The 57,671-nt window shown below is 64.4% G+C and carries 51 protein-coding genes, 1 tRNA gene and 1 pseudogene (2 of these 53 only partly in view); 16 read left to right on the top strand and 37 right to left on the bottom strand.

What is annotated here, in order from left to right; genetic code table 11:
* On the bottom strand, nt 1-627 hold the 5' portion of the coding sequence (locus tag IY145_RS11675; RefSeq protein ID WP_246721983.1) for a transporter substrate-binding domain-containing protein. 222 nt of this gene lie to the left of the window's left edge; only the first 627 of its 849 coding nucleotides appear in the window; its start codon is at nt 625-627; its stop codon lies off the left edge, out of view.
* Between the two features lie 112 nt (nt 628-739).
* On the opposite strand from IY145_RS11675, the gene IY145_RS11670 reads away from it, so the two are divergent.
* Nucleotides 740-2,704 (top strand): glycosyltransferase, encoded by a 1,965-nt coding sequence (locus IY145_RS11670; protein ID WP_196408369.1) that lies wholly within the window; start codon nt 740-742, stop codon nt 2,702-2,704.
* A 7-nt stretch (nt 2,705-2,711) separates the two neighbouring features.
* On the top strand, nt 2,712-3,020 hold the full coding sequence (locus IY145_RS11665; RefSeq protein ID WP_196408368.1) for a ribbon-helix-helix domain-containing protein: 309 nt from the start codon (nt 2,712-2,714) through the stop codon (nt 3,018-3,020).
* A gap of 15 nt (nt 3,021-3,035) precedes the next feature.
* Here IY145_RS11665 and IY145_RS11660 read toward each other — a convergent pair whose 3' ends face one another.
* Nucleotides 3,036-3,509, bottom strand: coding sequence for a hypothetical protein (locus IY145_RS11660; RefSeq protein WP_196408367.1), 474 nt, complete (start codon nt 3,507-3,509; stop codon nt 3,036-3,038).
* A gap of 148 nt (nt 3,510-3,657) precedes the next feature.
* Here IY145_RS11660 and IY145_RS11655 point away from each other — a divergent pair, with 148 nt between their 5' ends.
* The gene (locus tag IY145_RS11655; protein ID WP_196408366.1) at nt 3,658-5,976 is read left to right on the top strand and encodes an ATP-dependent helicase; all 2,319 of its coding nucleotides are present in this window, start codon (nt 3,658-3,660) and stop codon (nt 5,974-5,976) included.
* A gap of 334 nt (nt 5,977-6,310) precedes the next feature.
* The gene (locus IY145_RS11650) at nt 6,311-6,856 is read left to right on the top strand and encodes a transcription termination/antitermination protein NusG (RefSeq protein ID WP_246721982.1); all 546 of its coding nucleotides are present in this window, start codon (nt 6,311-6,313) and stop codon (nt 6,854-6,856) included.
* A gap of 145 nt (nt 6,857-7,001) precedes the next feature.
* Here IY145_RS11650 and IY145_RS11645 read toward each other — a convergent pair whose 3' ends face one another.
* The 11 genes from IY145_RS11645 to IY145_RS11595 all read right to left on the bottom strand — a co-directional run bounded on the left by IY145_RS11645 (nt 7,002) and on the right by IY145_RS11595 (nt 15,797).
* Nucleotides 7,002-7,499, bottom strand: coding sequence for a hypothetical protein (locus tag IY145_RS11645; protein ID WP_210332658.1), 498 nt, complete (start codon nt 7,497-7,499; stop codon nt 7,002-7,004).
* On the bottom strand, nt 7,496-8,857 hold the full coding sequence (locus IY145_RS11640) for an O-antigen ligase (protein WP_196408365.1): 1,362 nt from the start codon (nt 8,855-8,857) through the stop codon (nt 7,496-7,498). Before IY145_RS11640 ends, IY145_RS11645 begins: the two co-directional genes overlap by 4 nt.
* Nucleotides 8,858-8,875: 18 nt before the next feature.
* Nucleotides 8,876-9,277 (bottom strand): hypothetical protein, encoded by a 402-nt coding sequence (locus IY145_RS11635; RefSeq protein WP_196408364.1) that lies wholly within the window; start codon nt 9,275-9,277, stop codon nt 8,876-8,878.
* Nucleotides 9,278-9,494: 217 nt separating this feature from the next.
* Nucleotides 9,495-10,700 (bottom strand): lipopolysaccharide assembly protein LapB, encoded by a 1,206-nt coding sequence (locus IY145_RS11630; protein WP_196408363.1) that lies wholly within the window; start codon nt 10,698-10,700, stop codon nt 9,495-9,497.
* A 348-nt stretch (nt 10,701-11,048) separates the two neighbouring features.
* Nucleotides 11,049-12,329: a sialidase family protein gene (locus IY145_RS11625; RefSeq protein WP_246721980.1), complete on the bottom strand. Its 1,281-nt coding sequence runs from the start codon at nt 12,327-12,329 to the stop codon at nt 11,049-11,051.
* A gap of 17 nt (nt 12,330-12,346) precedes the next feature.
* On the bottom strand, nt 12,347-12,730 hold the full coding sequence (locus IY145_RS11620) for an energy transducer TonB (protein WP_246721978.1): 384 nt from the start codon (nt 12,728-12,730) through the stop codon (nt 12,347-12,349).
* Between the two features lie 57 nt (nt 12,731-12,787).
* Nucleotides 12,788-13,324, bottom strand: coding sequence for an energy transducer TonB (locus IY145_RS11615; RefSeq protein WP_196408362.1), 537 nt, complete (start codon nt 13,322-13,324; stop codon nt 12,788-12,790).
* A 20-nt stretch (nt 13,325-13,344) separates the two neighbouring features.
* On the bottom strand, nt 13,345-14,061 hold the full coding sequence (locus IY145_RS11610; protein WP_196408361.1) for a hypothetical protein: 717 nt from the start codon (nt 14,059-14,061) through the stop codon (nt 13,345-13,347).
* Nucleotides 14,058-14,561, bottom strand: a complete 504-nt coding sequence (locus IY145_RS11605) for an ExbD/TolR family protein (protein ID WP_196408360.1) — start codon at nt 14,559-14,561, stop codon at nt 14,058-14,060. The genes IY145_RS11610 and IY145_RS11605 overlap by 4 nt, the downstream gene beginning before the upstream one ends.
* Complete coding sequence (locus tag IY145_RS11600; RefSeq protein ID WP_196408359.1) at nt 14,561-15,202, bottom strand: MotA/TolQ/ExbB proton channel family protein; 642 nt, start codon at nt 15,200-15,202, stop codon at nt 14,561-14,563. Before IY145_RS11600 ends, IY145_RS11605 begins: the two co-directional genes overlap by 1 nt.
* Nucleotides 15,203-15,380: 178 nt before the next feature.
* Complete coding sequence (locus IY145_RS11595) at nt 15,381-15,797, bottom strand: DUF2946 family protein (protein WP_196408358.1); 417 nt, start codon at nt 15,795-15,797, stop codon at nt 15,381-15,383.
* 109 nt (nt 15,798-15,906) lie between these two features.
* Here IY145_RS11595 and IY145_RS11590 point away from each other — a divergent pair, with 109 nt between their 5' ends.
* Nucleotides 15,907-16,290: a DUF2946 family protein gene (locus IY145_RS11590; RefSeq protein WP_196408357.1), complete on the top strand. Its 384-nt coding sequence runs from the start codon at nt 15,907-15,909 to the stop codon at nt 16,288-16,290.
* An 84-nt stretch (nt 16,291-16,374) separates the two neighbouring features.
* Nucleotides 16,375-18,888 (top strand): TonB-dependent receptor, encoded by a 2,514-nt coding sequence (locus IY145_RS11585; RefSeq protein ID WP_196408356.1) that lies wholly within the window; start codon nt 16,375-16,377, stop codon nt 18,886-18,888.
* Between the two features lie 72 nt (nt 18,889-18,960).
* On the opposite strand, the gene gor is transcribed toward IY145_RS11585, so the two are convergent.
* The 5 genes from gor to IY145_RS11560 all read right to left on the bottom strand — a co-directional run bounded on the left by gor (nt 18,961) and on the right by IY145_RS11560 (nt 25,211).
* Nucleotides 18,961-20,328 (bottom strand): glutathione-disulfide reductase, encoded by a 1,368-nt coding sequence (gene gor / locus IY145_RS11580; RefSeq protein ID WP_196408355.1) that lies wholly within the window; start codon nt 20,326-20,328, stop codon nt 18,961-18,963.
* Between the two features lie 77 nt (nt 20,329-20,405).
* Nucleotides 20,406-20,963, bottom strand: a complete 558-nt coding sequence (locus IY145_RS11575) for a DUF2059 domain-containing protein (protein ID WP_196408354.1) — start codon at nt 20,961-20,963, stop codon at nt 20,406-20,408.
* Between the two features lie 29 nt (nt 20,964-20,992).
* A complete protein-coding gene (gene rpiA, locus IY145_RS11570) occupies nt 20,993-21,706 on the bottom strand; it encodes a ribose-5-phosphate isomerase RpiA (RefSeq protein WP_196408353.1) in 714 nt (237 codons plus the stop codon).
* 206 nt (nt 21,707-21,912) lie between these two features.
* The gene (locus tag IY145_RS11565) at nt 21,913-23,724 is read right to left on the bottom strand and encodes an ABC-F family ATP-binding cassette domain-containing protein (RefSeq protein ID WP_196408352.1); all 1,812 of its coding nucleotides are present in this window, start codon (nt 23,722-23,724) and stop codon (nt 21,913-21,915) included.
* Nucleotides 23,725-23,819: 95 nt separating this feature from the next.
* Nucleotides 23,820-25,211: a M23 family metallopeptidase gene (locus tag IY145_RS11560; protein WP_196408351.1), complete on the bottom strand. Its 1,392-nt coding sequence runs from the start codon at nt 25,209-25,211 to the stop codon at nt 23,820-23,822.
* Between the two features lie 241 nt (nt 25,212-25,452).
* Here IY145_RS11560 and IY145_RS11555 point away from each other — a divergent pair.
* A tRNA-Ser gene (locus IY145_RS11555) sits at nt 25,453-25,542 on the top strand.
* Between the two features lie 686 nt (nt 25,543-26,228).
* Nucleotides 26,229-28,223, top strand: coding sequence for a sigma 54-interacting transcriptional regulator (locus tag IY145_RS11550; protein WP_196408350.1), 1,995 nt, complete (start codon nt 26,229-26,231; stop codon nt 28,221-28,223).
* A 19-nt stretch (nt 28,224-28,242) separates the two neighbouring features.
* Here the strand turns inward: IY145_RS11550 and IY145_RS11545 are convergent, their stop codons facing one another.
* The 3 genes from IY145_RS11545 to sfnG all read right to left on the bottom strand — a co-directional run bounded on the left by IY145_RS11545 (nt 28,243) and on the right by sfnG (nt 31,500).
* Entirely contained in the window at nt 28,243-29,076 is an 834-nt protein-coding gene (locus IY145_RS11545; protein ID WP_196408349.1) for an OmpW family protein, read from the bottom strand.
* Nucleotides 29,077-29,131: 55 nt separating this feature from the next.
* Nucleotides 29,132-30,316 carry an acyl-CoA dehydrogenase family protein gene (locus IY145_RS11540; protein WP_196408348.1) on the bottom strand — a complete coding sequence of 395 codons (1,185 nt, stop codon included), beginning with the start codon at nt 30,314-30,316 and terminating at the stop codon, nt 29,132-29,134.
* Between the two features lie 71 nt (nt 30,317-30,387).
* The gene (gene sfnG / locus IY145_RS11535) at nt 30,388-31,500 is read right to left on the bottom strand and encodes a dimethylsulfone monooxygenase SfnG (protein WP_196408347.1); all 1,113 of its coding nucleotides are present in this window, start codon (nt 31,498-31,500) and stop codon (nt 30,388-30,390) included.
* Nucleotides 31,501-31,567: 67 nt separating this feature from the next.
* Here sfnG and IY145_RS11530 point away from each other — a divergent pair, with 67 nt between their 5' ends.
* From IY145_RS11530 to msuE, 5 genes are all read left to right on the top strand, one after another.
* The gene (locus IY145_RS11530) at nt 31,568-31,780 is read left to right on the top strand and encodes a hypothetical protein (RefSeq protein WP_196408346.1); all 213 of its coding nucleotides are present in this window, start codon (nt 31,568-31,570) and stop codon (nt 31,778-31,780) included.
* On the top strand, nt 31,777-32,652 hold the full coding sequence (locus IY145_RS11525) for an amidohydrolase family protein (protein ID WP_196408345.1): 876 nt from the start codon (nt 31,777-31,779) through the stop codon (nt 32,650-32,652). The genes IY145_RS11530 and IY145_RS11525 overlap by 4 nt, the downstream gene beginning before the upstream one ends.
* Before the next feature lie 167 nt (nt 32,653-32,819).
* Nucleotides 32,820-33,989: an FMNH2-dependent alkanesulfonate monooxygenase gene (gene ssuD, locus IY145_RS11520; protein ID WP_196408344.1), complete on the top strand. Its 1,170-nt coding sequence runs from the start codon at nt 32,820-32,822 to the stop codon at nt 33,987-33,989.
* Between the two features lie 15 nt (nt 33,990-34,004).
* A complete protein-coding gene (locus tag IY145_RS11515) occupies nt 34,005-35,174 on the top strand; it encodes an acyl-CoA dehydrogenase family protein (protein WP_196408343.1) in 1,170 nt (389 codons plus the stop codon).
* Between the two features lie 52 nt (nt 35,175-35,226).
* Nucleotides 35,227-35,766, top strand: a complete 540-nt coding sequence (gene msuE, locus IY145_RS11510; protein WP_196408342.1) for an FMN reductase — start codon at nt 35,227-35,229, stop codon at nt 35,764-35,766.
* Nucleotides 35,767-35,877: 111 nt separating this feature from the next.
* On the opposite strand, the gene IY145_RS11505 is transcribed toward msuE, so the two are convergent.
* The 5 genes from IY145_RS11505 to IY145_RS11490 form a co-directional block, all read right to left on the bottom strand.
* On the bottom strand, nt 35,878-44,385 hold the full coding sequence (locus IY145_RS11505) for a GH36-type glycosyl hydrolase domain-containing protein (protein ID WP_196408341.1): 8,508 nt from the start codon (nt 44,383-44,385) through the stop codon (nt 35,878-35,880).
* 228 nt (nt 44,386-44,613) lie between these two features.
* Nucleotides 44,614-44,778, bottom strand: coding sequence for a hypothetical protein (locus IY145_RS11500; RefSeq protein WP_196408340.1), 165 nt, complete (start codon nt 44,776-44,778; stop codon nt 44,614-44,616).
* A gap of 48 nt (nt 44,779-44,826) precedes the next feature.
* Nucleotides 44,827-44,961, bottom strand: coding sequence for a hypothetical protein (locus IY145_RS26165; protein WP_281433669.1), 135 nt, complete (start codon nt 44,959-44,961; stop codon nt 44,827-44,829).
* 193 nt (nt 44,962-45,154) lie between these two features.
* Nucleotides 45,155-45,367 carry a cold-shock protein gene (locus tag IY145_RS11495; protein ID WP_196408339.1) on the bottom strand — a complete coding sequence of 71 codons (213 nt, stop codon included), beginning with the start codon at nt 45,365-45,367 and terminating at the stop codon, nt 45,155-45,157.
* A gap of 469 nt (nt 45,368-45,836) precedes the next feature.
* Complete coding sequence (locus IY145_RS11490) at nt 45,837-46,859, bottom strand: ABC transporter substrate-binding protein (RefSeq protein ID WP_196408338.1); 1,023 nt, start codon at nt 46,857-46,859, stop codon at nt 45,837-45,839.
* Nucleotides 46,860-46,953: 94 nt separating this feature from the next.
* Here IY145_RS11490 and IY145_RS11485 point away from each other — a divergent pair, with 94 nt between their 5' ends.
* From IY145_RS11485 to IY145_RS11475, 3 genes are read left to right on the top strand one after another with little or no spacing between them, the layout of a single operon-like run.
* Nucleotides 46,954-49,362 (top strand): hypothetical protein, encoded by a 2,409-nt coding sequence (locus IY145_RS11485; protein WP_196408337.1) that lies wholly within the window; start codon nt 46,954-46,956, stop codon nt 49,360-49,362.
* Nucleotides 49,359-50,102 carry an ABC transporter permease gene (locus IY145_RS11480; protein WP_196408336.1) on the top strand — a complete coding sequence of 248 codons (744 nt, stop codon included), beginning with the start codon at nt 49,359-49,361 and terminating at the stop codon, nt 50,100-50,102. The genes IY145_RS11485 and IY145_RS11480 overlap by 4 nt, the downstream gene beginning before the upstream one ends.
* Nucleotides 50,090-50,905, top strand: a complete 816-nt coding sequence (locus IY145_RS11475; protein WP_196408335.1) for an ABC transporter ATP-binding protein — start codon at nt 50,090-50,092, stop codon at nt 50,903-50,905. Before IY145_RS11480 ends, IY145_RS11475 begins: the two co-directional genes overlap by 13 nt.
* Before the next feature lie 48 nt (nt 50,906-50,953).
* On the opposite strand, the gene IY145_RS11470 is transcribed toward IY145_RS11475, so the two are convergent.
* From IY145_RS11470 to IY145_RS11420, 11 genes and pseudogenes are all read right to left on the bottom strand, one after another.
* Nucleotides 50,954-51,340 carry a Hint domain-containing protein gene (locus IY145_RS11470; protein WP_196408334.1) on the bottom strand — a complete coding sequence of 129 codons (387 nt, stop codon included), beginning with the start codon at nt 51,338-51,340 and terminating at the stop codon, nt 50,954-50,956.
* Nucleotides 51,337-51,516 carry a hypothetical protein gene (locus tag IY145_RS11465; RefSeq protein ID WP_196408333.1) on the bottom strand — a complete coding sequence of 60 codons (180 nt, stop codon included), beginning with the start codon at nt 51,514-51,516 and terminating at the stop codon, nt 51,337-51,339. Before IY145_RS11465 ends, IY145_RS11470 begins: the two co-directional genes overlap by 4 nt.
* Before the next feature lie 96 nt (nt 51,517-51,612).
* On the bottom strand, nt 51,613-52,053 hold the full coding sequence (locus IY145_RS11460) for a hypothetical protein (protein WP_196408332.1): 441 nt from the start codon (nt 52,051-52,053) through the stop codon (nt 51,613-51,615).
* 235 nt (nt 52,054-52,288) lie between these two features.
* The gene (locus tag IY145_RS11455) at nt 52,289-52,789 is read right to left on the bottom strand and encodes a hypothetical protein (RefSeq protein ID WP_196408331.1); all 501 of its coding nucleotides are present in this window, start codon (nt 52,787-52,789) and stop codon (nt 52,289-52,291) included.
* Nucleotides 52,779-53,537: a polymorphic toxin-type HINT domain-containing protein gene (locus IY145_RS11450; protein WP_246722281.1), complete on the bottom strand. Its 759-nt coding sequence runs from the start codon at nt 53,535-53,537 to the stop codon at nt 52,779-52,781. The genes IY145_RS11455 and IY145_RS11450 overlap by 11 nt, the downstream gene beginning before the upstream one ends.
* 284 nt (nt 53,538-53,821) lie before the next feature.
* Nucleotides 53,822-54,175 (bottom strand): hypothetical protein, encoded by a 354-nt coding sequence (locus IY145_RS11445; protein WP_196408329.1) that lies wholly within the window; start codon nt 54,173-54,175, stop codon nt 53,822-53,824.
* Nucleotides 54,166-55,365, bottom strand: a complete 1,200-nt coding sequence (locus IY145_RS11440; protein WP_196408328.1) for an RHS repeat domain-containing protein — start codon at nt 55,363-55,365, stop codon at nt 54,166-54,168. Before IY145_RS11440 ends, IY145_RS11445 begins: the two co-directional genes overlap by 10 nt.
* Nucleotides 55,366-55,500: 135 nt before the next feature.
* On the bottom strand, nt 55,501-56,160 hold the full coding sequence (locus tag IY145_RS25715) for an IS630 family transposase (RefSeq protein WP_246721731.1): 660 nt from the start codon (nt 56,158-56,160) through the stop codon (nt 55,501-55,503).
* Nucleotides 56,091-56,426: pseudogene (locus tag IY145_RS11430) on the bottom strand (winged helix-turn-helix domain-containing protein); the annotation flags it as partial. The pseudogene IY145_RS11430 and the gene IY145_RS25715, both read right to left, overlap by 70 nt.
* 428 nt (nt 56,427-56,854) lie before the next feature.
* Nucleotides 56,855-57,469: a DUF2750 domain-containing protein gene (locus IY145_RS11425; protein ID WP_196408327.1), complete on the bottom strand. Its 615-nt coding sequence runs from the start codon at nt 57,467-57,469 to the stop codon at nt 56,855-56,857.
* A gap of 175 nt (nt 57,470-57,644) precedes the next feature.
* Nucleotides 57,645-57,671: the final stretch of a polymorphic toxin-type HINT domain-containing protein gene (locus IY145_RS11420; protein WP_196408326.1), read on the bottom strand. The gene runs 711 nt beyond the window's last position; only the last 27 of its 738 coding nucleotides appear in the window; its start codon lies beyond the right edge, outside the window; the stop codon is at nt 57,645-57,647.

The raw sequence follows: 57,671 nt of genomic DNA, 5'->3' as shown, positions 1-57,671 counted from the left end.
GATGGCGTCGCCGAACATCGCATGGGCGCGGCCCTCCTTCAGCGCGCTGCGCGCCTGTTGCGCGCTCGGATAGGTCGCGAGAGTCGAGGCGGGAAAGAAATTCCGCAGAAAAGCCTCATGCGCGCTGTCGGCGGCCACCGCGATGGTGCGGTCGGCGAGCGCGGCGGGCGTCGCGCCGGGCAGCACCGAATCCTTGCGAACGACGAAACGGCCGGGCGTCGTGTAATAGGGCGCGGTGAAGTCGAGCTTCTTGCGCGCCTCGGCGGTGATGGCGAAAGAGGCGATGGCGGCGTCGCCCGCGTTCTCGTCCAGCGCTGCGATCAACGTGTCCCAGCGCCGGCGCTGGATGGTGCAGGGAAGCTCGAGCTCCTCGCAAATGGCGCGCGCCAGATCGACGTTGAAGCCGGCGATCGCGCCGTCCGGCAGGGCGAAGTCGAAGGGCGGGTAATCATCCTCTGTGAGAAAACGGATTTGCTTGAGACCGGCGAGGTCGGGCTTGTCCATTTTGCGCGCCGGATCCCAAAAAGTCGGGGCCGCGGCGACCGCGGTCTCCGCGCGCGCCGACGAGACGACGGACGCCGCCGCAAAAACGAGGGCGACACGCAGAGCGAAGGAGAAGCTTGTCAAAATTTCGCTTCTGCGCCAAGCTTCAGCCATAGTTCTCTTTTCGCAGATCATTCGAGGCCTCGGGAGCGCCCGGCGCGGACGGAGCCCGGCGCGTCGTGGCGGAGATTAGCGTATGAGCGTGAATCCGGTCGATAGGGTTTCGCCGTATCCGCCGGTTCCGCATCGCGACGACAGCTCCGGCTTCGCGCGCCGCCGCGAGGGCTCGACCGAGGCCACGCTCGCCCGCCAGCGCGCGCGCCCGGCGCCGGAGACGCTCGCGCCCGGCGCCGGGCGGCCGCTTCCGCCCGAGATCGCCTTTCTCGCCGCCCATGGCGCGCCGCTGGTCATGCTGCAATATGGCGCGACCATCGCCCGGCGTCAGGACGCCGAGGCCGACGCCGTGCTGATCGCCGAAGGGCTGATCTCCGAGGAGCGCTTCTATCGCATCCTCGCGACGGAGCTGCAGGTTCCCTATCTCGAGGCCCCGCCCGCGCTTGAGCCCTCGGAGAGCCTCGAGCTGGACGCCGCCCGCGGCTACGCCCGTTTCGCCGAGGAGCCGAGGGGGCTGCGCTGGCTGTTCGCGCCGCGCGGCGAGGAGATCGTGAGGCTCGTCGGCGTGACGCGCTCGTCCGCCGGGCGGCCGCTCTTCGCCATCACCGCCCCGTCCTTGTTCGAGGAGGCGCTGCGCCGCTCCTCCGCGCGCCGGCTGGCAGAGGCCGCCGCCTATTCGGTGGAGCGCGTCGAGCCGGAGCTGGCGGCGCGGCGCGCGCTCGGCGACGGCGCTCCGAGCGTCTTCGTGCTCGCCAATCTCTTGCTGCTCGCGGCCTGGCTCGCGCCCACGCCGGCGATCTCATTGAGCGTCTCGACGCTGCTCGCTCTGCTGTTTCTCGCCAATATCGGCCTGCGTCTCTATGTCTGCGCGATGCGCGGGCGGGGCTGCGAGACGGCGCCCGCGCTGGAGGAGCGCGATCTGCCCGTCTATTCGATCGTCATAGCGCTGTATGACGAGGCCGGCGTCGTCCCGCAATTGACCGGGGCGCTCGACGCGATCGACTATCCGCGCGCCAAGCTCGACGTCAAATTCGTCGTCGAACACGACGACGCCGAGACGGCCGCGGCCTTGCGCGCCATGCGTCTGCGGCCGGGCTGGGAGATCATCGTCGCGCCGCCCGGCGAGCCGCGCACCAAGCCGCGCGCGCTCAATGTGGCGACGCCCTTTCTGCGCGGCTCGCTCGTCGCCGTTTTCGACGCCGAGGATCTGCCCGATCCAGCGCAGTTGCGGAAGGCGGCGGCGCTGTTCGCCGTCGCCGACGAAAAGCTCGCCTGCCTGCAAGCGAGCCTCTTCATCCACAATCATCGGCGCGGCTGGGCGACGGCCATGTTCTGCATCGATTACGCCGTATTGTTCGATGTTTTCGACAAGGGCGCCTCGGCAGCCGGCCTGCCCTTTTTCCTCGGCGGCTCCTCCAATCATTTTCGCGTGTCGGCGCTGCGCGCGGTCGGCGCCTGGGACGCCTATAATGTGACCGAGGACGCCGATCTCGGCCTGCGGCTGGCGCGCCGCGGCTATGCGATCCGCACCTTCTCCTCGCGCACGCAGGAGCAGGCGCCGACGCGCTTTTCCGCGCTGGTGGCGCAGCGCGCCCGCTGGATGAAGGGCTGGATGCAGACCGCTCTGGTCCATTGCCGCGACCCGGCCGCTTTTTTCGGCGATCTCGGCGCCCTGCGCGGAGCGGCGACGCTGGCGATTTTCGCAGGCGGCTTCCTCGCGCCGCTCCATGCGCCGATCTTCCTTTGCTTTCTGATCTATGATTTCGCCTTCGGATCGCTGCTGACGCCGACCACGCTCGGCGACGGGCTCGCCAGCGGCCTTTTTTGCCTCGTCGCCTCGAGCGGCGTCGCGGCGAGCGCCTGGCCGCGCCTCGTCGCCATGCAGGACGCCGAAATATTATGGCTCTGGCCCGCGCTGCTGCGCTGGCCGCTGTGGAGCCTCATGCTGGCCCTCGCCTCCTGGCGCGCCTTGCGCGACCTGCGCCTGCGGCCCTTCTATTGGGACAAGACGGAGCATTTTCCGATCGCGGGAGTGCGGAACGGATGAGACCGGAATGACCCGCAGACGCGCCCGCGCGCCTTCGACGACGGCCCCGCCAGCCGCCGCGACGGCGGCCAAGGACGACAAGGCTTCGACGGTCGCCAAACATTCGCTGGTGATCGCCGGCCACAGCACCAGCGTGTCGTTGGAGCGCATCTTCTGGGAGGCGCTGAAGGCGGCCGCCGAGCAGGAGGGCTGCTCGCTCGCCGGCCTCGTCGCGCGGATAGACGCCGGACGCGGCCGCGCCAATCTCTCCTCGGCGCTGCGCGTCTACGCCATGGAGCGGGCGCTCGGCCGCAGTCGGGATACAGACCAAAGGTGACGTTGGTCGGCCCCCTCACTCCACCTTCTTCCAATTCTCCTCGAAATACCCTTCCCCATCGAGCGGCGCGACCTGCTTGCCCGCCCGCGCGGTCTTGCCGACGCATTTCCATTCGTAGATCGTGTCATGGCCGGTCGCGACCATGGGAATGAAATCCGACCCCGGATTCTCCCGGCAATATTGCGTCGCGCCGGGCAGCGAGCGCGCCTTGTTCGCCTTGAAGCAGGGGAGATTGGCGCCGACGACGCAGGCCAGCGTCCGGCCGCCCGAGCAGCGGTAATAGGCCGCCCCCACGGGGAAATCGCTCGCGAGGCCGAAAGCGCGGCGGATCGCCGGCGAGAGAGAGGCCGGAGCCTCATGCGGCGCGGAGCGCGCCCCCGCCGCGCAGAGCTGCGCGGAAGGCCCGGCCGAGGCCGCGGCCGGGGCGGCGAGGGTCGCGAGAAGACCGAAAAGCATAGCGGCGCGGCGGCAGGCCGAGAGCTCGGGCATGGGTTTCTCCCTTGGGAATAGCGGCGCGGCGGGCTTTTCCTCCGTGACAGGCGGCCCTGCGGTCTCCACATTGGGGGCAAATCGCGAATCGGACAATGATTCGCCTTCCGTTCTCCTGTATCCTACGCGTCGAAGGAGCCCCAACGCCTTGTCACGTCCTGCGCCGCCGGAAGATTTCACGCCGCTCGAAGGCGGCATCGCCGCGCGCGCGCTCGCTGGACGCGGGCGTTTTCTGGACGCGCTCAATCCCGAGCAGCGCGCCGCCGTCGAGACGATAGAGGGCCCGCTGCTGGTGCTCGCCGGCGCCGGCACCGGCAAGACGCGCGTGCTGACCACGCGCATCGCGCATATTCTCGGCAGCGGGCGGGCGCGGCCGTGGGAAATCCTCGCCGTCACCTTCACCAACAAGGCCGCGCGCGAGATGCGCGAGCGCGTCGAGACGCTGGCCGGCCCCGGCGCCGAGGCGCTGCAATGGCTCGGCACTTTTCACGCGATCAGCGCGAAAATCCTGCGCCGCCACGCCGAGCTGGTGGGGCTGAAGTCGAATTTCACCATTCTCGACACGGACGATCAAATCCGCCTGCTGAAGCAGGTGCTGCAGGCCGAGAATATAGACGACAAGCGCTGGCCGCCGCGCGGGCTCGCGCATCAGATCGACGCCTGGAAAAACCGCGGCCTCTCACCCGAGCATGTTCCCGCCGGCGAGGCGCAGAGCTTTGCGGACGGCAAGGGCAAGAAGCTCTATGCGCTCTATCAGGAGCGGCTGAAGGTGCTGAACGCCGTCGATTTCGGCGATCTGCTGCTCGAGTCTTTGCGGCTCTTTCGCGAGAATGTGGATGTACTCGACGAATATCGTCAGCGCTTCAAATATATTCTCGTCGACGAATATCAGGACACCAACACCGCGCAATATTTGTGGCTGCGCCTGATCGCGCAGGGCCGGCACAATGTCTGCTGCGTCGGCGACGACGATCAGAGCGTCTATGGATGGCGCGGCGCGGAAGTGGAAAATATTCTGCGCTTCGAGAAGGATTTTCCCGGCGCGAAAATCGTGCGGCTCGAGCGTAATTATCGCTCGACGGGGCATATTCTCGCGGCGGCCTCGCATCTCATCGCGCGCAATGAGGGACGGCTCGGCAAGACGCTGTTCACCGAAGGCGCCGATGGCGAGAAGCCCAGCGTCACCGGCGTGTGGGACAGCGAGGAGGAAGCGCGCGCGATCGGCGAAGATATCGAGCAATTGCAGCGCAAGGGGCATAATCTCGAGGAGATCGCCATTCTCGTGCGCGCGTCTTTCCAGATGCGCGAGTTCGAGGAGCGCTTCATCACGCTCGGCCTGCCCTATCGCGTGATCGGCGGCCCGCGCTTCTATGAGCGGCTGGAGATACGCGACGCGCTCGCCTATCTGCGCTGCGTCGCGCAACCGTTCGACGATCTCGCCTTCGAGCGCATCGTCAATACGCCCAAGCGCGGATTGGGCGACGCGACGCTGCAAGTGCTGCATGAATATTCGCGCCGCGAAAGCGCGCCGCTGATGCAGGCGGCGCGGGTGATCGTCGAGACGGAGGAGCTGAAGCCAAAGCCCCGCGCGACGCTGCGGGCGCTGATCGCCGATTTCGATCGCTGGCGCAATCTCATCGACACGACGCCGCAGAACGAGCTCGCGGAAATGGTGTTGGACGAGTCGGGCTACACGCAGATGTGGCGCGACGACAAGACGCCGGAAGCGGCGGGCCGGCTCGAGAATTTGAAAGAGCTGGTGCGCGCGATGGAGGAATTCCCCGATCTCGCGGGCTTTCTCGAGCATGTGTCGCTGGTCATGGAGACGGACGAGGCCGCCGATCGACAGCGCGTGTCGATCATGACGCTGCATGGCGCCAAGGGCCTCGAATTCGAGACCGTGTATCTGCCGGGCTGGGAAGAAGGGCTGTTCCCGCATCAGCGCTCGCTGGACGACAGCGGCCGCGCGGGATTGGAGGAGGAGCGCCGCCTCGCCTATGTGGGCATCACGCGCGCAAAGCGGCGGCTCAAAATTTTCTTCGCCACCAATCGCCGCATTCATGGCCTGTGGCAGACGACGCTGCCCTCGCGCTTCCTCGACGATCTGCCGGCGGCGAGTGTGGAAGTGACGGAGGCTTCCGGCGGCTCGCAATATGGCTCTTACGGCGTGTCGCGCTTCGCCAATATGGACAGCTATGGCTCGAGCTATTCGACGCCGGGCTGGAAGCGCGCGCAAACCGCGCGCGAGACCGCGTCGAACAAGCCCGCGCGCCGAGCGCCGCCGACGATCGAAGGGGAAGTGCTGGCAAAGTCGTCCGCGAGCTCGCGCTTTGCGATCGGCGCGCGCGTGTTTCACCAGAAATTCGGGCCCGGCACAGTGGCCAATGTCGACGGCAACAAGCTGCAGGTCGATTTCGACAAGGCCGGGCGGAAGATGGTGCTCGAGAGCTTCATCGAGCGAGCCTGACGGGCTTTGCCGCTCGAATCACACCGTTGTCCACAGGCGTTCGCAATTTGCAACACGGGACACAGCCGTATATGATCGCCGCATTGCCTGAACAGAAAGCGGATTGATCATGCCCATTTCCTCTATCGACCAGTCCCTTCTCCAGCTCATCGTCGCGAGTTCATGAAGCGCTCCCGCGTGCAGCCGAATTGACCTCTCGCCGAACGGCGAGCGAAGCGATCGTCATATCCGTCTGCGCCTCAGAACTTGCGTCGCATCGCCTCATTCTGCGCGGGCAATCCGCAGCGGAGCGTGATCCGTCGTCACCGGATCGATGAAGCAGTCGAGGTCCAACATGGTGTCATTCGAAGATAGAGATAATGTCGTCGAAGCCGCTCTCATGCATCGCCAGCGCGGATGGATCGTCGTCAGCACGCAGCCCAATCGTGAGCGCCTCGCTGTCGAAAATCTGATCCGCCAGCGGTTCCACGTCTATTGCCCATGGGTGCTCAAACGCATTCGCCATGCGCGCCGCATGCAAGATGTCTCGCGGCCGCTGTTTCCAGGATATATTTTCGTCGAAATCGCTTCCGATACGCGCTGGGCGCCTATCTCCTCGACATTCGGCGTGAGAGCTCTGGTTCGCTCCGGCGATCAGCCGAGCTTTCTTCCCGGAGATTTCATCGACGATCTCCGAATAAGAGAGATCGACGGCGTGATCGCCAAGCCGGCTCGCCCATTCGAGATCGGCCAGCAGGTGCGCATCGCCGGAGGCGCCTTTCACGACTTCGTCGCGACGGTCATCGACATGGACGAACGTGATCGCATCATCGTTCTCATGGAATTGCTCAGCCGACCGATCAAGGTCAAATTGTCGCTGGCGCAGATCGCCTCCTGCTAGAGCGTTTCCAGCCGAAGCGGACGCCGGTTCGGCGTTGGAAACGCTTCAAAACAAAAGCCGAGAGTCTTTCGGTGTTTCAATGAAACGCCGAAAGATTCTAAGGCGGGGTCGGGAGTTCTCTTCGAGGCGCCGGTCGAAACTCGGTTCACGACGCTCCGCTATCGGCGGATCGACAAGCGGGCACGCCCATCGAAATGAGTTCTTCGCCGGAAATCGATTTGGAGTTGTCGAAATCCGTGCTGTCGAACGCTCCTGACCGGATGACCTTTTCGCGCACGCGCGGGGGGTAGAATGCGAGCATTTCGAGCGAGCCGAGAGCGTCTGGATGTGAATCGCCAGGCAGATGCGCCGCGTGGAACCAGAGTTGCGCCGTCCGCTCCACGCAGACATTCTTCACGCCAAGATAGATCGTGCATGCCGAAGCGCAAACGCCACGAATGGCTTTTGGAGCGCCTTCCGCATTGAGCCGTTGCACATCCGCGACATAGGAGCGCAGATTGCCGCCGGCGTCTCGCGGCGGCGCGATGGATACGCTCTGACATCCCCCAAAGGCGAGAGCGAGGCCGACGACACCGTAACGTCGCGCGTGTAGTCGCCTCGGCGAAGCCCGGCCCGATTGTCTGGAGACGTCCCGAAGACTCATCGATCGTAGACGAATTCCGTTCGCTTCGACGCTTCTTCGGTTCGTCGCGCGACGGAATTCGAGTTCGTGCAGATGATGGCGCAGCACATTGCGAAGACGGCCGCGAGCGCCGACGTCCGCAGCGGATAGTCGATCAGAGAATGCGCGAATAGGAGCCACACGACGATGAGCGCTGCAAATCGTTCTTTTTTCAACGCCGGGTCTTGCTCCTCGAAATTGCGCAAGGCGCTGACGAGCGTCGCGGCGAGCCAACCTGCGATGATCAGCAATCCGACGAGCCCGAGCTCCATCCCCAGTTCGAGAATATCATTATGGGCGTGGTTGACGATCGCCGGGACGATCATGGTCGTCGGCTCGAAGAGCGGATAGACGCGATCGAATGTCCCCAGGCCCGAGCCGAAAGGAAGAAACGCCCTCGTCGCGTCGAAAGAGACCCGAAACACCGTCCAACGCGCATCGGCGGCGACGTTTCCGGAAAATCGGTCGAGTATTTGCGTCAACCCGAAATACGGCGCCAATAGGCTCGTAACAATGAGAGTTGGCGCTATTATGAAATAGGCGCCTACCTTGCCGCCCCTCGCTCCACCGATCCGATCGCTCAGAATGAGCGCATAGGTGAGCGCCGCCGCAGCCGCGCCGAAGAGGAGCGCGGAGCGCGATCTCGTCATCATGAGACCCAGCGCCAAAATCATGAACATGCCGGATATGGCGAGAACGCCATATGTCGAGCGACGCAAGGGAGACCGCTCGAAAACACACGCCGCGAGCGGTATCAGCGAATATAGAGAGGCGGCGGTATGGTTTCGGTTCGCGAAAAACCCGACTCCGGCCAGCGTATCCGTGAAGCGGTAGAACCGGAGCGAGCTTTCGGGCCCTTGCACGATCTGCATGACCTCGAGCAGAACGCTCGCGATCCCGATGAGCGCGGCGAGCATCAGCAGACGCCGCCGTTCATCGGCGCGACACGCCAGGACGCCGAGAAATATCGCGATCGGCGGAGCCAGAGCGAAGGCTACGCTCGACGTCGCCCATGGGCTGATCGATACGCCGAGCCAGGGCAGATCGAGGCCGGCGATCTGATATGTCTCGACGACAGCCCCATGTCCCGGCAGCGCGCGCCAGAGAGCCGGCGGCAAGGGGATGAGTTGCAGGACAGGAACAGCGACGATCACGCCGATGAGCGCGGCGATCCAGCGGCGGCCTTTTAGACTCCGGCCGATTTCCGGCGCGACCAGAGCGAGCAGCGGAAGCGCGGCGAGCTGAACCGCAAAGTCCGAAACGCTGCCTTTATGCGTTGCGCCGCCGAATAGCAGCGACGCCGCTATAGCGGCGCCGCAGAGCGCTTCGATCTTGCGCATGGCGAGACAGCGCTCGCGTCAATTGCTCAAGGACTGGAGCAGGAGCAGCGCCGCATTGCGTTGCTGCTCGTCGTTATTATTGCTCGTACTCGAGACGCCCGCGCCGACCCCGACGCCTACGACGATCGCCGCAGCGCCGCCCACGACATAAGGCGTCGCGTCGAACGACTCGGCTTGGCCCACGGTCGCGGGATGCGAAGACACCCGCTTTGCGCAAACGACGCCATCCTGCTCGGCGATGGTCACCATCGTGCCCGCACCCGCCCGAAAGGCGACCGTCTCGCCGAGCGCGACGTTAGCGGAGCCATTGCGCACCAAAATGCGGTCGCCGGGAGACAATTGAGCGCCGTCTCGCAATTCCGAGAACGAACCGCCGCGTGACAAGAGCACGCCGCCCTTCACACTCGTCAAACGCGCCATGCCGACGCCGCAGATGTTTTGACGTTGACTCGACTCGGGACTTGGCGTCGAGCTCCCGGCCATTGCCATTCGAGTCGAGCAGAGAGCGAGAATGGCGATCGTCGTAAAAATTCTTTTCATTGAAACCCCCGAAAAAGGTGGTCGTCCATGCGGAGCATGTTCGTCGAAGATAACACGCGCATAGTCGCCGGTCCATTCGAACGCCTGCAATATCGGCTCACTTCACAACGCTTTCGATTGCGAGATTCACGTAGCGTGCGCTACCACTGACATCTGCGTCGAGAGCGACGCGCACTGGAATCTCCAGCTTGAGCCACTGCGCTTCGCAGCCGCTGTTCGGCACCGAAAACTCGATGCGAAATGCTCGCAACGGTATCGTGTTCTTCCATAGCTGCGTTGTCGCCAACGTCTCGGACGGCTTGGGCGCGCAATAAATCCGCCACCTAAGCCCGAGCTCGTTTTCCAGATCATCGGTCTCGCCGGCGCCGGAGAACGAATATCGACCGGGCGCGAGCATGAGCAAATGCGAGACATTCGCGAAAGCAACGCGCGCGCCATAGAATTCGACGCTCAGCGATTTGCGCTCTTCATCCTCCGCCACTGCGATCGACGCGCCGCTCACCGGCGTGAACATCCAATCGAACGGCAGATTCGACACCGGAAATTGAAATCGCCCATTGTAGAGCAAGCCCAATCGAGATAGTCGGTCCGGCGGCAAATGAACGAGCCACGCCGAATAGGCTTCGTCATAGAGACCATCGCGCAGGAGCCGCGCCAGATAGAGGCCCATCTCATCGGTCGACGGGCGCGCCGTCGACGCCTGCAAGCGACCAAAGAGCCGGATCAGCGCATTCGGATTCTGGAGTCTCTCCGCAAGCTGAGCGAGCAATGCGGCTCGCCACGGAGGAGCGGTCGCGAGCAATCGAAAGAACCGAACTTCGACCGCGTCCCCGGCTTCGAGCAGCGCTTGGACAGAGGGCGCCAGCCGCGGCGCCAAAGAGGGACGAGCGCGTAGCAGCATGTCGAGCTCGGGCAGCGCTTCGAACAATCTTCCCGTTTCGAGCGCGCGATCATAGAGCCATGCGTGGGCGACGAGATCGATCGGCAGATGGGCGGCGGCGACTCGCAGAATTTTGTCGGCGCGCGCCGCGTCGCCGAGCTGCGCGATCGCCTTTCCATAAAGGGACAAGGCTCCCGGAGCGAGCGGGTCGACAGCGAGCAGACGCGCCGCTGCGTCTTTCGCCAACCGCGAATGAGCGTCGCCGGTCTTCGCCAGCTCGTCTTGGGCGAGATTGGTGAACGCCGCAGGATCGACGGCATCCCAAGCGAGCGCGGCGCGCGGATCGTGCGGCGTCAGCAAAGCGGACGCCGCATGGCAAATGATCCGCCACGCCAGGAAGCAGATCACGAGGAAAAACGCCAACCGTCGCGGCTCAAGCGAGTCGACGCTCCAAGCGCTACTCCAAGCGCCGGCTGTTCGAAATCGGCCCAATTCTCGGTCCTCTCGGCGGCGCGTCACACATCGAGCATGCGCCGCGCGACCCGCGGAGCTCCCGCGGCGGATCGAGGGGCGAGTCCTCGGCCTTTACGTTCGATATAACGCGCCGAGCGTCGATCGATCTATCCGGCGCCGTGCGTACGTATGAGCGTGTGAGGATAGGTCGCCTCCGCAGAGCGACGCCGATCGCGAACGGCGTCGGCCTCACTGCCTATGTTCTGGCCGGTCGCGGCGTGCGAAAATCCGACTTCTGAGGCGGCGTCGGCGCGAGACTCACCGAGCTTTCTGCGCGAGTTCCGCCGTGGATTTGCGCGCGGGCGCCGCCGCGTGGCCGCGCTCCACCGGGATGAGCCGATATCCCTCCTCATGCGTCAGCCAGGAGAGATAGACGACGCCCTTGCTCTCGACGAGCAGCGGATGGTCCGAGGCCTCCGCCGTCTGCGCGAGCGGACGCGGCGCATCGAAGCTCGCGCCGCCGTCGCGGGACGTCTGGACGAGGATCGTGGTCGTCGTTCCGTCGAACTCCTTCCAAGCGCGATAGAGCTTGTCGCCCGCCACGAGCAGCTGCGGGCGCTGTGGGGCGCGCTCCGGATCACCGAGACGCGCGGGCTCGGAGAAGCTCTTTCCGCCGTCCTCGCTGCGCGCGTAGAACAGGCCCTGGCGCGTCTTGCCGCGCGTGAACCAGGCGACATGCCAACGCCCGGCGGCGTCGATCGCCATCGCCGGCCCCTGATGCGGGCAGCTCGTCGACCAATCGTCGAGGCTGACGCGCGAGCCGACCAGCGTCTTGCCGTCGGCGGAGAGCTTCGCCGCCATATGGTCGCGGCGATTATTCTCGAACACATGGCGCCAGATGAACACGGGCTGGCCGTCGCGGTCGAGCGCCGCGCCGATGCGGCAGCATTCGCAGGAATGGTCGAGCAATATGCTCTTGCCCGCAAAACTCTTGCCGCCATCGTCCGACCATGCGACGGCGATGCCGCTACCCTCGAAGCTCTCGCCGGCGGTCTTGGCTCTGGCGGCGTCGCGCTTGTCGAGCCAGGCGGCGAAGATGCGCCCCTTGGGGCCGACGATGAAGGTCTCGAAGCGCTGGCCCTTGTCGTCGACGAGCGGCTGCGGCGCGGAGAAGCTCTTGCCGCCATCCGTGGAGCGCGTGGCGTAGACCGTGCCGTCGTAGCTCTTCTCCGGCCGAGTGGTGTAGCTCACCACCAAAGTCCCATCGGCCAGAGCGACGATCTTGGGCCGCGCCTCGCCATTGTCGTCGAGCGTTCCCGGCGGCGTCGCTATGACGAAGGGCGGCGCGAAGCTCTTGCCATTGTCGCTGGACATCGCGCCATAGATCCTGCCAGCGACGGCGTAGGTCAGCCAGAGCCGCCCGTCGGCGCCGAAGGAGGGCGTCGCGCTGACTGCGCATTTGGGCAGCGGTTCGGAGCAGGCGGGCGGCGCCGCATGGCCCATCTGGCCCGCTCTCTCCTCGCGGTTGCTCTTCTCCTGGGCGAGTGCGCCGGAGGCGACGAAAAGGGCGAGGAGGGCGAGCGGCGGGCGGATCATCATGTCTACGATCCTTGCGATCAGTGGAAGTTGAACCTCTGCGAACCCTCGAAAGAGCCGCCGGGCGGCGGCGGGGTCTCGAGGCCCGTGAGAATCTTGCGGACGATCTCCGCATGTTTCGGGCTGCTCGACTGAGCGATCGTCACCTTGTCGACCTTGCCCGCGGCGTCGATGTGGAAATTGGCGGTCGCCGAGCCGGCGCCGGCCGGACTCGTCGTCGGCGTGCGCTTGGCGATCTCGCTATAGAGCAGTCCGAGGAATTTGCTCTGCGAGAGGCCGGAGGAGGCCGTCGTCGCCGGAGCGGGCGCCGCGGGCGCCGCCGGGACGCCGGCTTTGTCGGCCTCGGTCGCGAAAGCGCCGGCGGCCGGAAGAGCGAGGAGAAGAACGAGCGTTGCGCGTTTCATCTTGATGTCCACATGTCTCGTCGCGCGGCGGCGCGAGGGCCGCCGCGCGCATACGCCTCAGTGGAAGTTGAATTCCTGCACCGCGGAGAAGGAGCCGCCGGGCGGCGACACTGTGCGGACCGCGGCGAGAATCTGATTGACGACGGGCTCGAGCGCCGGATTCGAGGCGCTCTGCACCTTGTGCGACACCACGCGGCCGCCGGAGCCGACGGTGAAGGCGACATGAATCGAGCCGGTCTGCGCGTCCGACGCCTTCGGCGTGTGGCGCTTGATCTCCGCGGCGAGCAGCTTGACATAGGCCTGCTTCGAAATGGCGGGCTTCGCCTTCTCGGCCTGCTTCTTGTCCTTGTCCTTGTCCTTGTCCTTGTCCTTGTCCTTGTCCTTGTCCTTGTCCGCGTCCTTGGCCCCGGCGCTGATCGTCTTGGCCTTGGACTTGACGGGTTTGGCCGCGTGGGCCTGCTCCGTGGCGGCGGGAGTGGCAGGCGTTTCCGCCGCGGGAGCGGCGCCCGCGGTCGGCGCGGTCGCCTCGCTTTCCACCGCAAGGACCGCAGTGGAGACGAGCGCCGCGGCGAGGGCATAGGAGATCAGTCTCATAATTCGGCCTCTCGTTGCTTTTAGTGGTCGCTGAAATTGAAATGTTGCTGGAAGAAAAAGCCGCCTTCTGGCGGACGCGGAGCATGCACGGAGGCCATGATCTGCCGCGCCAACGCGGCATGAGCGGGGGATGAGCCGGTGGCGGAAACGCCGGTAATGCCGCCACTCGCGGTCACATAGAAAGTGACGTTCGCGGAGCCGCCGCCGACCGCCGATCTCGCCGGGGTACGTTCGCGAATCGCCTTCGCGAGAAGGGCTCTATAAACGCTCTGCGACATTCCTTCGCTCTGCGACTGCCCTTCCGGGGCGCCGATGCGGCGCTTGGCCTGCGCCTCGCGCTTTACGTCGTGCTCGACCTCGCGCTTTTTCTCGACGACTTTCTTCTTCTTTTCGACGATTTCCTTCTGCTGCGGCAGCGCCGGCGCCTCCGGCGCCATCACCTGCGGCGGCGGAATGGCGAGATCGGGCTGCTCGATCTCCTCGGGCGGCGGCGGCTCTTCATCCGCCGCGGCCATTTCCTGCGATTCGAAGAAATCGCCCTGAGGAACCAGCTCCATGCTGACGGCGTCGAGGCTGGCGATGTTCGGTATGGCCAGCTTCAGCAGCAGCCAGCCGACGACGGCATGAGCCGCGACGACGCCGGCGACGCTCGCCGGCCGCAGCCAGGCGGGCTTGACGGGCGGCGGGGCGTCCGACGACGCGCCGCTCGCGAAGGACGAGAGGGTCGCATCCGTCATTTCGCCACCCCTCCCGCGGGAGCCGCAGTCGCAGCCGCCGGAGCCGGGCTCGCCGCCGCGGGCGTCGCCGCGCCTTTCGCGCGCGAGTCGGTGAGTATGGCGATATGGGTGATGCCATTGGTCGCCAGCTTGTCCATCACGGCGATCACCTCGCCGTAATTGGCCTCCTTGTCGCCGCGCACATGGACGACGCGGCTCGTGTCGGAGCCCATCATCGCCTTGATCCCGTCGACGAGCGCTTCGGGCGACACTTCATCGGCGCCGAGCGCCACCTTGCCGTCCTTGGAGACGGCGACGACGATCGGCTCCTTGGGATTGAGCGGCTGCGCCGCCTTGGCCTGCGGGAGATTGACCTTCATGCCCTTGGCGAGCAGGGGCGCCGTCACCATGAAGATGATGAGCAGCACCAGCATGACGTCGACGAGCGGCGTCACATTTATGTCGGCGAGCGGCTGATAGAGGCTGTCGCCATTTTTGAAGCGCGTCGGAAGTCCGGCCATCACGCAGCCTCCCGCTTTCTGGTCGTGGACAGATGGCCGCTGGTGATGGCGAGCGCCTTGTCCTCGACATAATGGGCGACCTGCTGGCCGGCGCGCGAGAAAGCGGCGCCGATGCGATTATAGCCGACCGAGGCGGGAATGGCGGCCGCGAGGCCATAGGCGGTGGCGGCGAGAGCCTCGGCGATGCCCGGCGCGACGACCGCGAGGCTGGTGTCCTGCGATTGGGCGATGCCGGCGAAGCTCGTCATGATGCCCCATACGGTGCCGAACAGGCCGATGAAGGGCGCGACGGAGGAGATGACGGCGAGATTGGGCAGGCCGCCCTCCGCCTTGGTCATCAGCTCGCGGCCGACGCGGCTCATGATCTCGGCGACGCGCTCGCGCTTTTCGCCGATCGACTCGCCCGGCAGATCGAAGCCCGCGGCGTGCTCGCCGGCCGCCTCGATCGGCGCGAGCAGGCCCGCCGGCCCGCCGGAGCGCGCAGAGCGCGCCGATTTGCCGATACGCACGACGGCGACGACGCCCTCGACGATCAACACCCAGGTCCATACCGACGCCAACAGCAGGACGGCCATGACCACCTTGCCCACTGGGCCGGCGTTCAGGAACATGGTGACAGGAGAAATTGAGCCATAATCCATGGGACGCACTCGCGCTTGGGGTTCCCCGATCGCGCAGCGGCCGCCGCGGATCAGTTGATTGTTGTTGCTTATGATTTTGTTCGTCCAACGGCGTTGCCCCGCTCGCGAGGGAGGGGAGGAGCCGCCGAAACTCTGCTTCGCCGATCCCGCGCGCAATGGGCGCGAAATCCGTCTTTCGTCAGGAGAGAGTGCGGCCGACAGGCGGCGCTCGGGCGCCATTGACCGCCTGCGACAAGGCGAAAGGCGGCGGCGAGGCGGCAAAGACGCGATAGACGGCGGGCTGCGCTGCGATCTCGCGGCGCAGGGCGACGGAAATGCGGTCGGGAAGCACGGCCGGACCGGAATGCGCGGCGAGGCAGCAGGGGCAGTGCGCCCCTTTCTTCACTGGCCTGTCGGGCGTTCCGCCATTCGCGTCGGAGAGCGCGTCATGGCACACGCTGCGGGCGGCGACACGCTCGGCCGCGGGCCCATCGGCGGCCGCGCTCGAAAGCCGATGCGGCGCGCCGGAAACGAGGAGAGCGAAAACGAGCGCGCAAACGGCGGCGATCGCGCAGATCGCACGCATTTCTATGCGCTGTCCCCCCGTCTGTGACATAAATGTCTCTTAACGGATTTTTTAACTTCTGACAATCTGCGGGGTCTTGGATTTATTTGGAAGAGCGCGCTAATTCGCAGCTGGTTTATCGATAGAGTTAACGCGCGCGATGGCGGCGACGATCGCCAAGATCCTCTTTCTTCTCGCCCTGCTGGGCCAGGCGCTGACGGCGCCTGTCGGCGGCTGGAGAACGCATGCCTCGAGCGGCGATGGGGCGCGGCTCTGCCTCGTCGCGCATGCCGACGCGAGCGCTTCGTCCGGCGTCGGCAATCGTGCCGAGCAGGCCCCCAAGAGCGATCAATCTCACCGGCACGGCGCATGCGCCTTCTGCGAGCTCGGCGTGGGCGCGCCCCCGCTTCTCGCCTCGGCGGGATGGGTCGACGCTCTGGCGTTCCGCGCCGAGGACGCGAGCGTTCACACCGTCTTCGCCGGCGTTCCCTTCTCGCGCGACGACGACAACGCGCCGACGCGCGCCCCGCCCTCCTTCTCCTGACGCGACACCGCCGCGGCACCGACGCGCCGCAACTCGACGCGCGCCCTTCGGACAAAGAGGGCGTCAGGGGAAGGATATCGGACTATGCATCGTCATCATTTGCTGCGCGGCGTCTCCGCCGGCGCTCTCTTCGTCGTCTGCTCGGCGGCGATTCTCCCGGCCAGCGCTCAGGAGGCGCTCCCGACGATCGACGTCGCCGGGGAAGGACAACCCGCGCAATCGCGCCGGCCCGCGCCGGCCACGACCTCCGTCTGGTCGCCGACGCTCCCCGACGGCAAGCCGGCCTTCGTGGAGAAATTCAAGTTGCCGAACACCGTCTCCAGCGTCACCCGCAAGCAGATCGAGGAGACGGTCAACGTCATCGACACCGAAGACGTCGTCAAATATCTGCCGAGCCTGTTCGTGCGCAAACGCAATAGCGGCGACACCCAGGCGGTCTTGCAGACACGCACTTGGGGCGTGGCGTCGAGCGCCCGCAGCCTCGTCTATGCGGACGATCTCCTGCTCACCGCGCTCATCGGCAACGACAACAGCATCGGCGCGCCGCGCTGGGGCCTCGTCGCGCCGGAGGAGATCGAGCGCGTCGACATGCTCTACGGGCCGTTCTCGGCGCAATATCCGGGCAATTCGATGGGCGGCGTGCTGCAGATCACCACCCGCATGCCCGACAAGCTGGAAGTCACCGCCAAGCAGACCGTGTCGCTGCAGGACTTCTCGCTCTATGGAACGAGCAAGCTGTTCCATACCGAAGTGACGAGCGCGTCTGTCGGCGACAAGATCGGCGATTTCTCCTGGTTCGTCACCGGCAATTACGCCCATGGCACGACACAGCCGCTCACCTATGTGACGTCGAGCAGCCTCTACGGCTGGCCGGGCGCCTATTTCGGCAACACCAAATTCGGCGGGCCGGCGACCGTTCTCGGAGCCACCGGCAATCTCGAGAACGACATGGTCAACGCCAAGCTGAAGTTGGCGTACGATTTCACGCCGACGATCCGCGCGACCTATACGCTCGGCTTCTGGAGCAATGACGGAACCTCGATTCCGCAGCCCTATTTCTCGAGCGGCTCGCAGGCCTTCGGCTCGGCGAGCGGCGCGGGCGGCATCGGCTCCGCGGCGATGCAGAGCTTCGGCGGCGGCTATTACCGCGTCCAGGAGAAGATGCTCACCAATGCCCTGGCGGTGAAATCCAATACGGGCGGGCCCTTCGACTTCGAGGTCTCGGCGTCGCATTTCACCTATCTCCAGTCCGACCAGCGCTCGCCCTATACGGCGGCGCCGGTCGGCTATTCCTCGACCGGCAAGGATGTCCGCTACAACGGCACCTATTGGACGCTGCTCGACCTCAAGGGCATATTGCGGCCGGACGGCGTCCTCGCCGGGCACGACATCAGCTTCGGCCTGCACGGGGATCAGTTCCATCTGAACAATCCCACATGGCTCACCACCAATTGGACCAGCGGCATGGCGTCGTCCTATGGCGTCGCGGCCTCCATCGGCAATGGCACGACCCGCACCCAGGCCCTATGGGCGCAAGATTCGTGGAAGATCTCGAAGGAGTTCAAATTCACGGTCGGCGGCCGCTGGGAGCATTGGACGGCGACGGACGGCTATAATCAGTCGCTCGGCGGCATCACCGCCAATGGGTTCGGGTCGACGGCGACGGCGGCGAGCATGCTGCCGATCTACCAGCCCAATCTCTATCACACGCGCTTCTCGCCCAAGGGTTCGCTGCAATGGACGCCGGACGAGGATTGGACGGTCACCGGCTCGATCGGCCTCGCCAATCGCTTTCCGACCGCCAAGGAGCTCTATAATCTGACGACCATTCCGGGCGCGACCGGCACGGTGGTCAATCCCAATCCGAATCTGCGGCCGGAAGTGGCGCTCAGCAAGGAGCTCGCGGTCGAGCGCAAGATCGGCGCGGACGGCTCGGTGCGCGTCTCTCTGTTCGACGAAGAAGTGCGCGACGCGATCATCTCGCAGAGCACTTTCGTCACCGGGCAGAACTTCACCGCGTCACAGACGACCAATGTCGATCGCGTCCGCAACAGCGGCGTCGAGCTCGCGGCGCGCAAGGACAATGTCGTCGTCAAAGGCCTCGAGCTCATCGGCAGCGTGACCTATCTCAACGCCCGCGTCATCTCCGACAGCAAATGGGCGCCTTCGGGCGGCACGAACTACGATAATTGGGCGCTCTCGGTCGCCGGCAAGCGCGTGCCCAACGTGCCGGATTGGCGCGCCACCATGGAGGCGACCTATCGGCCCGACGATCATTGGGCCTTCACCGTCGCCGCCCGCTATCAGGGCCAGATGTGGACGACGCTCGCCAATAACGACATCGCTCATGGCGTCTATCAGAGCTTCGACCGCTTCTTCGTCGTCGACACCAAGATCCACTACAAGTGGAACAAGCATGTCAGCTTCGACTTCGGCATCGATAACATCGGCAACTACAAATATTTCCTGTTCCATCCCTTCCCGCAGCGCACTTTCGTGATCTCGGGCAAATATGAGTTCGGGCGCGACAAAGGCGAGCGCGGCGTCTTCTTCGAGGGAGACGAACCGCCGCTGTTCGACTTGGCCTTCGTGAAGTAAACGCGGGGAGGCGATCCGGGGCCTTCCCGGATCGCCTCTCGAAAGCGAGCCTCAAGGCTCGCATCTTTTCTCTTATTCCACGACGCGGCTCGGCGAGCGCATCGTCACCAGATCTTCCGCGAGCGTCGGATGCAGCGCCATTGTGGCGTCGAAATCGGCCTTGCGCGCGCCGAGCCGCAGCGAAATGGCGAGAAGCTGCGCCATCTCTCCCGCCTCCGGCCCCAGAATATGCACGCCGACGACGAGATCGCTGGCGGCCTCGACCAAAATCTTCATGAAGACTTTTTCGGCGCGCTTCGACAGCGTCGCGCGCATCGGCCGGAAGCTCGTCTCGAAGACATTGAGGCGTCCGTATTTCGCATGGGCCTCGGCCTCCGAGAGTCCCACGGTTCCGATCTCCGGCGTGGTGAACACCGCCGTCGGCACCATCTCATGATCGACGGCGATGTCCTTGCCGCCGAACACAGTATCGGCGAAGGCGTGGCCCTCGCGAATGGCGACCGGCGTCAGATTGATGCGATCCGTCACATCGCCGACGGCGTAGATGGACGGAACATTTGTGCGCGAATACTCATCGACGATGATGGCGCCGCTCTCCTTCATCGCGACGCCCGCCGCCTCGAGGCCGAGGCCCTGCGTCAGCGGCGCGCGGCCTGTCGCCAGCAGTGCGGCGTCTATGTCGAGACGCGCGCCATTCTGCAGCGTCGCGACGAGTCCGCCCGCGGTCTTCTCGAGCTTGGTCGGCAGAGCGCCGCGGTGAATCTCTATGCCCGCATTGACGAGGCCCTCGTCGAGCAGGCGGCGCAGATTCTCGTCGAAGCCGCGCAAGGGCAGATCGGCGCGCAGCGACAAATGCACCTTGGAGCCCAATCGCGCGAAGACGCTGGCGAATTCCACGGCGATATAGCCGCCGCCGACGACGAGCAGACTCTTCGGCAATTCCGGGAGGTCGAAAATCTCATTGGAGGAGATGGCGTGCTCGAGGCCGGGAATCTGTGGCCGCAGCACCGGCGCGCCGCCCGTGGCGATGAGTATGTAGCGCGTCGAGACGCGCTTGCCGCCGGCGAAGGACACCTCATTCGGCCCGGCGATCACGCCGCGCTCGCGAATGACCTCGACGCCGGCCTTCTCGAGATTTTGCGCATAGAGGCCGGAGAGGCGGGTGATCTCCGCCTCTTTGGCGGCGACCAGCGCCGTCCAGTCGAACGCGATCTCGCCGACGCGCCAGCCGAAGCCGGCGGCGTCCTCGAAATCATCGCGGAAGCGGCTCGCCATCACATAGAGCTTTTTCGGCACGCAGCCGCGGATCACGCAGGTGCCGCCAATGCGGAACTCCTCGCAGATCGCGACTTTCGCGCCATGGCCGGCGGCGATGCGCGCCGCCCGCACGCCGCCCGAGCCGGCGCCGATCACGACGAGATCATAATCATATTGCGTCATTCAGAACCCCGGAGTTTCCGACCCGGGGGCGAAGGCCCGCCCGGATCCCGCCAGAGTTCTCCCGCTCGAGGGGGCGGCTAGAGCTCGTGGCCCTTCTTGCGCATTTCTTCGCGCACGCGCGACATCATGTCGACGGAAATCTTCTGCGACCACGCCTGCATGGCGACGAACATGTCGCTCATCAGCACGGGCTGCATGCCGACATATTTGCGGCCCGAGGCGCTTTTGAAGAAAGCGGCGACGTCCTCGAGCTCCTTTTGCGAGAAACGCTGCGTGTAGAGCTGCGCGGCGCTGTCGATCATCTCGTCGACCTTTTTGTCGAACTCCGGCCGCACGGCGGCGAGCACGAGATTGAGGTCAGGAACCATCTCGGGCCGCGTGCGCGTCACCGAAAGGGCGATCTGCTCGAGATATTGCGGAATGATGAGCCGGAAAGACGAGGCGATGCCGGAATCGACGAGGACGGAGCGCGCCAGCGCCAGCTGCGCCGGCGAGGCGGCGGAGACCAAAGGCGGAACAGAGGCGATGGGCGGAGCCGCCGCGGCCGCCGGGGCGGCGCCGTGCCGCGGCTCGCCGGCCGAGGCGGCGGTCGCCAGAACGAGAGCGGCGAGACGGATCGTCGGACGAAAAAACACTTCGGGCTTTCTCCTCGTGAAAGGATTTTTCAGCGCGTCGTCCGGTCGAGCGTCTCGACGCCGTCGCGGCCCGCGACGACGACGGCCGTGGCCAGGCCGATGAATAATCCGTGCTCGACGACGCCGGGAATGGCGGAGAGACGGTCGGCCAGCGCGTCAGGATCGGAAATCGCGCCGAATGCGCAATCGAGGATCAAATGGCCGCCGTCGGTGACGAAAACATGGCCGTCCGGCTTCAGTCGCGGGCTGACCGTCCCGATAAGGCCGAGATTTTTCGCCGCGCGCTCCACATGCAGCCGCGTCGCTCTGGCGCCGAAGGGGTCGATCTCGACGGGCAGCGGGAAGGCGCCGAGCGTCGCGACCTTCTTCGATTCGTCGGTGATGACGATGAAACGCTCGGACGCCGCGGCGACGATTTTTTCGCGCAGCAGCGCGCCGCCGCCGCCTTTTATGAGGCGCAGATTCGCGTCGAACTCATCGGCGCCGTCAACGGTGAGGTCCAGTTCCGGCGCCTCCTCCAGCGTCGCCAGCGGGATGCCGAGCGCCTGCGCCTGCGCGCGCGTTCGCTCGGAGGTCGGCACGCAGAGCACGTCGAGTCCCGCCTTCACCTTTGCCCCGAGCAGATCGACGAAATGCGCGGCCGTCGAGCCCGTGCCGAGACCGAGCCGCATTCCCGGCTCGACGGCCTCGAGGGCCACGGCGGCGGCCTGTCGTTTCAGCTCATCGGCGGAGGGAGCGGGCATGGGCGACGTCCTCGGTCGGTCGAAAGGGGAAAGAGGCGGATAGTCGTTTCGCGGGCCGAAATCAACGGCGGGTCGGGAGCGCGTCCCTCCGCCTGAAGACTATCGCATTCGCGGCCGTCCTGGCCGGGCTTGTCTCGGCCAGGACGTCGTGGGTGAGTTGGAAGATATGTGAAGCTGCAAGCCGCTGAAGGGGAGGCTGAAGCGCCTCACCCGCCGATCTCCTCCCGCTTTATCTCCAACTCGAGCCAGCTCTCCTCCGCCGCGGCGAGTTCCGCCTCCACTTTCGCCAAAAGCTTGCCGGCCTCGGCGAATTTCGCCGGATCGCGCGCATAGAGACCGGGGTCGTCCAAGAACTTCTGCAGCTTCTCCCGCTTGCCGCGCAATTCGTCCATCTTCGCCGGCAGCGTCGTCAGCGCATGCTGCTCGGCGAAGCTGAGCCGCGGCTTGGCGGCGGCTTTCGGCCGCGGCGCGGCGGCTTTCGACTTCTCCTCGCGCGGCGCGGAGGCCGCGCCTCTCGCCTGCACGCCCTCCCCGCGTTGGGCCACCATGTCGGAATAGCCGCCGGCATATTCGATCCAGCGGCCCCCGCCATCCGACATCAGCACCGAGGTGGCGACGCGGTCGAGAAAATCGCGGTCATGGCTCACCACGATCAGCGTTCCGGGATAGTCGGCGAGCATTTCCTCGAGCAGATCGAGCGTCTCGAGATCGAGGTCGTTGGTCGGCTCGTCCAGCACCAGAAGATTGGAGGGCTGCGCCAGCGCGCGGGCGAGCAGCAGCCGTCCGCGCTCTCCGCCCGAGAGGCGGCCGATGGGCGTCCGCGCCTGCTCGGGGCCGAACAGGAAGTCCCTCATATAGCCGACGACATGCTTGCGCTGGCCGTTGAGCTCGACGAAATCGGAGCCGCCGCCGGTCAGCGCGTCCTTCAGCGTCGTCTGCGGATCGAGGCTGGCGCGGCTCTGGTCGAGCGTCGCCATCTCGACGGAAGCGCCCAGCCGCACATGACCGCCGTCGGGCGCCAGCGTCCCCGTCACCAGCTTGACCAGCGTCGTCTTGCCGGCGCCATTCGCGCCCACGATGCCGAGCCGATCGCCGCGCATCACCCGCGTCGAGAAATTGTCGACGATGACGCGCTCGCCGAAGGATTTGGAAATCCCCCGCGCTTCGACGACCAGCGCGCCGGAGGCCTGCGCCTCGGCGACATCGAGCTTGATGTCGCCCACCGGCCCGACGTGCCGGCGCCGCGTCGCGCGCATCTCATGGAGATCGGACAGTCGCTTCTGATTGCGCTTGCGCCGGCCGGTCACGCCATAGCGCACCCAATGCTCCTCGGCGACGATCTTGCGGTCGATCTTGTGCTGCTGCTTTTCCTCTTCCTCGAACTCGCGGTCGCGCCAGGCCTCGAAATCCTTGAAGCCGCGCGACAAATACCGCGTCCTCCCGCGGTCGAGCCACAGCGTCGCGCGCGTCAGATCCTGCAAAAAGCGGCGGTCGTGGCTGATGACGACGATCGCCGAGCGCAGCCCCGCGAGCCGCTCCTCGAGCCAGATGATCGCCGGCAGATCGAGATGGTTGGTGGGCTCGTCGAGCAGCAGCGCGTCCGGCTCTGGCGCGAGCGCGCGGGCGAGCGCCGCCCGCCTGCCCTCGCCGCCCGAGAGGCTGCGGGGATTTTCCTCCCCGGTGAGGCCGAGCTCGAGCAGCAGAGCCTTGGCGACATGCGGATCGTCGGTGGGGCCGAGGCCGGCGACGACATAGTCGAGCGTCGTCGCGAAGCCGGAGAGATCGGGCTCCTGCGGCAAATAGCGCAGGCTCGCGCCCGGCTGCAGGAAGCGCGTTCCCGAATCCGCCTCCACCTCGCCGGCGGCGATTCGCAGCAGCGTGGATTTACCCGACCCGTTGCGGCCGACGAGGCACAGGCGCTCGCCGGGCGAGACGGAGAGATCGGCCGATTCGAGCAGCGGTTTGCCGCCGAGCGTCAGGCCGACGTTCTGGAGCGTCAGAAGAGGAGGCGGGGCCATGGGGTCCGATGTGTGCGCGCCGGCGACACGGCCGGCTCGCGGTCTTTTATCGCACTCGCCCCGGAACGCCACCCCAGGCGGCGGTCATCGAGCGGTCATCGGCTCTCGGCGAGCGTCGAAGCGGCGCGCAGGAAGCGCGTGGGATCGACCGGCTCGCCGTCCACCCTCACCTCATAGTGGAGATGCGGGCCGGTGGAGCGGCCCGTCGAGCCGAGACGGCCGACCGTCTCGCCGGGAGCCACCTCCTGGCCGACGGCCACGGAAATGGCGGAGAGATGCGCGTAGCGCGTCGCGAGGCCGGAACCGTGGTCGATCTCCACCATCTGCCCATAGCCGCCGCTCGGTCCCGCCGAGACGACGACGCCGCCCGCGGTGGCGCGCACGGGCGAGCCGTAATCGTCGCGCAGATCGACGCCCGTGTGCAGCGCTGGACGGCCGAAGAAAGGATCGGTGCGATAGCCGAAATTGGAGGTCGTCTCCGGCGCGCCGGCCAGCGGCTTGCGCAAGGGCACGCTCGGCAGCGCGCTGCGCAGGCCTTCGAGCGTCGTGGCGGCGCTCTGCGCGGCGGTGAGCTCGCGCTCGAAGAGGAGGTCGCCGCTCAGACGATCGGCCGGCACGAAGGGCCCGCCGGCGAAAGCCTCGGCGCGGGCGCGACCTTTGGTGAGGAAACGCTCGACCGGCAGCCCGGCGACGTCGAAGGCGCGTCGCAGCCGCCCCGCAGCCGCCCGAATCGGCTCGACCAGCCGGCCGAGGCGCTGGGTCTGCTCCCGCTCGGCGTGATCGAGCGAAGCTTCCAAATGCTCAAGTCGCGATTGCAGCGGCAGATTCGCCGCCGCCGCGAGCCGGGACGATTCGTTCGGCGTCTCGAGGCCGGCGGAGGCTCCGCCCCGCTCGGCGGGCCGCGGCGGGGCGTCGTCGTCGCGTCTCAGCCTCAGCTCCAGCCCCTCGGGCTGCGGCTTGTCGAAGCCGGCGAAAGGCTCCGGCCGCTCGTCGTGCGCGGGCGCATAGGCGCTCGCGCCGGCCGGCAATCCGGCGGTCGTGGCCGGCGGGCGGCGCTGCCCGGAGACGGGGACCGGCCCTGCGTCCCTGACGGAGACGCCTTCGACGAGCCGCGCGACCAGCGCCGCGCGCGTCTCGAGCTTGGCCTGACGCGTGACGAGCGTCTGCACTTTGCTCTCGACATCGCCCTGGTCGAGGAATTGCCGGCTCGTCGCCTGATCGAGCCGCAGCCGCAGCGCGGCGAGACGATCCTCATAGGTGTAGTGCATCTGCGTCTGCCGATCGACGAGCTCGGCGAGCATATCGTCGCGAAAGGCGAGATAGGCCGCGGCGCAGGGGGCGAGGAGCCCGGCCGCGATGGCGACGACGCCCGCGACGACGAGCGTCGGCGTGGAGAGCTCCATGCGCCGCCGACCGGAGCCGAGCGAGAATTCGATGACGAAGGGCTGCCGCTTTTGTCGCGGTCTCGGTTTGTTGGTTCTCGGCATGCGAATGTTCCAGAGGCCCGCCTCGGCGCGAGAGGCCGCGATCGCGCCGAGGGGAGGCCGGCTGCGCTCTGTTAGACATTATTAAGGTTAACGATCGGCAAATCCGGACTGGGCCCCCCTGGGCGAGGCGAGGCGAGGCGAGGCGAGGCGAAAGATGGGCGTCGCCAAGCCTTGATCGCCGAGGCGAACGCGTGCTATTGGGCCCAACGCCGCAGCGAGGCTCGACCTCGCTTGCCGTCCTGGAGAGGTGGCTGAGTGGTTGAAAGCACCGCACTCGAAATGCGGCATACGGGCAACCGTATCGGGGGTTCAAATCCCTCCCTCTCCGCCAATCTCTGACAGTGACCTCGATTTAACAGAGAGTTGGTTAGAATTCAGGGCCTTGCCGCTGTCGCCTTCTATACAGCGGCGCTAAACAATGTCCTTACGGATGACATCCTCGCCGGAAGCATCCCGACTCGGGAATTTTCTATTTCCGCATGCGCGCGCCGAATCGGCTGCGCCCCTATGCGGCATTCTCTTCCGCAGCCTCGGAACGAGGGAGTTACAGGAGGCCAAGCGGCTCTTCGTCGCCGAGATCGCCGAAGATTGGGACGTCTTCGCAAAATGCGCGGAAAGCTGACGGCCCCAGTTGGCTCCGTCGTCGGCTTCCCGACAGCCAACCGACGACGGCGCGTCTAGCCGAAGGTGTCTTCTGCCGCGATCGTCTCCCAGTCGTGATCGCAATAGCCGTTACGCTGGGCCAGTCGATCGGGCCCCGACGGTTGCGCGTTCTACACGCCTTGTGCATTTGCCGAGCGATAGTCGGCTCCAAAAGCCCCGCCGAAAAGATTCTCCGTCTGCGAACACTGCTCTCGCCGCGCTATCGCGTGACCGACGCAAAATCGCCTCCGGCGATCTCGCGCCAACAGTTGTTGACATTATATATATATCTAGTCAACATATTGGCCATGAAACCCCGATAGCCTTCGTCGTCCCGAGCACGGCGCAGACGTATGACGCATCGAGGAACCCAGCATGTTCAGTCCCTCCTCCTTCTCGGTCGTCGTCACCGACAAGAAAAGGACCGGGATCGAGACCGTCTCCGGAGTGACGCCCGGAGCGACGAGTCGGGCTTCGGCGATGGTGTTCGAGGATCCCGTCTCCTTGAGGCTCAAAGCCGATCTGCATCGAATCGCTCCGAGCGACGCGACCGTCTTGATCATAGGCGAGACGGGCACCGGAAAGGAGCTCGTCGCCCGCTATATTCACGCCAATAGCGCGCGCAAGGACGGCCCCTTCCTCGCGGTCAATTGCGGCGCGTTCAGCGAGACGCTCGTCGAGGCGGAGCTGTTCGGCCATGAGAAGGGCGCCTTCACCGGCGCCGCGCGAAGCGAGACCGGCTGGTTCGAGGCAGCCCACGGGGGGACACTGCTGCTCGACGAGATCGGCGACCTTCCGGCCGCCATGCAGGTGAAGCTGTTGCGCGTCTTGCAGGAGCGCGAGATCGTGCGCGTCGGCTCGCGCAAGGCGCGGCCGATCGACGTGAGGCTGATCGCCGCCACCAATGTGAATCTCGAGGCCGCAGTGGCCGCCAAGAGCTTCCGCAAGGACCTCTTCTATCGCCTCAACATAGCGACCGTGAATCTCGCGCCGCTGCGCGCGCGACGCGGCGACATCGAGCCGCTCGCCAATTATTTCCTCCGCCTCTATGGCGCAAAGCTCGGCCGGCCGATGCCTGTGCTCGCGCCCGAAGCCATCGCCAAGCTGACGAGCTATCATTGGCCCGGCAATATTCGCGAGCTCGAAAACGTTCTGCATAATGCGCTGCTGCTGACGCGAGAGGAAATCGTCGCCGAGGTGCCTATCGTCGAGGCTTTCGATGCGCCTCTCACGGAAGAGAACGTCGATTTCGAGACACGTCTGCGCAGCCTGCTCGACACGGCCATCACGCAAGGTGAGAAAAACCTCTTCGACCGCGTGATGCGCTCTCTTGTCTCGGTCGCGCTCGATTTCGAGCGCGGCAATCAGGTGCGCACGGCGGAACGGCTCGGCGTGAGCCGCAATGAATTGCGCACGCGCCTCGGCCATATGGGCGTCATCGCTCCGCGTAAGAAGAGCCCCGCGGAGAACGACGAGAAGGAGAAGCGGCCGCCCGCACGCAGCGCGCCCAATGTCGTTCGGCTCGGATTTCAGAAATTCGGCACACTTGCGGCCTTGCAGGCGATAGGCTCGCTCGATGAACGTCTTCGGCCATTCGGTTATCGCGCCGAATGGCGGGAGTTCAGCGCCGGCCCCGCCGTTCTCGACGCGATCGGCCGCGGCGAAATCGACCTAGGCGTCACCGGCGAGGCTGCGACGGTTTTCGCTCTCGCCATGGGCGTTCCCTTCTTCTACGTCGGCTATGAATCGCCCGCGCCGACAGATGTCGCCCTCGTCGTCGCCGATCCCCGGCTTCGCTCGATCGACGATCTGAAAGGCAAACGCGTCGCTTTCAGCCGATGGTCGAACGCCGATCATTTTCTGACGACCGCGCTCAATATCCGGGGGCTGTCGCGCGGCGACATAGAACCCGTCTATGTCCCTCCGACGCTCGATTTGCTGGAGGATTTGTGCGACGGGACAATCGACGCATGGGCGATTTGGGAGCCGCTCTTGAGCGCTGCACGCATGGGAAGCAAAGCGCATGTGCTTCTCGATGGCGCAGGTTTCGTCGAGAACCATCAGTTCTATGTGGCGCGCCGACACTTCGCCTGCGGCCAGCCGCAGATCGTCGACGCGATCCTCGCGGAAATTCGCATGCTCGGCGGGACGCCGCGCGAGCGCGCCGAAGCGGAACTCGGCGCCGTCGCGCGATGCCTGCATCTCGATCGACAGGTGGCGCGGCATTATCTCCACCGACTCGATTTCGAGCCCAAGCCGCTCGATCGCGACGTCATCGGCAAGCAGCAATCGATCGCGGACGGCTATTTCGCCGCGGGCCAATTGCCCGCGCGAGTCTCGATCGAAGGCGCGGTTTGGCGAGGCGCCTGACGGCGCCTCTCGCCTCGCGTCAGTATTTGGCAAGGATCGGCTGCGCCGACGCCCCGCCGAAGCGCAGAGTGACGCCGACGCTCGCAAGCCAAGGATCGATGTTCGACTTCACCCTGACATAGATGTTCTGATTGAGCGCGGAATTATAGATCGTCGCATAAGCAGTCGGCTCTGCCACGATGCGCTTCAAATCGACATTCACGCCGATATTGGGCGTGATCATGTAGTCGAAACCGATTTGTCCCGCGACGCCGATCGAGGTTCCGATCTGAAGCGCGCGCACCGAATCGAAACCGGTGAGGCCAAGATTTGTGACGAGAGGCGTCCAGCTGTTGCCGGGGCTATAGCCATAGGGAACCGCCCAAGTGACGCCAACTCCGACATAGGGTTGGAAGGCGCCGAATTGCGTGAAATGATATTGGGCGAGCAATGATACGGGCAGAAGATTCGTCGCGCCGACCGGAATGCCGGCGAGCGAGCCCGTCGCCGTCAAAGTATGCCGCGTATAGCCGGCGATCGTCTCGACAGCGAAATGCTCGTCGAAATAATAGCTGAGATCGATCTCGGGAATGATCGAAGTGGAGGTGTGAACGCCCGCGCCGAAAATCTGGCCGCCGGGAACGCCGGCGGCTATTCCCGTGATGGCCGGAACGGTGCCGAAGCGATCGAAAACCGAAAAACCGCCGTCGGGAACGATCGCCGTCGCACGCAGTCTGATTTGGAAAGGCTGATAATCGACGGATGAGATCGTCGCCGGCTGCGGCGGCGCTCGTGATGGCAGATCGGCGGCGAAAGCGGCGTTCGCGCAGACGAGCGCGCTCGCCGCGCCGATGAGACGGTGCGGGAGTTTCATCTTCTTTCCTCGAAATACAGGGAAAATACGGGACGAAAGGCGAAGGCGCCTCTCGCTATTCGCCGCCTTCGTAGAACAGCTCGAGCGGCAGACCGACCGCCGTCTTGCCGATCCAATCGCGCGCGATGATGTTCGACGGCCCCATGCCGATGCCGGCGCGGGCGTCGCGGAAATAACGCTCGATCGCGCCTTTCTTATAGCCGTAGCCGCCCGTGACGGTGAGCGCGGCCGCGGCCGAGAGATTGGCGGTCTCGGAGGCGTGAACCTTGAATTCGGTGAGCGCGATCAACAGCTCCGCTTGCGGCTTGCCCTCGAACCACAGCGCGTCGAGTCCCGCCGCGAGCTCGCGCCGCCAGGGTCCGAGCGATTCGATCAGCACTTTCGGCTTGGCGAGCTCCTGACGGATCGCCTGATAGTCGGCGAGACGCTTGCTCGTGTCTTTGTGAATCGAGTTCTTGATATGACCCACGGCGGCGTCGTGAGCGCCGCGGGCGACGCCTTCCCACACGGCGCCGAGGCCGATCAGATAGACCGGCGAGACGCCGTTGTAGATGATTTCCTTGCCTTGATTCTCCTCGCCGAGACGATTGCTCCGCGCGACCTTCACGCCCTCGTAGCGGATGGGACCGGAATGATTTCCGCGCACGCCGAGCGCGTTCCAAGGCCCGGGCGTGATGCCCGGCGATTTGCCGTCCACGATGAAGAAGGAAATGTCCGATTGGTCGCGCGCGTCCGGCGTGCGCGTCTGGGTGATGTAGTAATCCGCCTTGCCGGAGGAGGTCGTGAAGGACTTTTCGGCATTGACGATATAATCATCGCCGTCGCGCGACGCCTGCGAGAAATTGTACCACCAATGACCGCCGGAGGCGCGCTCGCTGGTCGAATAGGTGCCGAGAAGATATTTGCCGTCGTGCGGCTTCAGCCAGCGCAGCTTTTGATCAGGCGTGCCGTAGAGATTGATCGTCTGCGCGGCGCCGACATGCATCACATAGACGAGGCCCGTCGAGGCGTCCTTCTGTCCGATGCGATAGGCGGCTTCCGCGAAAGCCGTATGATCGAGTCCGAGCCCTCCATATTCCGGCGAGACCAGCGCGCGCGTCCATCCGGCTTCGGCGAGCGCATGGAGATTTTCGACGGGGAACAGCGACTGCTCGTCGTTGCGTTCCGCATTGGCGACGATCACGGTCTCGATGACGCGATCGAGCCGCTCGAACGCCTCTGCTCTGTTGACTTCCGACATTTCGTGCCTCGTTTATTCTACAATTCCGGATCGGAGCGCAATTCCGATCGATGAGTCTCGTTTCGCGCGGCTCACGCCGCCGCGCGGGCTTCCTCGGCTTCGAGCGCGCGCACGAGCGGAATGACGCGCTCGCCGAAAAACTCGACCTCCTCCTGGAAATGCAGGAAGCCGAGCAGAACGAGATCGACGCCGACCGCTTTGAGCTCCAAGATTCGACGGGCGACCTCTTCCGGGGCGCCGATGAGATTGGTTTTAAAGCCATCGTTATATTGAACGAGATCCTCGAAGCTCGATTTCGCCCAATTACCTTCGCGCTCCGGAGACGCCGCGCCGGCGTTCTGAACCTCGTGATGAAATGCGCGAACCGCGTCCGGATCGGCATTCGCCAAAATGTCGTTCAGTGCGGCGCGCGCTTCATCGGCCGTATCGCGCACGATCGCGAAGGCGTTGACGCCGATCTTCACCTGATGACCGCTCTGCGCAGCCTTGGCGCGAATGTCGTCGACCTGCTTGCGAACGCCTTCCACCGTGTTTCCATTGGTGAAATACCAGTCCGACACGCGCGCCGCCATGTCGCGCGCCGCGCGCGAGCTGCCGCCCTGGAATATCTCGGGCAGCCTGACGGGTTTGGGTTTGAGCGTGTAGTCGCGGAACCGATAGAAGTCTCCCGCGAAATTGAAATTGTCTTGCGACCACACGCCGCGCAGAACACGGATGAACTCCTCCGAGCGGCGATAGCGTTCGTCGTGATCGAGCCAATGTTCGCCGATCGCCTGGAACTCGCCGCGGAACCATCCAGAGACGATGTTCACCGCGAGCCGCCCGCCCGTATACCAGCTGATCGACGCGACCTGCTTGGCGACGACGGCCGGATGCCATGGGCCGGGAAGGATCGCCGCGATCACATTGAGCTTCTCGGTCGCCGCGAGCAACGCATGGGAAAAGCTCACCGACTCGTGCTGATATTCGGCGCCATAGCCGGCGGTGAAGCGGATCTGCGTCAAGGCATATTCGAAGCCCGACGCTTCGGCGATCTGCGCGAGCTTGCGATTATAGTCGATATCCCAGCTCGTGCGCTGCTCGACCTTGCTGATGACGAGCCCGCCCGAGACGTTCGGAACCCAATAGGCGAATTTGATCGCCTCTGATTTTTGACGCGCCGAAGGCGAAGAAGCGCCGCTCATCCTTGTCTCCCTGGTGGCCCGCGCGCAGTCCCCGATTGTCACGCGACCGCGCATCGATCGCCTAAGAATGAGCACGGCGCGTGCCACGCTATTCTCGACCGATTTTCTCGATTTTACGCGTAATCACGGGGGCGCCTATTGCATTTGCAACAGCCGATGTTCGGCGCTGCTGCACATGCAGCAATGCGAATTCCAAATGCCGCAATCCGACAGCATCTCGATCCGGCGCCTCGATTGCGACGCGCCGATCCCAAGTCTCGTCGAAAGGACTCTCGAATGACACCATCGAACCGCCCGCGGCATATCGTCGATATGCGAGCGCGGCCGTCATTCCTTCACTCATTCTTCGGAGCAGAACCGGGATCGCCCGACTTCGAAACGGTACGCTGGATTAACCGCCGCCTCGGCTCGAAGGACATCGACCATTTCACGCGAGCGCCCGATCTTCCGTCCTTTCACCGGGAACTCGATGCGGCGGGGATCGACATTGCGCTCATGGTGGGACGCAGCACGCCGAGCGTGCGGATTTCCAATGATCTGCTCGCGACGCTCTCTTGCTCGTCGGAAGGGCGCATGCTCGGCGTCGGTTCGGTCGACCCCCAATTCTTCACCGGCAAAGGTGCGGCGGAAGAGACGGAGCGCTGCCTGAACGAGCTGAAGCTCGTGGGCGTCAATGTCGATCCCGCCTTCTTGGCGGAGCCGATTTCCCATGACGACGAGACGCTGTTTCCCATCTACGAGGTCTGCGCAGACCTCGGCGCGCCCGTCTTCATGATGTCGGGCCCGACGACGCCGGACCTGCGGCGCAATGACCCGCTGGCCGTCGATCGTGTGGCGCACGCCTTTCCAACTCTGCCCATCGTCTGTTGTCACGCCTTCTACCCGCAAATCGACGAGATGATCGCCGTCGCATTTCGCAACGAGAATGTCTTCGTCTCGCCGGACATGTATTTCTTCGCGCCGGGAGGCCTGCGCTACGCGGATGCCGCGAGGGGATTTCTCGCAGACCAATTGCTGTTCGGCTCGTCTTACCCGTTTCGCCCACTCGGTCAGAGCGTCGCCGACCTCCTTCGCCTCGGCTTGGACGAGGAAGCGATCGAGAAGGTCGCGTGGCGCAACGCCGCGCATCTGCTACGGCGCGATTTGGCGTGAGCTGTTGCGCATGCCGCAGAGCCGGCCCCGAATTGCTTCGAATGCAACAGCCCGCGGGACAAAATGACCACAGATTCGCGGCTGAGCGATTGGCCCGTCTCTTGCGGCCGGGAAATCAAAAGAAGTCTCCTATTGCCGCGCTCGGACCGGCGAACAGGGATCGGATCATGGAAATCTTGTGGTACATTCCGTCTCATGGCGACTCGCGCTATCTCGGCGCCGAGGAGGGAGCGCGGACGGCGACATTCGACTATCTTCGGCAGATAGCGGTCGCAACCGACAGTCTCGGCTATTACGGCGTTCTCATTCCGACCGGACGCTCCTGCGAAGATCCGTGGATCGTCGCGGCGAGCTTGATCGAATCGACGAAGACGCTGCGCTTTCTCGTGGCCTTGCGGCCGGGCCTGGTGCAGCCGGCGTTGGCGGCTCGCATGACAGCGAGCCTCGATCGTCTGTCACGGGGGCGACTGCTGATCAATCTCGTCGCCGGAGGCGATGCGAGCGAGCTCGCCGGCGACGGCCTGTTTCTGGATCATGCGTCCCGCTACGACGTCTCGGCCGAATTCGTGCGCGCATGGGAGGCGCTTCTTCGCGGGAGCCATACGGATGAGAGCGTCGATTTTCACGGCGCGCATTTCGACATAGCGAAGGGCAAGCTCCTCTTTCCACCGGTGCAGAGCCCGAGGCCCCCGCTCTATTTCGGCGGCTCCTCGGAGCCAGCGCATGATCTCGCCGCGCGCGCAGTCGACACTTATCTGACATGGGGAGAACCGCCCTCCGCAGTCGCCGAGAAGATCGCGGATGTGCGGCGTCGCGCGGCCGCGTTCGGACGCGCGCCGCGCTTCGGGGTGCGGCTCCATGTGATCGTGCGCGAGACGGAGGACGAAGCCTGGGCGGCGGCGGACAGCCTCATCAGCCGATTGGACGATAAGGCGATCGCCGACGCACAGGAAATCTTCGCGAAGATGGATTCGATCGGCCAGCGGAGAATGCTCGAATTGCGCAAGGGCCGAGGGCGCACGCGCGCGGATCTCGAGATAAGCCCCAATCTCTGGGCCGGCGTCGGACTGACGCGCGGCGGCGCGGGAACCGCGCTCGTCGGCGATCCGGCGCAAGTCGAGGCGCGCTTGCGCGAATATGCGGCGCTCGGCGTCGACAGCTTCATTCTTTCGGGCTATCCGCATTTGGAGGAGGCCTATCGTTTCGCCGAGCTCATGTTTCCGCGCCTCGGAGTCGAGGCGCGCGGAACATTGCCGGGACAAAAGATCACCGGCCCCTTCGGAAGCGTCGCGGCGAAGTCGAGCGACTCGCCTTCCGCATCTTCCGCGGCGGCATGAGGAGCCGAACCGTCCATGTCTGAACGCATCCTCGACCCGGCCCGCGAGGCCTCCCCCGCGCTCCTACGACTGCTCGCGGCGCTCGCCTCCGACGCAGCGGAACGGGACAAGCGCGGCGGAACCGCCAAGCGCGAGCGCGATCTCATCCGCGAGAGCGGTTTGCTGAAGCTCTCCATCCCGGGCGAACTGGGCGGCGCCGGCGCCGACTGGACCGTCATTTTCGACGTCGTGCGGCGAATTGCGGCCGTCGACAGCTCGCTCGCGCATCTCTTCGCCTTTCATCATTTGATGATCGCAACCGTGCAATTTTTCGGGACCAGCGAACAAACGCGGCGCGCCATGGAGAAGACCGCGCGGGAGGATTGCTTCTGGGGCAACGCCGTAAATCCAAAGGATGCGCGCCTGCGGCTGCGTCGCGATGGCGAATCCTATCGCCTCGTGGGCGTCAAGAGCTTTTGCTCTGGCGCGAGCGATTCGGACATGCTCGTCGTCTCCGCTCTGGACGAACAGCAAAAATTGAAGATCGGGGCGATTCCGACCCGGCGCGACGGAATTCGAATTCACGACGATTGGGACAATATGGGGCAGCGCCAGACCGACAGCGGCTCGGTGTCTTTCGACGAGGTCGTCGTGAGCGATGAGGAGCTGCTCGTTTCGCCCGGGCCGCTCGGATCGCCCTTCGCCGCCCTGCGACCCTGTCTCGCGCAGCTCATTCTCGTCGCCATCTATGCGGGATTGGCGCGCGGCGCGCTCGACGCCGCCGTCGCCTATGTGCGGGAATTACCGAGCGACGGCGCGGCGCGCATCGGAAGCGATCCGTTCACCCTTCATGCTGCGGGCGAGCTCTGGGCGCAGGTCTGCGCTGCGGAGGCGCTCGTCGATCGCGCCGTGCGATCCTTTCAACAGGGCTGGACGCGTGGCGATGCGATCACGCCGCAAGAGCGCGGCTCCATCTCGATCGATGTCGCGACTGCCAAGGTCGCGAGCGCGCGCGCAGCGCTCGACGTCGGCAGCCAAATGTTCGACATAATGGGCGCCCGCGCCACGACCTCGCGCGCCGGGCTCGACCGCTTCTGGCGCAATGCGCGCACGCATACGCTTCACGATCCTCTCGATCACAAGCTGAAGGAGCTCGGGGATTTCGCGCTGAACGGCATCTATCCGACGCCTTCCTTCTATTCATGAGCGACGCAGAGCCATAGCGGACGTTCGCAGAGTTCAAACACAAGGAGACGACATGACCGCGATCAAGCTCGTCGCCGTATCGGGCGGCCTCGGGCATCCGTCACGCGCCGCTGCTCTCGCGAAAGCGATCACGGCGGAAATAGCCGCATCGACAACGATCGAAGCCCATACCATATCGGTCGCCGATCTCGTCGCCGACCTCGCCGGCGTCATTTCGGCAGAGGACGCGCCCCCATCAGTGAGCGAAGCCGTGAAACGCATCGAGACCGCGGACGCGCTGGTGGTGACGACGCCGGTCTATCGCGGCTCCTACACCGGCCTTTTCAAGCATCTCTTCGATCTCGTTCATTACGAGGCCTTGATCGGAAAGCCGGTGCTGCTCGCGGCGACGGGCGGCAGCGACCGACACTCATTGGTGATCGATCACCAATTGCGACCCTTATTCGCTTTTTTCCAGTCACTGACATTACCGCTCGGCGTCTACGCCAACGACAGTGATTTCTCGAACTATGAAGTGAGCAGCGACGCATTGAAGGAACGAATTCGGCTCGCGGTCGCAAGAGGAGTAGGCCATTTGGAGCTGCAACGCTAGAAGTGCTTCACGTCAGCGGAGAGTGTAGAGTTCGTCTTTTTGTGAGCGCGATTTGTTACGCGCCATGCGAGATCGAGTCTCGGAATGCACAACCCGTTTCTTCCACCCGGCCTATATGACGATCTGCAGCCGATGCGCACGCCCGTCCAGATCGACGCGAACACGTTCTTCGACACAAGGCGTCGGCTCGCCGTCGAGGAGCGCTCGCGAGACGCCGCGACAGCGATTCGACGCGGTTTCCACGCGGATTTCGTAACGCGTCGCTCCCACTTCGACAGTGGCGTCGAATCCCGGCCATGCGGTTGGCAAGCACGGGTCGACGACGAGAACGGCCCCCTCGCGGCGGATGCCCAGAATGCCTTCGACGCCGGCGCGATACATCCACGCGGCGGAGCCCGTGTACCAGCTCCATCCCCCACGCCCGACGTGGGGTGTGACGGAGTAGACGTCCGCCGCGACGACATAGGGCTCGACCTTGTAGCGCTCGACCTCCTCGGGAGTGCGCGCATGATTGATCGGGTTGAGCAAGGCGAAGAGCTCGCTGGCCGTCTCGCCGGCGCCGATCTGCGCATAGGCCAGGACGGCCCACATGGCGGCGTGGCTGTATTGGCCGCCGTTTTCGCGCAGGCCAGGAGGGTAGCCCTTGATGTAGCCCGGATCGAGCGCAGTCTTGTCGAAGGGCGGCGAAAACAGCAGAGCCAGACCCTCGTCTTTACGGATCAGGCGCCTTTCCAGCGACGCCATCGCCTCGGCCGCGCGCATCGGGTCGGCGGCGCCCGACAAAACCGCCCAGGATTGAGCGATCGAATCGATCCGGCACTCTTCGCTCTCTTTGGAGCCGAGCCAGGTTCCGTCGTCGAATGTCGCGCGGCGATACCATTCGCCATCCCACGCTTCGCGCTCGAGCGCCTCTCGCACATTGTCCGCATGTGCGCGCCAGCGGCGCGCGCGGTCGGCGTCACGCGCTTCGGCCAGCGGAGCGAACAGCTCAAGGGTCCGCACCAGCAGCCAGCCGAGCCACACGCTTTCGCCGGCGCCGCCTTCGCCGACCCGGTTCATTCCGTCGTTCCAGTCGCCGCCGCCGATCAGCGGCAAGCCATGTCCGCCGGTCAACTCCAGGCATTGGTCGAGGCCGCGGGCGCAATGTTCGAACAGCGAAGCCGATTGGTCCGCGACCTGAGGGGGGAAAAAGGCCTCGTGCTCCCCGCGCCGCAAGCGCGGACCTTCGAGAAACGGCAATTTCTCATTCAATATCGCGGCGTCGCCCGAACTGGCGACATAGGTGGCGGTCGCGAAGGCGAGCCAGACGCGATCGTCCGATATCCGCGTTCGCACCCCTTGCCCAGAGTGCGGCAGCCACCAATGCTGCACGTCGCCTTCGACGAATTGTCTTGCGGCTGCGCGCAGAAGATGGCGCCGCGTCTCGTCCGGCGCCGCGAAGGCGAGCGCCATGCCGTCCTGAAGCTGATCGCGGAAGCCGTAGGCTCCGCTCGCCTGATAGAAGGCCGAGCGTGCGAAGATGCGGCAGGCGAGCGTCTGATACAGCAGCCAGCCGTTCAGCATTATGTCCATCGCGCGGTCCGGCGTCTTCACCTGAATCGTCCCGAGCAATGTATCCCAATGGTCCGTCACCTCGTCGAGAACGGCGTCGAGGTCGGCTGCGCGATAGCGCGCGATAAGCTTCCGCGCCTCTTCGGCCGATCCGCATTGTCCAATCAAAGAGACCACTTCGACCGACTCGCCCACGCCGAGTTCCACGACGCATTGCAATGCCGCGCAGGGATCGAGCCCTGCGCCGGTCGTTCCACTCAGGGGCGTCGTTCCGATGAGCGCCGCAGGCGCCGCGAGGGCGCCGTTACGGCCGAGAAATTCGGCGCGGTCGCCTGTCCAGGCCGTCTGCCGGCCGGAAAGGTCGGCAAAAGCGACGCGATCGGAGAAGGCCACGCTCCAGGGATTGCGGGCCAATATCGCTCCGGTGGCCTCGTCGATCTGCGTCACGACGAACGGAGCGCAAGCGCCGCGCGACGGCCCGAGCACCCACTCCGCATAGGCCGTGACCGAAAGACGGCGGGGCGTCGAAGAAGAATTCTCGATCGTCAGGCGTGAAATCTTGATCGGCTCGGCGAGCGGGACATATTGCAGCAATCGGAGCCCGACGCCATTCGCCTGGTGCTCGAAGCGGCTGTACCCGGGACCGTGGCGAGCGACATATGTCCCGCCGTCGTGGATCGGCTGGGCCGTCGGGCTCCATAGATCGCCGGTCGTTTCGTCGCGAACATAGATCGCCTCGCCTGTCGGGTCCGCGACCGGATCGTTCGACCACGGCGTCAGCTGATTCTCGCGACTGTTCTCGGCCCAGCTGTAGCCGCTTCCCTCCGCCGCGACCTGAAAGCCGAAGCCCGGATTGGCGATCACATTGATCCAGGGCGCCGGCGTCGCATGGTCCGCATCGAGGATGGTCACATATTCCCGGCCATCCTTGTCGAATCCGCCGAGCCCATTGAAGAACTCGAGATCGCGAGGCGCCGGCGACGGCCGCGACACGGGAGGCGGCTTTTGACGCCGCATCGACGGTGGCGGAATGGGCGACGCGGGCAAACGGGCGAGCTGATCGGCGATAAGCCCGCGGCGGGCGAGCAGAACGACACGAGCGGCCGATTGCAGCAAGGCTCGACCATCGGCGCTCATCAGGTCGGCGCGAAGCGCGTAGACAGCGCCTTGTCCGGCCTCATCGCCGAGTCGTGGCCGCGATTGGCTGCTGCGCACGGCCGTCTCGATCGCGACCTGAAGATCCTGCATGTAGGAAGACGCATGCTCGTTGACGATGACGAGGTCGACGCCGAGGCGTTTCATGCGCCAATATTCGTGAGCGCGCAGTATCTGGCGAACCTGCGCGATATCCTCGATGTCGTCGATGCGCAGCAGGACGATCGGCAAATCGCCGGAGATGGCGTGAGGCCACAGACCCGACTGAGGGCCTGCGCCGTCGATGATCGCCGCCGACGACGCTCTGAATCGTCGGTCGGAATAGAGGATCGGCGCCGCGAGGCGTTGGAAATCCGCCGCCTCCTCCGTCGTCGCGTCGAGATGACGAAGCTGAACCTGGGCCTGGGTCCACGCCAGAGTCTTGGCCCGGTTGAAAGCGTTGCGATCGTGATGCGTGTCGATGAGATCCAGGAGCGCGTTGCGTGATGACGCGACGACGGTCCAGAAGGCGACGCGCGCGATCTTTCCCGGCGGGATCGTCACGCGATGCCGGAGCGAAAAGATCGGGTCGAGAACGGTCCCGACCGTGTTGGAAAGCCGTCGCCCACTCTCCATGGCGATCGCGGCGCCGACCGAGCGGTTGCGGCCGACGAAGCGCGCCCGATCCGATTCATATTGCGGATCGGCGACGATCTCGCGTTCGACGACCGCGAAATGAGCGGCCCAAACTTGCGGCTCATCGTGCGAACGCCGGCGGCGTGTCGCGACGAGCGCGCCGAATTCGCCGAGATATTCCGTCTGCACGAACATTTTGGCGAAAGCCGGATGCGCAGTGTCGGCGGAGGCCGTGGTCAGCACGATTTCGGCGTAGGAGGTCAGCTCGATCTCGCGCGGACGGCGTCCGCTATTGGTCAAGGATATGCGGCGAACCTCGCCGTCGTCCTCGCCGGAGACGAGAACATCCATGGTGGTCGTCAATGCGCCGTCGCGGCGGATGAATTCGGCGCGATCCTCGCCGAAGACGATTTCGTCGTATTCCACGCTGCTTCCGACAGGCTGCGCGGCGGCGGACCAGACGGCTCCGCTCTGCGTGTCGCGCAGAAACACGAACGAGCCCCAGTCGTCGCAGGTCGCATCCTCCCGCCAGCGCGTCACGGCGATATCGCGCCAGCGGCTGTAGCCCGAGCCTGATGCGGTCAACATCACCGAATAGCGTCCGTTCGACAGCAGATGCGTCACCGGAGCGCCCACTGCGGAGGCGGTGAGACGGCGCACCATAGGGCCTTCGGTAACGGCCACGGGCGCCGAGGCTCTCGCCTCCTCGACCCGGGGGCGCACGACTGCGACATCCCTCGGCATGCGCTCCTGAAGCAAGAGCTCGCTGGCCTGGATCATCGGCTCGCGATGAAATCTTTCGCGCATCCGGCCATGATGCAGAGCATTGGCGATGGCGACGATGGTCATGCCCTGATGATGGGCCATGAAGCTGCGCACGATCGCCACGTCTTCATCGTCTTGAAGTCGCGAGCGGGTGAAATCGAGCGCCTCGTAAAAGCCGTAGCGGCCCCTCGCCCCCATCTCGGCGAGGCGCGCGTAGTTCTGCTGCGCGCCGTGCGGGTCCACCATAGTGGCGAGACCCGTCGCATAGGGCGCGATCACCACATTTTCGGAGAGGCCGCGCTTCAAGCCGAGACCGGGAACGCCGAAATTGGAATATTGATAGGTGAACTCCAGGTCGCGCGCATTGTAAGCGGATTCCGATACGCCCCATGGAATGCCGAGCGAATGTCCGTAGGATTGCTGCCGACCGACCACGAGACCATTGGTCTGCTCGAGCAGGCTGCCGGCCGGCGCGCGCATCACCAGCGACGGCATCAAATATTCGAACATCGATCCGGACCAGGAAATCAGCGCCGATCCGCTCCCGAGAGGAATAGCTGTCCGGCCGAGACGAAACCAGTGTCGCGTCTCGACATCTCCCTTGGCGATGGCGAACAGGCTGGCGAGCCGCGCTTCCGAGGCGAGCAGATCGTAACAATTGGCGTCGAGGCTATTGTCGACGAGGCTATAGCCGATGGACAGCAGCTTCCGCTCCGGATCGAGGAGAAAGGCGAAATCCATCTCGAGCGCCATCGCTCGCGCGGTGTCGGCGAGCGCCTTCAATCGGCTCTTCAGGATCAGCGGCGCATCGGCGATTTGAAGCCGATCGCGGGCATTTTCGGTCACTGCGGTCCTCAGCGCCTCGATCCAGAACGCGAGATCTGGAGAACGATCGTCTCCGACCGGGAGCGCAAACTCATGCGAAGCTCTGGCGGCCTTCTCGGTCAGCCGTTTCAGCGTCGCGGGCAGCGCCTCTATTCCTCGAGCGCCGGTCAATTGCGTTTCGATCTCCTCGAGGACGGAGGAGAGGTGACGCCTGCGCTCGCTGCTCACAGCGGGAAGGGCGTCCATGGCCTCGCGGGCGAGCCGGAGATGGTCTGTCATGCCGAGCTGCGCGTTCGGCGAAACAGCGAGGTCCATCCATTCTTCGCAGGCGTTGGCGAGCGCGATCAGATGACCGGCGAGATTGCCGCTGTCGACGGACGAGACATAAGCGGGATCGAGCACATGAAGATCCTGCGTGTCATACCAGTTGAAGAAATGTCCTTTGAACCGTTGCAACTTTTGCATGACGCCGAACGACGCCTCCAATCGCTCGACTGTCTCCAGCGTTCCCGCCCAGCCGAAGTCGCGAGCGGCGATCGCGGAGAGCAGATAGAGGCCCATATTCGTCGGCGACGTCCGATGCGCGAGCGCCGGCGTCGGAGCCTCCTGGAAATTATCGGGTGGCAGCATATTGTCGGCCGGCGTCACGAATGTCTCGAAATAGCGCCAGTTGCGACGCGCGGTGAGTCGCAAGTCGCGCGCATCCTGCTCTGAAACCGCGAGCCGCCGCGCCAGAGTCGGCGATCTGCTGACCCACAAGGCCAGCGCCGGCGCCATTCCCCAAAGCAACGCGAAGGGCAAGACCTGTCGCCAGGATGATGGCACCCATGCGACCGCTGCGGTCGTCATGACCAGCGCGAGGGCTGCGCCGCCCGCCATCGAGCGGCAGAAGCCGGCGGTATCGAGCCTAGGACTTCCCTTGGATTGCGCGGCCGTCGTCCATTCGAGAAGCCGCCGGCGCGTCACGAAGACTCGCGCCAGCGTTCGCGCGATGGCGTCGCCGTTTCGAAACGCTTGATCGGGCAGGAAGGCGACCGAAAGAAAGCTCTGCATAGCCGCGAGCCGCACATCGGCTGCGAGCGCGCCGATGTGATTGCGAAAGCGCATGCCGGCTCGACGCGGCAGCACGGAAAAAAGGGTTGGAAGAAACGCCGGAGTCGCGATGGCGGCGAGAACGAGCAAGATCGCGTCTGTGCTCGCAGGCGCGAGGATCCAACACAGGCCGAAGCTCATCAAGGTGAATGGCGCCAGCAGCGAGCGCCGCAGATTGTCGAGCATTTTCCAGCGGCCGACCCATGGGACGGCGCGACGCCCCATTCCGAGCGCGAACACGAAGGGAAGCAGCTGCCAGTCGCCGCGCGTCCAGCGATGCTGGCGCTTGGCGACGACATCGTAGCGAGACGGAAACTCCTCGACGACCTCGACATCGGAGGCGAGGCCCGCGCGCGCGAACACGCCCTCGAAGAGGTCGTGGCTGAGCATGGAGTTTTCCGGGATACGTCCGGCGAGCGCCATCTCCATGGCGTCGACGTCGTAGATGCCCTTTCCCGTGAATGAGCCCTCGTCGAAGAGATCCTGATAGACATCGGAGACGGCCGACGCATAAGGGTCCAAGCCGCCGGGACCGGAGAAAACCCTCTGGTAGAGAGAGCCCTCATGGCCGACCGGCAGGGACGGCGTGACGCGCGGTTGAAGAATAGCGTAGCCGTCGATGACGCGCTGCTCGATATCGCCGAATCTCGGCCGATTCAGCGGATGCGCCATCTTGCCGATCAGCCGGAGCGCCGCGTCTCGCGGCAGCTTCGTGTCGGCGTCGAGCGTGATGACGTAGCGCACGTCCGCGGGCGCGGTGGGCGCGCGCCCGGCGACGGACATGAAGGTCGTGTCGGTGGCGCCGCGCAGCAGGCGGTTGAGCTCATGCAGCTTGCCGCGCTTGCGCTCCCATCCCATCCATTTGTTCTCGCCGGCGTTGAAGACGCGGCGGCGGTGCAGCAGAAGAAAGCGGTCCCCGTCGAGGCCGGGTGGGTGACGGCGATTGAGCTCTTCGATCGCCTGGGCGGCCACGTCGAGTAGATCGGCGTCGCCCTCCAGCGTCTCCTGTTCCGCGTCGACCCCGTCCGACAAAAGGACGAAATAGAGATCGCCTCCAGCGCCGGCGAGATGGTGGATCTCGAGACGTTCGACCTGCTCCAGCAAATCGGTCTCGCTGGTCAGCAGCGTCGGCACGGCGACGAGCGTGCGAAGCGATTGCGGGACGCCTGCCGTGAGCTCGAGCCCCGGCAGCGTCATCGCGCCGAAGCTCGACGTGACGGCGCGATCGACGAGCGCGATCGCGACGCCTGTCGCCGGCAGAAACCCGATGAGGGCGAATAGCGTCAGCCTGCCGGCGTCGAGCCCGAGCATCGGCAGCGCCCACACCCCCGCGCCCAGCAGCAGCGCGGTGACGAGCAGGATGGCGCCGACATAGCCGCCGATGCCGAGACGGATATTGAAGCGGCTGAATTGCAGCTGCGGAGACGGCCTGAATGCGATCGTTCGCTCGAGCGCGCGCCGACCCTTGGCGATCAGATGATAGCCGGGATCGCCGACGCGCGCCGCCTCCGCAGAATCATCGGTCGCAGCCGCCGCTGCGCGCGCCGCCTTCAGCGCATGATCGGCGATCTCGAGCTCCGAGGACGACGATCCTCGCGCCAATTGTTCGATCGCGCTTCGATAGAGATTGCGCGTCGAAAAATCCATTGCGGCGAAATTACTGTCCGCGCGAAGCCGCTCGTCGACGAGGCTCACGCTCTCGAACAGCCCCACCCAGTCGATATCGGAAATCAGCCGCATGCTGGTGATGACATTGCGCACGCTGACATTGGAGGCGCCCTGCCGCTGTTGGGCGTGCCGCACCACTTCGTCGATCGAAACACCTTGACGCTCGAGCCGCTCCTCGAGCCAAGCGAGCGTCGGCGTCGTCTTGGGATCCTGATCCCTCAGCCGCCGCGCGAGCTGCGCCGCGAACAGCTCGGACAAAGGCGAAGGCGAGCGCGTGGCGATATCGGTCTCGAGCGCGGATCGGGCGAATCCCGCGACGAGCAGGCGGCTGGCGAGCGCGTCCGCGTCCTCGCGCGCGCGGCGTCCGACCGTGATCTGGTCGGCGAGCCGGCGGAGATTCTCGACGAGAACGATGCGCAGCGTGATCGCGACGGCCCATAATTCGCCGATGGTGAGAGGCTGAACACGCTGATAGGCGACGATGAACCGACGCAGAATGTCGGGATCGAAGTGACTGTCGGTATGGGCGACAAAGGCCCAGGCGAGGCCGAATACTCTCGGATAGCCGGCGAATGGCCCCTCGGCCAGCTTCGGCAACTGGCGATAATAGCCGGGGGGCAAATCGTCCCGGATCTCGCGGATTTGTTCTTCGACGAGGTGATAGCTGTCGAGCAGCCATTCCGCGGCGGGAACCACGCCCCGGCCGTTTTTCAGCTTGGCTGCGGTCGCCCGATAGGCGGCCAGCAAGACTGCGGCGTTGTCGTCGAGACGGGTGTGCAGAGAGAGAACGACAGGCGGTCTCGCCGTCACCGATTGTGCGGCGGCGAGGCTTTCGGCATGCTGTTCCAGCCTTTCGACTCCGAAAAGCTCCTCCCTCACCGGCGCCTTGTCGCTCCACAGAGACGAGGCGTCGCGGCGCCTGAAAGCAAAGCGAAGAAAAGGGTTCATGCGGCCTTTCCGGCCAATGTCGGCTCTCGAAAGGCCGCCGACGCGAGCGAAGCTGGATTCGAGGAGGGAGGCTCTCCCGATGCGCCTCGAAAGCTGGCGGCGACCGACCGACTCGGGAACGCCGCCGCCGGGACGTCTACGTCATCGCTTGCGTGGGAGAGACTGACGTTACGAACGCTGATCCGCCGCCAATGTGGCAGCGAGTTTGGTGGAATCGACCGCGAAACCCTAGTGAACGCCGTCGATGATCGAGACGGCGGGAGTGTGCAGCGGCGGCGCCATATGCCGGTAGGCGAGAAACGAACGACCGAGGATTTCCTCCTCGTCGATCGACAGCCGATAGGCTCCCGCCGGTTGTGGGCGGTTGAAAGAGCTCGGCTCGAATGGGCGCACGAAGGTGATCGTCGTTTCCTCAGGTCCGGACCATCATGCTCTCGCGCCTCACTTCTTCTTCGACGGAACTCCGATCGAAGCCGACAAGCCTTTGGTCATCAACCCGACGGGCGCCGTGGCAGGCTCCTGCTTCTTCTTGGGCTTCTTGGTTTCCCGATTGCCGCGCCTTTGTTCCTTGGCCATGATGTCCTCCTGGACCGATCCGATCAGTCGCATCGATCGATGCGAGAAATAGAAGGCCCCGCTACCCTATGGGGCGCGGGGCCGGAACGGCGCCGGGCGCCGCCTCGGGCAGAACGCTCTGCCGTATCGTTCGTTTCAAGTCGCCATTACATCCGTGGTCGACTGTGTCGATCGATGTTGGCCGGTTCCGCGATCAGACCAGAACCTCGAGCTTGTCAGCCGACATTTTGCCGCTCTTGCGATCAGCGACGAGCTCGAAGCCCACCTTCTGACCTTCGCGCAAATCGTTGAGCCCCGCGCGCTCGACCGCGCTGATATGGACAAAGGCGTCGCTGCCGCCATTATCGGGAGCAATGAAGCCGAAGCCCTTCTGGGCGTTGAACCATTTCACGATTCCCGTCGCCATGAGGAGAATCCTTTCGTAAGCATAGGTTTGTGCTTGCCCACGAATCCGTGGGCCGTCGAAATCGCATTTTCAGGAGGGGAGAAGGTCAGCTCAGCGCGAGTATTTCTCGGCACAAGGCCAAATCATCCGGCCATTCATCGACTCGATGAACATAGGCTGAACTCATCAAAAACACAAGGACGCTAGATATTTTTCTTCGAGTCGAGAATTTGCACGTTGCGAACATGTCAGAAAAATTGACGCTTCGGCTCCGCTGTATCGATCTTCCACCTGGATCGGAGCCGCTCGCCGAGGAACGCCGCGAGCGTCGCTCGATCGCAGAGCCCCGGCCTGCGTCGCATGACAAACGGCGCAGGCTCCGCCACATGCAATTCGATCGATCGGGCGGGTCGTGGATAGAGCGCTCGCTCCGAGCGGAAACAAGAAAAAGCGCGGCCGATCGAAAAGAACAGCCGCGCTTTTTTGCAAATTACTTCTTCGGCGCCTTTTCGATCTTCGTCTTCTCGAAGAAGCTCGAATCGAAGAATCCCTCCACGCTCGGCGCCTTGTCCACCGCGCCGAGCGTCACCTGATAGGCGAGCAGCGCTTTTGTCGATTCCGTGATCGTTCGCGGATCGACGACAAAGTGTACGGCGGGCGACGACAGCGATTTGCGAATCGTCGCGCTGTCGACGATGCCCTTGGACAACGCCGCTTCGACATGCGGCGCGGCGCGATCCGGATTCTTCTGCAGCTCCTCGACCGCGCGGACCAAGCCTTTGACGAGCGCCTGAACCTGCTGCGGATGTTTCTCGAGGAAATCCTTGGAGACGGCGGCGACAGTGCCCGGCTGCCCGGGGAAGAGCTCGGAGCCGCCCGCGAGCAGGACGATTTCGGGATTGCGCTGCTGCACGATCGTCAGCGTCGGCTCGCGCACGGTGGCGGCGTCTACGGCGTTGGCGAGCAGCGCCTGCTGCGTCGCGTCTATGCCGATGGAGACGATCTCGACATCGGCCGGATCGGTATGAGTGGCCTCGCGCAGCCAATATTGCAAATTGGCGGCCGGGACGGAGCCCGGCGGCTGCGTCGCGATTTTGGCCGGCCGGCCATTGGCGGCGCGGAAAGCCTTGAAGGCGGCCGCCGGGGCGACGCCCTTCTTGAAGAAGGATTTGAGCTTCGATCCGCCGACCAGCACATTCTCGTCGACGGCCAGCGCCGCGACTACCCGCAGGTCGATGCCCTTGGCGCGACCGGCCGCCGCCGGGGCGACGCCGGCGACATAAATGTCGATATTGCCGCTCACCGCCGCCTGCACGATGTTGGGGCCGGATTCGAATAGGGTCGTCTGGAGCTCGAGCCCGCCCTCGCGGAGCCAGCCCTCTTTCTCGGCGACGAACAAGGGCGCCGCGCCGATCACGGGGATGACGCCGACGCGCGCAGTGACCGTCTCGGCATGGGCGCCGAACGAAAAAAAGGCGATGGCGAGGGCCATCCCGACGACCTTATTGGACAATGTTTCCTCCACTCTTCCGACAAGAGCCCGAGTTTGCGCCATGCGTTCTGTGTAGTCTATAGTCAAAATAGAACTTATGGAGAGATTGGCGTTGATGCACCGAAGGGATGGGGAAAGAGCAGGAGCGCCGGCGCCCGGCGATGCGCCGGCGAGCCCGGCCGGGCTCTACGAAAAGATGAAGGCTGCGCCTTTCGCGGGGCGTCTCGACTGCAGCGCCTCGGCGGTCGAGGCGGGCTCATGGCAGGAGATCGTCCTCGATTACGAAGTCGGATCGAGCGGCGTCGCCGATGGCGCGACATTCAAGGCGACGTTCAAATTCTATTCCGACTGGGCGCTCTTCCAGACTGTCGATCCCGCCGGCGCGAATTACGTCAGCGCCGAATATCATGCCGGTCCCTTGGCTCCGGGGCAATCGCCGGCGAGCGTGCAACATCTCGCGGTGCGTTTCGACCAGAAGGGGCACGAGCGACCCTATCAGAAGGCCGTCATCGTCGATGTGATCGACGGCTATCTCAATATGGGCGACCACATCGTCATCCGCCTCGGCGACCGGCGCGCCGGTGGGCCAGGCACGCGGGTCCAGACTTTCGTCGACGATGATTTCCGTTTCCGCGCCTATGTCGATCCGCTCGGCACATCACGCTTCGTCGCCGTTCCCGACGTCTCCTTGCGCATCGTCGCGGCGGCGCCCGCGCGCCTGTCGCTCGTCGGCCCGCGTTTCGCGCGGCCGGGCGCCGCTGCGCCCTTCCGCCTCTCGGCGCTCGACCGCTGGGGCAATATCGTCGGCGATTTTCCCAGCCGCGCGCGGGTCTCGATTCTTTCTGGCGACGAGACGATCGCCGTCCGCGAGATCGCCCTTCCGAAAGAGGGTTGGGCGAGCGCCGGAATCGGCGACATTCCGACCGATCGCGGCGATCTGCGTCTCGTCGCCGAGCTCGACGCGCGGGGCGTCCCGCCCGCGGAGGCCTTTCTTTCCGTCTTCCCGGAAGCGCCGGCGCCGCGCGCCTTCTATGCCGATCTGCATGTGCATGCACATGACACGGTCGGCACCAACAGCCCCTCCTACAACGCCGCCTTCGCCCGCGATATCGGCGGCGTCGACGTGTTCGGCTATACGGCGAACGACTTCCAGATCACCGACGAGAATTGGCGCGCCGGCGTCGCCGCGGTGAATGCGTCGAACGCGCCCGGGCGCTTCGTGACCTATCCCGTGCAGGAGTGGTGCGGCAGCTCGACTGCCGGCGGCGACCACAAGGTGATCTTCCTCGGCGACGAGGCGCCGGCCTTTCCTTTCGACGCGGAAGGGCGTCACAACCGCACCTTGTCCTGGAACGAGGACGCGAAGACTCCAGCCGTCGAGCTCGGCCGTTGGCCGGTGAACGAGCTGTGGCAAGCCTATGGGCATGCGCCGGAAAACCATCTCGTCGTCCCGCATGTCGGCGGGCGCCGCTATATCGCCGATTGGCACCATCCAGAGCTAGAGCGGCTGGTGGAGATCGTCTCCGCCTGGGGGCACTTCCCCTGGCTCTATCGGGACGTGATCGCGCGCGGCTACAAGCTCGGCGTCTGCGCGAACAGCGACGAGCATCGCGGCCGTCCAGGCGGCGGCGCGCCGGGCGTGCAGGTTTTCGGCGTGCGCGGCGGACTGACCGGCGTTTTCGCCGAGAGCCTCGACCGCGCCGCCATCGGCCGCGCGCTGCGCGCGCGGCATACATTCGCGACGACGGGCGAACATTCCGCCCTGCTCGTGCGCTGCGGCGCGCATCTGCAGGGCGACGCCTTCGAGCACGCGGGCCCCGCCGAGATCGATTATCGCTTCCTCGGCGACGCCGGCTGGGACGAGGTCGCCGCCTTCGACCACGAGGGCCTGCTGTGGCGGCGCAATCTTCATGCGGAGCTGGGCTTCTCCAAGTCACGCGTGCGCCTGCGCTGGGGCGGCGCGCGGATCAAGGATCGCTACCGCTGGGCGAGCTGGAACGGTCGGCTCGCCGTGCGGGGCGCCGTCGTGCGCGACTTCTCGGCTTTGGGCTTCGAGCATGACGAGGAGAATGCGTGGCGCGCCGGCCCGACCGAGATCGGCTTTCGCTCTGACACCTATGGCGACGCCGATACGCTGGAGCTCGAGATCGACGATCTCGCGCATGCGCGCTTCGTCGTCGAGGGGACGATCGGCGGCTTCGTGAAAGTCGGCGATCCGCGCTTTCCCGCGCCTTTCGTCCATGCGCCGCAGTTCCACTGGGACGTCTCGGGAGCGGAGCTGATCGAGAAGGGTGAGTTGCGCACGGAGCTCGGCGGCGCGGAGCTCTTCCTCGCGCTCGAGCGCCTGACGGATGCGCCGCTCCCGCGCGACATTGCCGGACGCTTCACCGTCGAGCCGCGCAATGCGCCCTTCGGGTTTCGGCCCGTCTATCTGTTCGGTCGTCAACGCGACGACGGCAAGATCTGGTCGTCGGCGCAATTCATCGCCTTCCGCGACGCGCCCACCGCCGGGAGCGCGCCATGAAGCGCCATCTCGCCGCCTTTCTCGGCCTCGCGCTCTTTCTGCTCGCTTGGGAGCTGGCGCCGCTCCTGACTCCAGGCGCACGCACGCTCATGCCGGTTCCGAGCCAATTGCCCAGCGCCTTCTGGCGCGAATTGAAGAGCGGCGTCTGGACCGCCTGCGTCGGCGCGAGCCTCTCGCATTATCTCGTCGGCCTCGGCGTCGGCGTGACGCTCGGGGTCGCTGCGGGGATCGCGACCGGCGTTCACCAGCGGCTCGAATGGGCGACGGCCTGGATCAATCGCGTGCTGCGGCCCATTCCGGGCCTCGCCTGGATTCCCTTCGCCATTCTCTGGTTCGGCGTCGAGGAGAAAGCCGCGGTCTTCATCATCGCGATCGGCGTGTTCTGGATCGTCTATTTCTCCGCCCATGGCGCCATTCGCAACGTCGACCGCGATCTCGTCGAGGTCGCCGCGGCTTTCGGCTTCAAAAGCGCCTGGGAGAAGCTCGTCAAAGTGCAGTTTCCGGCGAGCCTTCCAGGAATTCTCGTCGGCGTCCGCACTTCGCTCGGCCAGGCCTGGATGGCCGTCGTCGCCGCGGAGCTGTTCGGCGTCGCCGGCCTCGGACAGCGCATGAACCAGGCCTCGAGCCTGCTCGCGACCGATATCGTCGTCGTCTATATGCTGACGATGGCGGCGCTCTATGGTCTCGTCGACATGACCTTCATGCTCGCGCAGTCCAGGGTGTTGACATGGAAAGCGTGACCTCGCCGCCGATCATCGAGATCGAAGGACTTTCCCTCGGCTATGAGCACGATGGCGCGCATGTCGCGGTGCTGGAGCGCCTCGATCTCTCCATCGCGCGCGGTGAATTCGTGACGATCCTCGGCTCGTCCGGCGTCGGCAAATCGACGTTGCTGCGCGTGCTGATCGGCCTCGCCGCGCCCTCCGCCGGAGCTCTGCGCTTCGACGCGGACTCGGACTGCTCCATGGCGCTCGTGTTCCAGGACGCGCGCCTCCTGCCCTGGCGGCGCGTCGAGGCCAATGTCGCGCTCGGGCTCGAAAAGACGAGTCTTTCCAAAGAGGAGCGCCGCATCCGCGCGCAGGAGGCGCTGCGCGGCGTCGGGCTCGAAGGATATGGCCAACGATTCCCGCATCAGCTCTCCGGCGGGCAGCGGCAGCGCGTGGCGCTCGCCCGCGCGCTGGCGGTGCGGCCGGCGGTGCTGCTGATGGACGAGCCCTTTTCCGCTCTCGACACGCCGACGCGGCAGCGCCTGCAGGACGACCTCGCCGAGCTCTGGCGCGAGACCGGCAAAACGATACTCTTCGTGACGCATGACATAGACGAGGCCGTCTATCTCGCCGACCGCGTCGTCGCGCTCGGCGGCAAGCCTGGCGCGGTTTGCGCCTCGGTCACGATCGACGTTCCGCGTCCGCGGCGGCGCGGCGATCCACGGCTGCAGGCGGTCGCGGCGCTCGTGGAGACGAAGCTGCGCGGCGAGGGCGAGGGTGTCCCGCGCGAGGAGCCGGATATCCTCGACTTGGCGCGACACCGCGCGCGCCTCTAACGGATCGCGGATCAGCCATGACCACGATCCGCCCCATGAGACGGCGCATCACGAAGTCCGATTGGGACGGCGTCGGCGGTATATCCGCCCTCGAGCTAACTCTGGAGGTCGCGCTGGCAAGCGGCGTTCTCCAGCACGCGGTCGGCATTGTCGACGGCGTAGCTCGCCGAGTTGCGCGATGCTCGGAGCCGTGCGGTGGAACAGCTCGCGCACCGGACGCAAGTCCACCTCGCCGGTGAAGCCGTCGCGCGCCGCGACCAGATCGCCGATCGCTATCTCCTCGATCGGCCGGCGGCCGAGCGCCGTCTCGATCGGCGTTCCCGCCTCGAAGGACGAGAAGCCCGAAATCGAGCAACCGGGAGACGGCGATGATTTGCGCGTGGGCGGACGGGGCTTCTTCACCGCCTTCACCGCGCAGGACGACATGTCGGTCACGAGGCATAGGCGCCGACCAGCGACGGGTCGTTGGCGAAGGAGAGCGCATCGGCCAGCACGAAGAAGCTGCAACCGATGCGCGCGCCGATCTTCGGCGCCGCGCTGCCGCTGCGCGCGGCCACAAAGGCCGCATCCGCGCCAGTCGTCAGCGCGGTGGTCCCCTCCGCCGTCGTCACAATGCCGCCGCCGAGAATGGCGCCGGCTGTCTCTTGATCGATCGTTCCCTCTTCCGCTGCAGAGGCAACACGATGCGCAATGGCGGCACGCTGCAGCTACTCGGCTCGAAGCCCTAATAGAATTTCTTCGTGGTTTACTTGTACAACCCAGGAGAGCTTTGAATCGAAAACGTCGATATCCTCGGCGCCTGGAAGCCAAATGTCATTTAGCGCGCGAGACAATTCTTTAAGAGATATAACATCGATAGCATCGAATTCATAGAAATTGATGAACACTACAACCGGATTATAACCACAGAAATCGGTAACAATATTATATAGGAACGTATCATCTTCCATTGGAATCGAAGTTGCTATCTCTTTAAATTTATGGGGAAATAATTTCCCGATTTCTTTGCGTGGCAAAGGGCTGTCAACGCCCAGCGACGCGAACAAGCGTTGCCGCAATATCGAAGATTCGGAGTCGGACAACGTTATCAAATCAGGAAAAGGCAGGCCTTTTTCCGACTCGTAATCCATTTTTTTCTGCTTCAGCATGCGCCTTACTCGATATCGATATGGCCCGACCGTCCGCCCGCGCCGCGCTTACCCCGCGCCAATCCCACCAATTGATGTGCGGACCGCGCCGATCATCAGCCGGATCCAGTCTTATTCCGCACTTTGAGTCACGGTTGTAATAAATGTCCAGGCCGGCAATCCATTCTCGCCCCTTCCAGCCATAGGGCTGCAAGGGAAGGCTCTCCACCACCGGATTGCTTGTTTTACAGTGAAGCTATTTCTTCGATTTTAGAGGCTTTTTCCCCATAGCCAACCTACCCATTATCGAGCCTATATTGCTTTCATCGACATCCACATCTTCATCAACGACGAATCCTCGAGAGGACCGTTCGAAGGCCAAAAGCTCCCTAAACTTCCGGATCGCCAATATCGGCCCATCGCCGTCCTCATTCGGACAAAGGCAAACATAGTTATTCAAATCTCCACCAACCCTATTCCTCTCAAGTTCATCAAAATCAGCAAATACCAGTGTGTCACGTTGTTTTCCTTCATAGAATTTCTCCGCATACGTTATGGACGGCCACAACAGCAACAGTTTTCGATCTAGGTAATCATATAATATGTAGCAATCGTCATCTAGAGCACACCAAGCTCCGCCATGGTCTGCAATCCTCCTCACGGAGTATCGTAGAACATCCTCCGGCTTTTCCGCCCTTATTGAAGCAAACTCTGCTTCATTCGGACGCCAGTCCTTTTCGTAGGATTTATCGGCCAAATCGAACTCCTCTCGAACGGTTGTCCCTCGAGAACTCAAAACGAGGATTGTCCCGGAATGTCCCCCTCCGTTGATTATAGGGATCCTGCGGATCGTGGCCAAGATCGATGCCGGGAGGATTTTTACAGCGACTCAGCGCTCCCCTTTCACGGAGCTGGTTTTGATACCAGCCCTTTATCCACCGTGGCGTATTGGGATGTTCGATCCACTTCTGAAGAACTTTCGTGGGAATTCGTCGACCGCTATGCGCCTCCGCCCCAGCATCGCCGACGAAATAATTATGGTCCTGCGCGACCTCGAAATTATAGACCAGCGTCGGTTGTTCTTCCAGTGAGACGTCGGCCACCGCGAGCGTCGCTTCGCGCTCGGAGACGATGCGGTCGCCCCTCTCGAGCCGACGGACCTCCGTCCAGCCCTTGCCCGCAACGAAGAACGGATGCTCGCTCGTCACGCTGAGCGTCTCGCGGCGGCCGTCCGGCCCGTCAAGCGTCAGATGGGCGATGCTCGGAGCCGTGCGGCGGAACAGCTCGCGCACCGGACGCCAGTCCACCTCGCCGGTGAAGCCGTCGCGCGCCGCGACCAGATCGCCGATCGCTATCTCCTCGATCGGCCGGCGGCCGAGCGCCGTCTCGATCGGCGTCCCCGCCTCGAAGGACGAGAAGTCCGAGATCGAGCAACCGGGAGACGGCGATGATTTGCGCGTGGGCGGACGGGGCTTCTTCACCGCCTTCACCGCGCAGGACGACATGTCGGTCACGAGGCATAGGCGCCGACCAGCGACGGGTCGTTGGCGAAGGAGAGCGCATCGGCCAGCACGAAGAAGCTGCAGGCGACGCGCGCGCCGATCTTCGAATTAACCGCGCGGCCGCGACGGCAATCCCAGTAGGCCCGGTCAGGCGCCGGACGGCCTCATAGAAGAAGCTCACTATTTCACATCACCTCGGCATTATCCAACATATTACCAAGAATACTGCCTAGCCGATCTAGCAATGTCGCCAGCACGTTGTTGTTATGACAGCTCCATGCGCAGATTCATGCTGTTTCCAATTTCCTCCACACTGAGTTTTGCCAAGCCAAAGTGATGCGTTGCTCATCGAGAGCTGCGCACGAATCATCGATCGATTTTGTCATATCTCGCATTCCGAACAAGGCGATCGACGATACATCAATTGCAATCCGTGTTATGTAGCTCGTCTCTGTTCGCAAAAGTGCGGGAAAGAATACGGAAATCGCATGCAAATCTGCGGCAAGCTCCTCGCGGTCTGCTGCGCTCATGCACGCAACAACCGCGCAAATCGAGGCCTCTTTTGCCCCTGAATTATCCAACGCTTCGCGCAGAGAGTCGGTCGTGTCGGTGAAGCGATTTAGCCACTGTGTCAATTCCATCGCTTCGGCCCCCATAGATCACGACAATCCGTCAGGTCGTTCCACCTCGGAGGGCCGAATGCCGGATTGTTGTTATTCGGCCACGCTCCAGTTCGGCGGCAAATCACGTTTCTATCAGAAGAACGCTGCAGGCAGCCACTCCGGCACGCCTGCTCCCGCTTCGAGCCTTTCGGATAGAGCCTGAAGCAATAGCCATTTTCCGTTTCCCACGACGGCGTGCAAGGATCTCGATCATCATCATCATTCGGTCCCGGTCCGCGTCCACCGGCACCCGACCCTACAGCTCCTCCGGCTCCTCGTCGACGCGCCAAAACCGGGGAAACGAGACATGGGCCGGGTCCAGCTTTTAACCCCACCACCTCGTAGGTCCCGTCGCCACTCAACCACGCGGCCAACTCCGACAATTTCGTTGAAATCGCGCAACCGACCGCGGCTGCCGCCGCGACAGGAGTCACCTGGGACAATATGGCGGATTCCGTCGCCGACAATCCGCTCGGATCATTCCACCGTCTCGGATTGTTCCAGGCGAAGCTGTAGAGGTTGGAATCGCCGCCGCCAAAGCCGAGCGGATCCTCGGCGAGGAAGCGCCCGAGCGCCGGATCGTAGAAGCGCGCGCGGTTGTAATAAATGTCGGGGCCCGCGATCCATTCGCGCCCCTTCCAGCCATAGGGCTGCAAGGGAAGGCTCTCCACCACCGCCAGCCGCCGCCCGAAACTGTCATAGTCGTAGCGGTTGAAGACGGTGGAGCCGGCGTTGGTGATCAAGCGGATCGAGCCTTCGCCATCCGCATGATAGTAGAATTGCGATCCCGTCCCCGGCGTCGGCGCCGCGCCCTGCGCATAGACTTCCGTCGCCAGCGGCTGATCGTCCAGCGGCCCATGGACATAGCGCACCCATTGGTCGCCGCCGTCGAGACGCCGCCGCGCCAGAACGACGTCGGGACCGTCGTAATAGAGCTCCTCATTGCCGCGCGGCGCCGGCCATTGCGGCGACACGAGACGCCCGAACGGATCGTAGACGAAGCCGATGGTGGTCCCGTCGGAGCCGAGAGCGGCGTCGAGCCGCATCTGGTTCGTGCGGGCGCGGAACGAGCTGACGAAGCTCCAGGCGACGCCGCCAGCCTTGGGCGTGCGCTTGGTCAGCTGCCCGTCGGCGCTCCAGTCATAGCGATTGTCGGCGTTCTCCAGCACGCGGTCGGCAACGTCGACGGCGTAGCTCGCCGAGATATGCGAGGCGATGCGATTGCCTTCCGGATCGTAGGAATAGCTCTCGATCTGCTGCGGCGGCGCGACAGAGTTCGCGCCGGTCAGACGGTTTCCGGCTGATTACTTCGGCTTGGCGATTTTTGGCCACCAATGGAAGCCGGCGCGGCTTTTGATGATGTCGCGCTCGCTCGCGAGCGCGGCGCATCTTTCGCCGATGATCGCGTCGAGTTCCTCTATCGTTCCGATGTGCTTGTTGACGATCGGCTCGTCGACGAGAGCCCATAAGGTCTCGGCGGGTTGCAGCTCCGGCGTATAGGGCGGCAGAAAAACCAGTCGCACGCCATCCGGCACGCTCAGACCAGCCTCGCCGTGCCAGCCGGCGTTGTCGATGACGAGCACGATCGTGCGATCGACGCCGGCCTTGGCTTCGCGCGCGAAGGTCTCGAGCAGCGCCGCGAAAAACGGCTTCGAGACGCCGTCGTGCACGTACCAGAAGGTCTCGCCGCTCGCCGGCGAGACGAAGGCGGTCACATAGAGCCAGTCGAAGCGATGATGGCCATGCGCGATCGGCCGCTCGCCGACGGGCGCCCAGACGCGCCGCGTGACCGGTTTCAGGCCGAGCCTGTGCTCGTCGCTGGCGAAGACCTCGACCGATCGCTCTGGATGCTTCGCGGCTTCCTCCGCGACGGCGTCTTCGAGGTTTTTTTGAACGCCGCCGCCTCCTCGGGCGAAGCCACCTTCGGATTTTTGGGGCGTGGAGCCTGGATCGACATGCCGCAGGCTTTCAGCGCTTCCCAGCCGCGCTGAACCGCAACTTTCTCCAGCCCCAATTCGCGCGCGAGAAAAGCCGCGACTTTCGCGCTCGTCCACAAGCCTCCGTCGTCGGGGGGCTCGTTCAGCCGAACGCGCAGCTCGGCGAGCAGATCGGGCTTCAACACCGTCGCCGTCGAGCCGTTGCGCCGGCGCAAGTCGCCGAGAGACTCCGGTCCTTCTGCGTTGTAGCGCGCCGCGAGTTGCTCGATCCAGCGCTGGGCAAAGGACGTCATCTCGGCGACTTCGCCGAGCGTGTGGCCCTTGGCGAGCAGCCAGATCGCATGGAAATGCCGCGCCTCGCGCGCGTTCGAACTCGAAACATACCGTTCACGCAACGCATCGACGCTCAAATGCGCAGCTATCGTCGCCATGACCCGCCTCCAGCGATTCATGGCGATACAGCTTAGCTACTTCGATTCGCCCCGGGAATCCCCGTCGCCGAGTCAATCAGCCGGAACCCGTATCAGACGCTCGACGGCGTCATAAGAGAAGGTCTTGGTTCCGGAAAGCTCGGCGAGAGCGGAGAGATTGCCGCGCAGATCATAGGCGTGATCGAATTTCAGGAGGGGATTGCCGGCCGGCGTCGGCCGATGCGCGAGGCTGGCGGAGCTAAGGAGGAGTCAAACTTGGCGGCAGGAAACCGACGCAAGAGAATTGCCCGTCACGGAAGATCGCCTTTCGGGCCTTGACCCATATTGCTTCGCAGTGCTTTTCGGAGAACGCGGTTATATTCTTCGTCCGCCATCTGTGGAGCAATTCGAGGCTGCTCGAGCTTTGCATTCCAGGCAATGCCCTCGGCTGCACCTCTCGCAACGAGCAAAGGCGCTTCGACCACCGTGCGCTTTCCCGGCAGCCAGAACTTGCCGACCAGAAGTTTTCTCTTGCGCAACTCAGTAAGAGTGTTGTCGATCCACTCGATCACACCTATCCTGAAGACTTCTGCGTCGCATTGGAGGGAGCTCTTGACATGTTCGACATATCTTTGAGCAGGCCAGAAAGGAACAGCTTTTCGTATCGTTCCTCTGACATCCTCTATGTCAAAAGTGAGTAGATTCCCATCCTTCTCTAACGCCCACACTTCTCCCCCGCGTCGGGCACCCCGATTGAACCGTTCCATCCGGCGCTCCGCATTTGCGACGCCGATCAAAGCTTGAAATTCCTTTTCGTTCGGCTCTTCGGGCCCCGCAAATTTCAGGCGGCCACAACGCAGTGCATCCTGCAATCCATATTCCCCGGAAATCGAGTTCGTCAGGGCGCTTTTAGTGTTTAACGCCATTTTGGATTCCTTCCCGTGATTCCCGGGCGAGAGCGATTGTCACGTCTCCATTCTAGACGTGACCTGTCGTCATGAGCTCCTCTGTTCGAAGGATAATGCCCGCAATCCATGCCGGGTGGATTACGAAGCTCATGCCAATCTCGATCGCGGTTAAGCTGCTGCTGTATCCAACCCTTTACGGAGCTTCTTTGGATCTCCGTCG

Origin of the sequence: Methylosinus sp. H3A, assembly GCF_015709455.1 — a bacterium.
GTDB lineage: Bacteria > Pseudomonadota > Alphaproteobacteria > Rhizobiales > Beijerinckiaceae > Methylosinus.
Note: the sequence above shows the minus strand (reverse complement) of the source record. Positions and strands in the feature narration are given on the sequence as shown.

Coding starts and splice junctions, on each gene's coding strand:
- IY145_RS11615 (WP_196408362.1), bottom strand. CDS start 13,324: ATGAGACTGATCTCCTATGCCCTCGCCGCGGCGCTCGTCTCCACTGCG.
- IY145_RS11450 (WP_246722281.1), bottom strand. CDS start 53,537: ATGTCGTCCTGCGCGGTGAAGGCGGTGAAGAAGCCCCGTCCGCCCACG.
- rpiA (WP_196408353.1), bottom strand. CDS start 21,706: ATGCCCGCTCCCTCCGCCGATGAGCTGAAACGACAGGCCGCCGCCGTG.
- IY145_RS11480 (WP_196408336.1), top strand. CDS start 49,359: ATGAAGCGCCATCTCGCCGCCTTTCTCGGCCTCGCGCTCTTTCTGCTC.
- IY145_RS11425 (WP_196408327.1), bottom strand. CDS start 57,469: ATGGCGTTAAACACTAAAAGCGCCCTGACGAACTCGATTTCCGGGGAA.
- IY145_RS11530 (WP_196408346.1), top strand. CDS start 31,568: ATGAGCACGGCGCGTGCCACGCTATTCTCGACCGATTTTCTCGATTTT.
- IY145_RS11635 (WP_196408364.1), bottom strand. CDS start 9,277: ATGGCGCGTTTGACGAGTGTGAAGGGCGGCGTGCTCTTGTCACGCGGC.
- IY145_RS11665 (WP_196408368.1), top strand. CDS start 2,712: ATGACCCGCAGACGCGCCCGCGCGCCTTCGACGACGGCCCCGCCAGCC.
- IY145_RS11550 (WP_196408350.1), top strand. CDS start 26,229: ATGTTCAGTCCCTCCTCCTTCTCGGTCGTCGTCACCGACAAGAAAAGG.
- IY145_RS11595 (WP_196408358.1), bottom strand. CDS start 15,797: ATGTCACAGACGGGGGGACAGCGCATAGAAATGCGTGCGATCTGCGCG.
- IY145_RS11625 (WP_246721980.1), bottom strand. CDS start 12,329: ATGATGATCCGCCCGCCGCTCGCCCTCCTCGCCCTTTTCGTCGCCTCC.
- IY145_RS11645 (WP_210332658.1), bottom strand. CDS start 7,499: ATGAGTCTTCGGGACGTCTCCAGACAATCGGGCCGGGCTTCGCCGAGG.
- IY145_RS11585 (WP_196408356.1), top strand. CDS start 16,375: ATGCATCGTCATCATTTGCTGCGCGGCGTCTCCGCCGGCGCTCTCTTC.
- IY145_RS11600 (WP_196408359.1), bottom strand. CDS start 15,202: ATGGATTATGGCTCAATTTCTCCTGTCACCATGTTCCTGAACGCCGGC.
- msuE (WP_196408342.1), top strand. CDS start 35,227: ATGACCGCGATCAAGCTCGTCGCCGTATCGGGCGGCCTCGGGCATCCG.
- IY145_RS11560 (WP_196408351.1), bottom strand. CDS start 25,211: ATGCCGAGAACCAACAAACCGAGACCGCGACAAAAGCGGCAGCCCTTC.
- IY145_RS11565 (WP_196408352.1), bottom strand. CDS start 23,724: ATGGCCCCGCCTCCTCTTCTGACGCTCCAGAACGTCGGCCTGACGCTC.
- IY145_RS11605 (WP_196408360.1), bottom strand. CDS start 14,561: ATGGCCGGACTTCCGACGCGCTTCAAAAATGGCGACAGCCTCTATCAG.
- IY145_RS11545 (WP_196408349.1), bottom strand. CDS start 29,076: ATGAAACTCCCGCACCGTCTCATCGGCGCGGCGAGCGCGCTCGTCTGC.
- IY145_RS11650 (WP_246721982.1), top strand. CDS start 6,311: ATGGTGTCATTCGAAGATAGAGATAATGTCGTCGAAGCCGCTCTCATG.
- ssuD (WP_196408344.1), top strand. CDS start 32,820: ATGGAAATCTTGTGGTACATTCCGTCTCATGGCGACTCGCGCTATCTC.
- IY145_RS11640 (WP_196408365.1), bottom strand. CDS start 8,857: ATGCGCAAGATCGAAGCGCTCTGCGGCGCCGCTATAGCGGCGTCGCTG.
- IY145_RS11445 (WP_196408329.1), bottom strand. CDS start 54,175: ATGGAATTGACACAGTGGCTAAATCGCTTCACCGACACGACCGACTCT.
- IY145_RS11620 (WP_246721978.1), bottom strand. CDS start 12,730: ATGAAACGCGCAACGCTCGTTCTTCTCCTCGCTCTTCCGGCCGCCGGC.
- IY145_RS11610 (WP_196408361.1), bottom strand. CDS start 14,061: ATGACGGATGCGACCCTCTCGTCCTTCGCGAGCGGCGCGTCGTCGGAC.
- IY145_RS11540 (WP_196408348.1), bottom strand. CDS start 30,316: ATGTCGGAAGTCAACAGAGCAGAGGCGTTCGAGCGGCTCGATCGCGTC.
- IY145_RS11590 (WP_196408357.1), top strand. CDS start 15,907: ATGGCGGCGACGATCGCCAAGATCCTCTTTCTTCTCGCCCTGCTGGGC.
- IY145_RS26165 (WP_281433669.1), bottom strand. CDS start 44,961: ATGGCCAAGGAACAAAGGCGCGGCAATCGGGAAACCAAGAAGCCCAAG.
- gor (WP_196408355.1), bottom strand. CDS start 20,328: ATGACGCAATATGATTATGATCTCGTCGTGATCGGCGCCGGCTCGGGC.
- IY145_RS11485 (WP_196408337.1), top strand. CDS start 46,954: ATGCACCGAAGGGATGGGGAAAGAGCAGGAGCGCCGGCGCCCGGCGAT.
- IY145_RS11505 (WP_196408341.1), bottom strand. CDS start 44,385: ATGAACCCTTTTCTTCGCTTTGCTTTCAGGCGCCGCGACGCCTCGTCT.
- IY145_RS11495 (WP_196408339.1), bottom strand. CDS start 45,367: ATGGCGACGGGAATCGTGAAATGGTTCAACGCCCAGAAGGGCTTCGGC.
- sfnG (WP_196408347.1), bottom strand. CDS start 31,500: ATGAGCGGCGCTTCTTCGCCTTCGGCGCGTCAAAAATCAGAGGCGATC.
- IY145_RS11525 (WP_196408345.1), top strand. CDS start 31,777: ATGACACCATCGAACCGCCCGCGGCATATCGTCGATATGCGAGCGCGG.
- IY145_RS11475 (WP_196408335.1), top strand. CDS start 50,090: ATGGAAAGCGTGACCTCGCCGCCGATCATCGAGATCGAAGGACTTTCC.
- IY145_RS11660 (WP_196408367.1), bottom strand. CDS start 3,509: ATGCCCGAGCTCTCGGCCTGCCGCCGCGCCGCTATGCTTTTCGGTCTT.
- IY145_RS11460 (WP_196408332.1), bottom strand. CDS start 52,053: ATGCTGAAGCAGAAAAAAATGGATTACGAGTCGGAAAAAGGCCTGCCT.
- IY145_RS11670 (WP_196408369.1), top strand. CDS start 740: ATGAGCGTGAATCCGGTCGATAGGGTTTCGCCGTATCCGCCGGTTCCG.
- IY145_RS11515 (WP_196408343.1), top strand. CDS start 34,005: ATGTCTGAACGCATCCTCGACCCGGCCCGCGAGGCCTCCCCCGCGCTC.